Raw genomic sequence first — 55,697 nt, forward strand, 5'->3', positions numbered from 1 at the left:
GCGCCTTTTCGAAGGACTCGGATATGGAGCTCTGGCCGGCCGCGTCGGCCAATTCGATCAGCAGCTCCCAGCCGGCGTTGTCGGTCAATTCGGCGGTGAGCAGGGCGTTGAGCGATTGCGCGAGGTTGGTGCGCGGGTCGCTGATGGTTTGCAGCACGCCCATGTTGGTGACGCCGACCACGTCGGCACAGGGCGTCATGGCCGTGGGATCGGCGCCGAGTTTTTCCATCGCCGCCACCACCAGCTGCAGGTGCTCGGCCTCCTCGTCACGGAAGTGCTTCATAGTCTTGAGCATCTGCTCGTCCACCGCGTCGATGGCCTGGGCCTTGGCCATCAGCGCCTCGTACAGGCGCACGCCGCCACGCTCGAAGGCCAGGCGCTCGCCGAGCTTGTCGATCAGTACCTCGGGGCTGACGCCGACCAGCTTGTTCAGCGCCGTCTTGACCATGCCGCGGGCCGAGCCGGGGATCGGCACCGAGCCGATGGCATCGGCCTTGGCGGCCTCCTCCGTGCGGACCAGCGCCAGCTTGCGCTCGTTGCCGGGAATGTCCGGCCGCACTTCCTGGCTGGCCTTGAGTTGTTCCTTGCTGTCCATCGGCGACATCTGCGCACCGGTGCAATTGAGGCCCATCTTGGTTGCGTTCTGCATGGTTGTTTCCTCAGGAGGCTTTCTTCAGGCTGAGCTCGGTGCCGGGCGCCCACTGGTAGCCGGCGGAAACGGCTTCCGCGGCGATGCCTTCGGAGTTCAGCTGGTTGCGGTAGTCACGGCTGGCATGGCCTTCGTTCTTCTTGTCGACGTATTCGTGGCCCTTGGCGCGCAGGTCGATCTCCTCGGCCAGGGTCTTGCGCACGAATTCGCGCTGGCTCTTGAACTCGATCAGCTTGGGCACCGAGCCGTGGATGATCTCGGACGGGTCGCGGCGCTCGTGCTTCTTCATCAGCTCGCCAACCAGATTGAGGTGGCCCAGCTCGTAGTCCAGGAAGCGCTCCCAGATCGCCTTGATGCGGGGGTTCTCCTCCTGCTCCAGGCAGCTGTTGTAGGCGTAGACCTCCATCGCCTCGTGGATCAGCCATTTCTCCAGGAAGCTCTCACCCGGGTCCTGCAGCGAGCCGTACTGGGTCACGTGCTGCTCCTCGACCGAGGCGATCTCGGCATACAGCTGGCGCGCCAGCGGGTCGGCGAAGGTCGGGCCGATGGTCATGTAGTAGTCGTGGGTCTGGTATTCGGCAGCGGTGATCATCGCGGCGTGGATCTTGGTGATCAGCGCCGCCGAGTCGCGCTGGTAGGAGTCGCGCAGGTCGTCCTCGGGCGCGCGGTGGTGCACGGTAGTGGGCCGGCTGGGGATGATGTCGGTATAGCCCTGCAGGATGTTGTTGGCGTCCTTGCCTTCGAGGCGATCGAGCATCGCCGAGTAGCGGTAGAGGTGGTCGAAGTCTTCCAGCAGGCCGAAGCGGTAGGTCTGCGCCTGGTAGGGATCGGGTTCGGTCTGGGCGACGGCGGCGGTGACTTCGATGGCCACCTGCTCGTAGGCGACGGTGGTCTCCAGCGGCGAGTGGTCCGCCGAGAGCAGCCAATTGACCATGGTGGCCTGGTGCTGCTCGCAACGGCGCACCTGAGCCAGGGCCTGGCGCAGCTCGCCGTGGAAGCGCGCGCCGATGTTCTTCAGGCGCAGGGCGTCGGTCTCGATGCCGTTCATGAGGATGATGCGCACGCGGGTAAAGGCGTCATCGTCGAGCTTGCTGATGGGTTTGCTGGCCATTTCTCGCCAGGTGAATTTCTGCTTGTCCAAGGGGCAGCCCTTGGCGTCGAACAGGCTAGTCAGGGTTTCCATTCTTACCTCCAGTCGGTGGAGAGGCTTCGGCGGCCTCTCTGTCCTGAGTGGGGTGCCGAGCACTAGTTGCAGTGGTGCGATAGGCGGCGTGGCTCGCCGTTGGGCTGGGCAATGCCCTGTCGCCTGCTGGCTGCAGCGCCCCGTTGGGTGAGCCGCTTGTTAATTTGCGTACCCCATCGACCGACATGCCGGCGGCGTGCAAGGTAAGCCTTTCAGAGATGCTTTTGCCGAGATGATCAGCCCCACCGACTAGCTGTTCGATGCGCAGCGCATCGATGGCGAAGCGCTCACCACTCGCCTCGTTGACCAGCGAAAGAATGGTTTCCTTGTCGCCCGGCGAGCAATCGGCGATTCGGTAGCCGGGAATGCGGTTTGCCAACTCGTCTTCAAGCATGTCTTGGCTCCTGGAGGAGGCCCGAAGAAGGCCTCCCTATGGGGTGTTACACCTTACTGGCGGCCACCTCCATTACTGCTCTGACCGCCCTTGCGTCCTGCCTCGGAGGCTTTCTCACGGTCGTTGGCGAAATTGCCTCCGCTGTTCTGGCCGCCCTTCTTGCCGGCCTCGGAAGCTTTTTCTCGATCATTGGCGAAATTGCCCGGGTTACTGTTGGTAGGCATTTGAGTATCTCCAGATTCACTGTGGGGCAGGATTGCCCCTGCGATGCAGTGGAGGGAGAAGCGCCGCTTGACGTTCAGTCTTTCCCACGCCTCGCTGATCGATCTCTGACGAGTGGCCAAAGCAAGCGAAGCGCTCTAGAGCCTGGTCTGGCCCGTGCCTCCGATGTCCGGGGACACTTAGCGGGCCGACACATGGAAAGTACGGGTCGTTAAAGAGAGCGTGATCGCTGGCGAGTGGCGAGATCGTGATGCTAGGTAATGTGCTGGTGGGCTGTGCAATGCGACCCGAGCCTGAATTCATGCCGAAGGAGCTGCCCGCCGCGAAAGTAGGTGCGGCCTATGACGTGCGGATCGATGTGATCAATGCAACCACCCCGGTTGGGCGGATTCTCGATGATCGCGAAAGACCTCTCCCAGAGGGGCTGAGCATCATTCACACCGAGCGCGAAAGCATGGCTTCATTCGTGGAGTGCCCGAACAGGCAGGAATCCACGAGGTGCGGCTTTACGCCAGCACTTATGGCACGCAGTGCGCGGGGCAGGACGCAGAGATTACCTACCAGCTCGACGTGGCCGAATAGAGCGCTGCCGGTCGACCGGGTCTGCTCGCTTTGAGAGTTGCACAAGCCATCGAGCCGGCTAGACAGGTAGGCCAGCTCAGCCAGGCTTGGCGCACTCTTCAGCTAGGCACCCCTGATTAGACAGTGAGCCGAATAGCCGCCATTATCGGCTCACCATATGAGCCGAATAAGCCCGCTAATCGGCTCACAGACGAGCAGCCCTCATGAACGACCCGCTCTGGATCTGGCAACAGCCCAAGTGCCAGGCGCAGGGTCGCTTGCTCGGCATGCTCGGTGCCGTTGGTGGTGATACCGAAGTGCAGAGCAGCCTGGATGCCTTGCTGCAGAACATCGTCACCTCATCAGCCATCGAGGGCGAGAAGCTGAATGTCGGTTCGGTGCGCTCGTCACTGGCGCGGCGCCTGGGGCTGAACGAAGAAGGCCGCACCACCGCTCGCTCTGAGAGCCTGGCGGAACTGCTGCTCGATGCCACCCGCGCCTTTCAGCGGCCGCTCGATCTGCAGCGACTGTTCACCTGGCATGGCTGGCTGTTCCCCAGCGATGACCACCTACTGGCGCGCCCGCTGCGCATCGGCATGCTGCGCGGCGAAGAGCCCATGCAGGTGGTTTCCGGCCGGCTCGACCGCCCTACCGTGCATTTCGAGGCGCCGCCCCGCGCCGGGCTGGAAGCGCAACTGGGCGACTTCCTCGCCTGGTTCGAAAGCAGCCGTAGCGATGCCAGCCTCGACCCGTTTCTGCGTGCCGGTATTGCGCACTTCTGGTTCGTCACCCTGCACCCCTTCGATGACGGCAATGGTCGCCTTACACGCGCCATCACCGACCTGGCACTGGCTCAGGGCGAACATCAGGCCATCCGCTTTTACGCCATGTCGGCGAGCATCCTCGACGACCGCGCTGGCTATTACCGCATCCTGGAAGCGAGCCAGAAAGGAACGCCGAATATCACCGCCTGGCTGCAGTGGTTCCTCGCCACGCTGCTCAAGAGCTTGGAGCAGGCCGTTGCTCGTATCGACCGCGTGCTGGTCAAGGCGCGCTTCTGGCAGGCTCACCGTAGCCAAGCCTTATCCGCTGAGCAGATCAAAGTGCTCAACCGCCTGCTCGATGGCGGCGAACGGGGCTTCGAGAACGGCATCAGCGCCGCGCAATATCAGGCCGTGGCCAAGGTCTCGAAAGCCACCGCCACGCGTCATCTGAGCGATCTTGTCGAGAAGGGCTGCCTTGCCCGGCTGCCCGGTGGCGGACGCAGCACGCGTTACCAGATACAGCCTTCTACAAACGCGCAAGGCTGACTCCGCAGCGACAACACGGCGCACCGTAATGGTGTAGTGCCATTACGACAAGTTTCGGTACTATCCGGTTAATTCTGGATCACCAGGACAGGAAATGGATTTCACTCCCGTCATTACGCAAGCCTGGGGCACGCTCGGCTGGTTTATCCCGCTATTGCTGCTGATCGGCCTGCTCAAGTCACCATGGGCCAAGGGTCATATCGGCGAACTCATAGTGCGGCTGTTTGCCCATTGGCAGCTGGACAAACAGACCTACCGCCGCCTGCACAACCTCACCCTGAACACACCAGACGGCACCACGCAGATAGACCACGTATTTCTCTCGCCCTATGGCCTCTTCGTGCTGGAAACGAAGAACATGAGCGGCTGGATTTTCGGCAGCGAGAAGCAGGCGCAGTGGACGCAGCAGATCTACAAGCAGCGCTTCAAATTCCAGAACCCGCTGCGGCAGAACTACAAGCACCTCAAAGCCCTGGAAGCCACCCTAGGCATAAACCCCGAGCACCTGCACTCGGTCATCACCTTCGTGGGCGGCAGTACCTTCAAAACCGAAGTGCCGGCCAATGTGACCCAGGGCATCGGCTTTATCCGCTATATCAAGTCATTCCAGCAGCCGGTATTCAGCGTGGCTGAAGTCGATGCCCTGCTGCACGCCCTGCAAACCGGCCGCCGCGCGCCAACCCTCGCCACCCACCGCGAGCACGTGCAAAACCTCAATCGCCGTAGCGATCCAACAGCCGAGCGGCAATGCCCGAAATGCGGCAGCGCGCTACTGATACGCACCGTGAAATCAGGGGCTAAAGCTGGGCAGCAGTTTTGGGGATGTTCAGCGTTTCCCAAGTGCCGAACGATACAGAGTATTTGAACCGCAGAGGAGACCAAGAAATCATGGTCCGCTCTCTAATACGTACTAATGCGCTACCACCATGCAAACACCGAGTTGCTTACAGAAAAGCGTAAATAACAATAGGCCGCACAAGGCGAGACAAGGAGATTTAAATGGCTGGCGGTGAAGTATCGGCAATTGCCGAAATGGCAAATATCGTTTCATCTGAAATATTCAACTGGTTCAAGTGGACTAGATTTCCACTCATGGATCAGAATTTCAAATGCCTTAAAACTGATAAGCACGCACCGCCCAAGAAAAAGGAACAGTCACTAGACTCCGCTCCAGTGCCTACAGAAGCATCAGAGCAAGAGCGCCTGCACAAACACCCTGTAGACGTAGTCTTCAGCTACATTGATCCGTACACCGCACAACGGGTCATGCTAAATACAGACCTAAAAAGCTATAAAAGCGGCTCTATATATAAAACAATGATTAGATCCGCTCTGAAATCCCTTGCCGTTACGATTGACTGTGCCCGTTCAAGCCCAGAATGGAAAGGGAAGTACAATCACGTCGAAGACAGCGAAGTGCGCGGACTACTCTTTGTATACAACCATGACGGAGAGTACGACAAAAAATTCTATGACGTATTCAAAAGCGAGAAAGTAGATGGCTCAGACAAAGGCCAGGGTAAAATAGACCTCAGCAACTTCCCCGTATGCAAAGGACAGCAAATACACATCATTGAACCAAGAACAATAAACTACCTACTAACCATAAAAAACGACAGCGCAAATCTCCATACTGAAGGCACGTTCCCAGAGAGCGAGTACTTTTTCCACTACCCAGAACTCACCCTACATAAAACAAAACTCCCCAAAGAAGCTCGACCCGCAACGATTGAGCTTCTATCTGCACCGTATATGATAATTGAGCACAACGCGGTGAAGAAGTGGAACGAAAAGACCGAGAGACCCGAAGAGCGATTCGGCGCCGGCTTCATTGTCTACTACAACAGAAGCGGCAGCACAGTAAAAGAATTTATATACCTACTAGACACTCTCTCCAACTTACAAATACTAGACCGAGACTGCTCACTGCGGTTAAGAATTGCATGCGATGCGCCATCACCAGAACTTAGAAGTAATTTTGAAGCCGCCAAAACCTCCTATGCAGGGGACTGGGGTTTTGATGAATACAAGAAACAAAAGCTTGAGAGAATAGATTTAAAGGTTATAGAGATAGTCCAAAAGAAATTTTCTGAAACCGAAATCGGCTGGAGGGATGAGCGATGAAAATGGGACACCTCTATAGCGTCAGCGACAAAGCCCTTTTCGACGCCCTCAACAACTCCAAGCTGACCAATCAAGAGATAATAGATATCTTCTTTTCTAGAGGAATCCTGATTTCCAAAGAAACGAAACGAAAAGACCTAGCCCTTTACTTTTCTAGGCTTACGCACGGGTATCACGACTTTGAATTCTTATCAGAAATACTAGGCTCTTATTCCAGAAAAGAAAAATCAACCTCCTGCGATATACCAAGCACAGTAAAAAAAGAAGATGTAGTCCAAGCTGCCCACGAGCTTTGCAAAAAGATCAACAGTGAAGGCAATACAGCAGACACCAACATCCTGCCTAATGGTGACATAGAAGTAGTAGTAAAATATCAAAAGCTAAATCTTGATAAAAGCGAACTACGGCAGACCGTAAACAAAGAAGCAACACTTATTATTGAGCCAAACAAAACGGGCTTCACACTAAGAACCCCTCTAAACGAGGATGTAAACGTATGGAAAGAAGAGCTTCTTCAGAAAATACAAGAAGAAACAGATGGGGAAATTGAGTTCACCGAAATATCACTTGAGCACATCAGCGACCATAAACTCAGAACAGAATTCTTCATTGAACTGATCAAAAAAATTGGAAGCTACGACCTGGTCGATGTGACAGATGCTTATGTTTACCACCCTAAGGAAAGCCCCTCAGCGGACCCAGATTTTGACAGCGACGATGAAGACGATGAAGAAGTAGATTTTGGCGTCCACATATCGAAAGCCTCGCTCAAAGGCGAGGGAGTATTGCAGTCCGAAGAGCTTCATAGCCTGTACGCCAAAGGATTTTACATCTGGAAAATTATCTGGCGCTGCAAAGAGCCAACGGTCGGCAGCGATCAAATAGAACTTGAGGCACAATTTGCAGAGCCCGAGTCCTGCACAGAATTCTCATACATAGCTAAAGGCTTCTATAAATATAAGAACCAGGGAATCTACAGCAAGAACAGAACACCTCTTAGCTACTCCGCTGAAAAAGACCTACTCCAAAAGCTCGAAAATAAAGCCCGCGAAACAATTAGGGAGATTTCACAAAAGGCAACGGAGAAAGAAAATGAAGAAGATTAAACTCCTCAAGATATTTCTACCAAACAGCCTGGAAGAAACGTACTCAAAGATATTAAACAATCCATTTAAAATTGGAGCGCCAAACGGCTTTGAACCGATAAAAATTTCAGAGTCCTATGCGTGCGCAAAATTTATAGAAGAAGTTATCTCAAAAGAACTAATAATCGACCCCTTCGGCAACACTGAGGAAGTTACATCCAAAAGATACATAATAAACGAATTCACAATAAGCAGAATCCGCAACGATCACATACTAATATTAGAAAACCCCTCACGCTCCGTTAGGGAGCTAATAAGGAAATTATCAGAAATATTAGGAACGAGATTCTATGCCTCAGCAATACAGATTGATATACATGCACTAAGCGAATTCCTGTCGAACAACCGTGACTCAATTCACTTGAAAAACACTAGAGCCTTACTTTCCGGCGTAAATTTGGACAAGGGTAGCTCTGCAACTATAGAAATAACGAGCCTAAAAGATGCAATACATGATGCAAGATATCACTTCAAAGGCAAAACCTTCAAAATAGAAAGAGCCCGATTTACCGCATCAAGCGGTACAAAGAAGTCTACAATTGAGGTTCGTTCAACCGGGCTAATATCCGTGCATGGACCCGATGAAAAAAGTCTTGTTGAGCTCATAAACATGTTCATAGCCGAAGGGCTATCCTAGCCCCTCGCTAAAAGTAGTCAGCCTATGAGAAGTCCCCACAAAATATCTGTGCGCATCAATTGCATAGATTGAAAGGGTCAGCATGTACGGGACTGTTTGGTAGCCGCCAAACACACCTACTCCAAGACTTATGCAGGCCGTACGATTTCTACATAACGCATTTCCTATGCCCTCTCAAGGTATAGAGAACAGTACACTGGCGGTACAGTGCCCAGCTTTACGGATTTCACCAAATTGCGCTTACCCGCTCTACAACGCTGCTTTCAGCTAACTGTACCTGCGCTACGCTACGCACGATTTCACTGGGCTTGCAGCGTTCCCAGCAACTCATACATCCTTTGCTCCACGGCCCAAGTCCGTGATGAGCCCACCCAATAAAAAGCCGCGCAATTGCGCGGCCTTTTTGTTTGCGCCGGATATGTTCAGCGCTTGGCGATGATGTACACCGCGTGGACGATGCCCGGGATGTAGCCGAGCAGGGTCAGCAGGATGTTGAGCCAGAATGCCCCGCCGAAGCCGACCTGGAGGAAGACGCCGAGGGGTGGCAGGAGGATGGCGATGAGGATGCGGACGAGGTCCATGGCGGTACTCCTTGAGGAATAAGTCTGTCCTCCATCGACCCTCGCCGCGCCGTTGCGGTTCCGCTGAAATCCCCTGCTAGGCGGCCATGCCGCGCAGGTGCAGCACGCCGAACAGCAGCACCAGCAGGCGCTCGCGCCAGGGTTGCGGCCGGCGGCTGAGGCGGCGGTGCAGCAGGGCGATCTCCAGCCCGTGCACCAGCAGCAGGGTCAGCGCGATCCAGCCCAAGTAGGCGCCGGCGAACGGCCAGGCGAGGTTGGCGAGCGCCAGCAACCAGAACAGCAGCAGCGCCGCCTTGGCGAACTTCAGCATGGAATTCTCCCTGTTCAGTGATAGAGGAAGCCGGGGCCGGGATGCTCGCGGCCGTCGTCGACGCCCACCTCCTGTGCCAGCAACTGGTTGAGCCGTGCGTTCAGCGGTTCGATCAGCGCGCGCTGGGCCTCGGGGCGTTCGGCGAGGTTGTTCAGCTCGTCGGGGTCGCTCCAGGTGTCGTACAGCTCGAGGTCGTTGCGGGCCGTCAGGGTGGCGAAGTCGGTCGGCGTGTGGTGGTCGGCAGCGGCAAAGTAGCGGGCGAACTTGTAGCGGCCGTCGTGCACACCGCGGAACAGCGCGCGGTTGTCCAGCGAGGGGCCGAGCTGCATCTGCGCCAGCGATTCCTGGATGATCGACCAGGGCGTGACCTGATCGTGGTCGCGCATCACCGCCTCGGTGAATTCCGGGTCGAGGTACATGACCACGCCGTAGTCGTACAGATGGCCGCGGCGGTCGCGCTCGGAGCGCTTGCTCGCGCCGCCGAGGCTTTCCGCCAGGCTGACGCCCGCGAGCTGCGGGTAACGCTCGGCCTGGGCCTCTGGCGCCAGCCCGGCCAGTTCCAGCACGGTGGGCACGATGTCCACCGTCGAGCCCAGCGCCTCGCTGGTGAACCCCTGGCGCACGTCCGGGTGACGGACGATGAAGTTAACCCGGGTGTTCTCCTTGTACATGTGCGGACCCTTCTGGCGCAGCTGGTGGGCGCCGGCCATCTCGCCGTGGTCGGCGGTGAGGATGACGATGGTGTCGTCGGCCAGGCCGCTGCTTTCCAGCGCCAGCAGCACCTGCTCGATGGACTGGTCGACGTCGCGCACGCAGTTCAGGTAGTAGCTCTGCAGGCCCTGCCAGGCCTGCTGGTCCTTGGGGTCGAGGTGGCCGTAGACGTTGTTGCACAGCGCCACGTCGGCGCGCTGAGCCCAGGGTTTGCGGCTCAGGTCCTCGGCGTAGAAGCTCTTCGGCAGCGGCAGGTCCCAGTGCTTCTCGTACAGCCCGGTGCTCGGCCCCGGCGAGATCGGCCCGAGGAAGTTGCTGCGCAGGCGCGAGCGTTCCTGCCGGATGCCGGAGCTGTAGAACATGATGTCGTGCGGGTTGACGAAATTGACCGCCAGGAACCAGGGCCGCTCATCGCCGCGATGCTCGTGCAGCCAGGCCACCGAGTCGCTGGCGGTGACCTTGTCGTAGATGAAGCCGGTCATCAGCGAGCCGTGCGGGTCGCCGTTCAGGTTGTAGTCGGCGAAGCCGTAGGCCAGCAAGGCATCGCGGGTCGGCTCGACCACGCCGTAGGTGAGGTTGCTCGACTGTTCGATGTGCGACAGGTGCCACTTGCCCTTGTAGGCCGTCAGGTAGCCCTGCTCGCGCAGCATGTGGCCGAGGGTCGGGACTTGCGGCGACAGCTCGCGGAACGGCGGCAGGCCGAGGTTGGCGGTGATCAGCGTGTGCTGCGTGTGCTGACCGGTGAACAGCACCGAGCGCGACGGCGAGCAGGGCGTGGTGTTGACGTGGAAGTTGCCCAGGCTCGCCGCGCCCTGCAGCAGGCGCTCGTGCCCGGGCAGGGGCACGGCGGACGGCAGGTCCCGATGGGCGCGTTGCTGGTCGGTGACGATCAGCAGGATGTTCGGCTTGCGCCCGGCCGGTCGCACCCGCGCCGGCGCGGCTTGCTGGCCCAGCACCGGGCCGGCGACGGCGGCGGCCGTCAGGCTGGCCGCGCGCTGCAACAGATCACGTCGTTTCATCGCTCTCTCCTCGCGGGTGCGGGCTCAGCGCACGGTCAGGCCGAACGGTTCGTCGCCGAAGTCGAAGCAGGCGAGGAAGGTCTTGATGTCCAGCAGGTTGCCGTCGACCTTCACGTCGCCCAGCAGCATGCCCTTGACCAGCCCGCCCTCGCCGGTCAGCAGGGTCTCCATGAAGCGCTTGTCCATGCTCAGCTTGAGCGGCGCGCCCTCGGGAATGCCCTGGTGCAGCTGCACCACGCCGCGGCGGATCTCCAGCGCCCACTGCTCGTTCACGTCGGGGAAGTCGAAGCCCAGCGTCAGCTCGACATCGCCGGCCTTCTCCGGGTCGATGCGGGTGATCCAGTTCTGCAGGAAGATCTGCGGGGTGAAGTTGCGCACCATGTCCGGCGACAGCAGCACCGCGCGCATGGCCACGGAGCGGTCGCGGATGTTCTCGGCGTCGAGCTTGCCTTCCAGCTCCATGGCGCTCATCAGGTACCAGTTGCGCCAGTTGATGTTCATGCTGGCGTAACCCAGCTTGCGGAAGGCGCGCGCCTTGATGTCGCGAGCCAGGGCGTCGTCGTGGTCCACGCGAATGGCATAGCCGGCGAGCTCGGCCGCCCATTGGTAGTCGCCTTTCAGGTACGCCTCGCCGGCGGCCAGCAGCACCTTGTCGCGGCCGCCCATCAGGGCGATCAGGCGTGCGGATTTCTCCTTCGGCGGGACCGGGTCGAGGTCCACCGGGTCGCCCTGGAACCAGCCCAGGTAGCCGTTGTAGATCTGCCGCACGCTGTGCTTCACCGTGCCGTAGTACTCACGCAGGTACGGGGTGTAGCCGGCCAGGTGCGGCGGCAGCTTGACCTTCTCGACCAGCTCGTCCGGCGTCAGGCCCTTGTTCATCCAGCGCACGGTCTGGTCGTGGATGTAGGCGATGCCGTCGCGGGTCATGCGCAGCACCTCCTCCACCTTGGCGGCGCCGGTCACCGGCTGGCCGTGCAGCGGCACCATGTACTCGGCGCGGAATTCACGCAGCTTGTCGAGGCTGGCCACCCACTGCACCGGGTCGCGGAACTTGGTGCCGCGCAGGGTGTGGATGTTCGGCAGGGTCGGCCCCTGATCCACCTCGGCGCTGATCAGCACCCGGTTCTGCGGCAGGAACAGGACGATCTCGTCCGGCGCCTCGCTGGGCGCGTGGAGGAAATGCACCGGCAGGCCGGCGATGATGGTGTCCAGGCGGTCCCTGAAGGTGACGGTGGGGGCGATGAAGGTCGACGGCTCGGGGGTGACGAGGGGGCCGATGCCGCCGTTCATTTCCTTCTCGTCGGCCGGCTCGAGGTAGGAGCCGAAGCTGTAGGCCGAGCGCACGCCGAGGATCGGCCCGACCAGCGCGCCCTGGGCCACGACGTTGGCCAGCAGGGTCTCGTGGGCGTAGATCTGCACCTCGCCCTTTTCCACCTGCTCGCGGCTGACGAAGGCCTGCACACCGTTGATGTGGTCCGGGTGGAAGTGGGTGTAGACCACCGCCTTGACCGGCTTGTCGCTGACCTTGCGGAACTCGGCCATGATCTTGCGCGACTCGCTGACCGACTCGCCGGTGTCGACGATGATCAGCCCTTCCGGCGCCTCGATCATCGCCACGTTGCCCAGTTGCCAGCCCACCGCCGAGTAGACGTTGTCGGCGACCTTGTAGAGCTTCTGGGCGAAGACCTTGGTGTGGGCGGCCAGCTCGGGGTGGATCGAGGGCTCGATGCGTTCGGCGGGCAGCTCGGCCTGGGCGGCGAATGGCAGGGCGGCGGCCAGCAGCAGGCCGCTGAAGCGACTGATGGAAGACATGGCAGGACTCTTGTTCTTGATGTGCTGGCAGGTTGGCAAAAGAGGATTGATACTTCCAATGCATTTCAATCCTTACAACGATGCAGCACGCGCATGAACGATCTTCGCCAGCTCCGCCATTTCGTCGCCCTCGCCGAGCACGGTCATTTCGCCCGTGCAGCCGAGGCCGTACACCTCAGCCAGCCGGCGCTCAGCCGCAGCATCCAGGCGCTGGAGAGCGGCCTGGGCTGCCGGCTGCTGGACCGTCATCCACGCGGCATCAGCCTCACCGCCCACGGCGAACTGGTGCTGGAACATGCCCGGCGCCTGCTCGCCGGCAGCCGTGCACTGAGCAATGCGGTCAGCCAGCTGGGCAACCTCGCCAGCGGCGAACTCCGCCTGGGCGCCGGTCCCTACCCCGCCGCGCGTCTGGTACCGCAGGCCATGGGCGCCTTCGCCGAACGCCACCCGCGGGTGCGCCTGCAGCTGTCCATCGACAACTGGCAGCAGCTGCGCACGCGCCTGCTGAACGACGAGATCGAGCTGTTCGTGGCCGACATCCGCGAACTCAGCGGCGACCCGCTGCTGGACGTGGAACCGCTGCGCAGTCATGCCGGCAAGCTGTTCTGCCACCCGCGGCATCCGCTGCTGCAGCGCGTACCGCTGCGCATGGCCGATCTGCTGGAATATCCGCTGGCCGCCACCCAGCTGCCCGAGGAGGTGATGGCGGCGCTCGGCGCGGACTTTCAGCCGAGCATCCAGTGCGACAACTTCATGGTGCTCAAGGAGCTGGTCTCCACCAGCCTGGTGATCAGCCTGGCGCCGTGGGACGTGATCGCCCAGGACGTGGCGTCAGGGCGTCTGGCGCCGCTGCCGCTGCAGCCGGGCGCCGTCCAGCACTCCGCCTACGGCATCGTCAGCCGCGCCGGGCACAGCCTGTCGCCGGGCGCGGCCGAACTGCGCCGCCTGCTGCTGGCGCAGGAAGCCACGGCCGAGCTCTAGCGCCGCACGCTCGCGCGGCGCGACAGCCGACTCAGCGTTGGCGCAGGCGGGCGGCGAGGGCGTCGATCCGGCGCAGGGCGAGGTGGATGTCGCGGCGGATGGAGGAACGCCGCAGGCGCGCGGGCTCTTCGGATTCCAACTGGAAGCGGGGGTCGAACGGGGCGTGGAACGCATTCATGGCGATTTCCTCATGCAATGGGGACAAGGCGCAGAAATTGTTCTTGTGGGGCGCGGGGGCGGGATCGGGCAGTCGATCAGCCGTGGCCTACTCTCCGCCGGCGCGTGGCGCGGGTCAATCCTCGCACGCTGCGGCCAGTCGCCGCATTCGGCTCCAGGCAGCGAGACAGAGCGGCCGGGACAATCCAGCGAAGCGCACTATAGTTGCTGACTCCCCCTTTCCCTCTCGCAAGGAGTTCCCATGAGCAACGTCCACCGTGTTGCCGTGCTGGTCGGCAGCCTGCGCAAGGCTTCGATCAACCGCAAGCTGGCGCAGACCCTGGCCGAGCTGGCGCCGCCGTCGCTGCAACTGGAGATCGTCGAGATCGGCGACCTGCCGCTGTACAACGAGGACATCGACGTGACGCCGCCGCCCGCGCCCTACAGCGCCTTTCGCGACAGCCTGAAGCAGGCCGATGCGGTGCTCTTCGTCACCCCGGAGTACAACCGCTCGGTGCCGGCGCCGATGAAGAACGCCATCGACGTAGGCTCGCGGCCCTACGGCCAGAGCGCATTCAGCGGCAAGCCGGCGGCCGTGATCAGCGCCTCGCCGGGCGCCATCGGCGGCTTCGGCGCCAACCACCACCTGCGCCAGTCGCTGGTGTTCCTCGACATGCCGGTGCTGCAGCAGCCGGAATCCTACCTGGGCGGCGCCGGCAGCTTCTTCGACGAGGCCGGCCAGCCCAGCGACAGCATCAAGGGCTTCCTGCAGAAGTTCATCGACACCTTCGCCCGCTGGGTCGAGATCCACAACCGGACCTGAGCCCGCTCGGCCGGGTCGCCCGACCCGGCTCCCTCGACGGGCGGCGAAATCCGTCGGAACCTTTGCCGCCTTCGCCCGGTCGGTCCTAAAACCCGTCGCGCTGCCGCGACGCCAGCACAGGACGCGCGACATGCCGAACCGGGCCCGCAGGACCGACACCTCACTCGCCGAACTCGAACACCTGCTGGGCCGTTATCACCGCGTGCGTGCCGCCACCGAGCGCCTCTGCGAGCCGCTGGAGCGCGAGGACTACGTGATCCAGAGCATGCCCGACGTGAGCCCGCCGAAGTGGCATCTGGCCCACGTCACCTGGTTCTTCGAGGCCTTCATCCTGCAGCCCTTCCTGCCCGGTTACCGACCGCTGGATGCGCGCTACGACCACCTCTTCAACTCCTACTACCAGACCCATGGCACGCCCTTCGAGCGCACCCGCCGCGGGCTGCTATCGCGGCCGACCGTGTGCGAGGTCTACGCCTACCGCAGCCACGTCGACCTGGCCATGGAGCAGCTGCTGACCCACCTCGGCGCCGACAGCGCCGACGAGGTGCTGCGGCGCGTCGAGCTGGGCCTGGAGCACGAGCAGCAGCACCAGGAACTGCTGCTGATGGACATCAAGCACATCCTCGCGCAGAACCCGCTGCGCCCGGCCTACCGGAGCGATCTCAAGCCCAACGCTGCAGCACCGGCCGCACCGCTGCGCTGGCTCGGCTACCCCGCCGGCGTGCGTCACGTCGGCCACGCCGGCGACGACTTCGCCTTCGACTGCGAGCGACCACGCCACCGCACCTTCGTCGACGCCTTCCAGCTGGCCAGCCGGCCGGTGAGCAACGGCGAGTACCTCGACTTCATCCGCGACGGCGGCTACGGCAACATCGCCCTGTGGCTGTCCGACGGCTGGGACCACATCCAGCGGGCCGGCTGGCAGGCGCCGCTGTACTGGCAGCGCGAGGGCGACGACTGGCTGGAGCTGACCCTGGGCGGCCCGCGCGACCTGGACCTCGACGCGCCGGTCTGCCACCTGAGCTATTTCGAGGCCGAGGCCTTCGCCGCCTGGGCCCAGGCCCGCCTGCCACGCGAGGAGGAATGGGAGGTCGCCGCCCAGGACGAACCGCTGTGGGGCAACTTCGTCGAGAACGATCACCTGCAGCCGGTCGCCGGCGGTGCGGTCGAGGGGCTGCAGCAGCTCTACGGCGACGTCTGGGAATGGACCGCCAGCGCGTTTCGCCCCTACCCCGGCTTTCGCCCGCTGCCCGGCAGCCTGGGCGAGTACAACGGCAAGTTCATGTCCGGGCAGATGGTCCTGCGCGGCGGCAGCTGCGTCACCCCCGAAGACCACGTGCGCCCCACCTACCGCAACTTCTTCTACCCCACCATGCGCTGGCAGTTCGCCGGCCTGCGCCTGGCCAAGGAGGTCTGACCCATGGCATTGGCAATCCGCGTCCACGAACAGTCCCTGAGCCCCGATCAGGCGGCCCTGCGCGACGAGGCCCTGCTGGGCTTCGCCGCCAGCCCTAAATCCATGTCGCCGAAGTTCTTCTACGATCACGCCGGCTCCCAGCTGTTCGAGCTGATCTGCCGCCAGCCCGAGTACTACCCGACCCGCACCGAGGAAACCATCCTGCGCCTGGCGGCGGCCAACATCGCCGCGCTGGCGGGGCGCAATGTCAGCCTGATCGAACTGGGCAGCGGCGCCAGCCGCAAGATCCGCCTGCTGCTGGAGTCGCTGCGCCCGGCGCGCTACCTGGGCATCGACATCTCCCGCGAATTCCTCCACGCCAGCACCCATCGCCTGGCCGCCGACTACCGCTGGCTGGACGTGCACGCGCTGTGCGCCGACTTCAGCCAGCCGCTGAAGCTGCCGGCCGAGGCGCTGGGCGGGCAGCCGCTGGCCTTCTTCCCCGGCTCGAGCATCGGCAACTTCGACCCCGAGCAGGCCCGCGACTTCCTGCGCAACCTGCACCAGGCGCTGCCGGTCGGCAGCGGCCTGCTGATCGGCGTCGACCTGGTCAAGGACCGTGCAGTGCTGGAGCGCGCCTACAACGACGAGGCCGGCGTGACCGCGCTGTTCAACCTCAACCTGCTGGAGCGCATCCGCCGCGAGCTGGACAGCGACATCGACCCGCGCCGCTTCCAGCACCGCGCGTTCTACAACGAGGCCGAATCGCGCATCGAGATGCACCTGGTCAGCCCGCAGGCGCAGCAGGTGCGCATCGAAAACCGCGTGTTCGACTTCGCCGCCGGCGAGAGCCTGCACACCGAGAACTCCTACAAGTACACCCCGGCCAGCTTCCGCGAGCTGGCGGCCGACTGCGGCTTCGCCTCGGCGGCGATGTGGCGCGACCCCGCGCAGCTGTTCAGCGTCCACTTCCTGCGCCGCGAATAGGCGGGCGCCGGGGTTGCCAGATCGGCGCGCGGCTGCAACGCTCGGACGATATTGCCGCCGCGAGGATCGACCATGAGCACCATGACCCTGTTCCACTCCCCCGCTTCGCCGTTCGTGCGCAAGGTGATGGTCCTGCTCCACGAAACGGGGCAGACCGAGCGGGTGGCCCTGCACGAGGTGCAGCTGTCGCCGGTCGCGCCCCATCCCGCGGTGATCGAGGGCAATCCGGCCGGCAAGATCCCCGCCCTGCGCCTGGCCGACGGCAGCGTGCTGCACGACAGCCGGGTGATCCTCGACTACCTCGACAGCCAGCACGTGGGCGAGCCGCTGATCCCCACCGGTACCGCCCGCTGGCGCCACCTGACCCTGGCCTCGCTGGCCGACGCCATCCTCGACGCCGCCGTGCTGCTGCGCTACGAGACCTTCCTGCGCCCCGAGGAAAAACGCTGGGACGCCTGGCAGCAGGCCCAGCAGGACAAGATCGAACGGGCCCTCGCCCACTTCGAGCACGACTGCCTGGCCGAGCTCGCCAGCCGCTTCGACATCGCCGCCATCGGCCTGGCCTGCGCCCTCGGCTATCTCGATTTCCGCCAGCCCCAGCTGGCCTGGCGCGAACGCTTCCCGGGCCTGGCCGGCTGGTACGCGGAGGTCAGCCAGCGGCCATCGATGCAGGCGACAGTGCCGCGCTGATCAGCGCAGGCGCTGCAGCTCCTTCGGCACCGTATAGCGCTCAGTGTCGTGCAGAGTCGGTGAACATCTTCATGCAGACCTGCCCCTCATCCGAAGTAGCCCAACACGATCAGCCCCTCGCGTGGCAACAGCAGCAGGGCGCCTTCGGGCTTGGTGCTGTAGTAGCCACCTTTTGCCCGGGCGGCCTCACCGATTCGCGCGGCCAGCTCCTCGTCGGCGTCGACGCATTGCAGGCCGAGGAAGATGGGGCTGATCGCCTCGTCCTCGTCACCCGCGGTCGGCGTGGGTTGCCAGGGCGCGAAGTGGTGGTACTCGCTCGTATAGCCGCGGGCCTGCCGCGCGTCGTGCAATGCCTCCAGGCCCTCGCGCAGCAGGCGCATACGCAGGGTCGGCGACATGCGCAGCACCGCCACGCCGCAGCCCTCACGAATCCCGCTCTCGCTGCCAATCAGCACCACGCCGTCCACCTCCAGCTGCGCCGGCAGCGAGTCGATGGCGTCGCTGCGCTCGCTCATCTTGAAGACCAGGTAGATCAGCAACAGCAGCCACAAAATAAGCAGCACGGCGCGGTACAGCAACCTGCCGAGCACCCATAGCACGGACATCGCCCGACTCATGGCAGCCACCCGTGGCCGTAGTACAGCCAGACCAGCGCCAGCACGATCGCGCCCAACGCCGCGCCGAATCGCCATCGTCGCCCATGAGGCGCGACCGGGCGCCATACATAGGGCGCCTGCAGGACCAGCGCCAGCGCGGCCAGCGGCGTGAAGAAGGCATTGAACGGCCAGGACGGCAGCAGCGTTCCCAATGCCACGGCCAGCAGATAGGCCAGCGTGCTGCCGGCCATCAGCCCCACGGTGAAATGCCAGGCGCCAAGGGGTTTCAACGACATGGCGGAGCCTCCCGACGGAACGACTTGCGCACAGAGCCCTGCGGCGGAAACAACCGGGCGATGCGCCGCGCCAGCAGATGCCCCAGACGCGCCTCCTCGCGCAAACCGACATGCCCGCTCATGCGCGGTACCACAGGCGGAAGAAGCCGGCGGCCAGCAGCAGGGCGATCTGCGCCAGGGCCACGCACAGCTGCAGGAACGACTGCACGTCGGCGTTGCCGGGCACGCCGGTCAGGCTTTCCCAGAAGCCGCCCGGCAGCAGCGCCAGGGCGACGCTGGCCAGCGGACGGCCGCTGACATTGAGGCCGTGGATCAGGTCGAACTGACCGAAGAACATCAGGCCGATCAGGAGCACTCCGGCCACCACCAGGCCGAGGGCGAAACAGGCGGAAAACTGCATGAACAGACGGATCATGGTGAATACCTCGCAAGGCGCGGCCAGGGCCGCGCCGGTCGGGAGTCAGGCGATGGTCGTGGCCGGCTTGGCGACGCCGTACCAGTCGAGCTTGCGGGTCAGCACCATCACCGCGGCGAGCAGGCCGAACACCAGCAGCGAGCCCATCAGCAGGGCGTAGTCCTCGGCGGAGAGCAGCGCATAAAGCATCGCGTAGAGCCCGGCCAGCGCCGCGGTGAAGCCGGCGCCGCGCAACCAGCTGTGCAGCACGTGGCTGACGTAGAAGCCGATCAGCAGCACGCAGGCCGAGGCCGCCAGCGCATAGGCCCGGGCGAAGGCCATGTGTTCGGCCAGCGACAGCAGCAACAGGTAGAACATCGCCAGCGACAGGCCGACCAGGCCGTACTGCACCGGGTGCACGGCCAGGCGCTTGAGCACCTCGAAGAGGAAGAAGCCGGCGAAGGTCAGGGCGATGAACAGCAGCGCGTATTTCAGCGCGCGGTCGCTCTTCAGGTACTGGTCGACCGGGTCGACGAAGCTAACGCCGAACTGGCGGGTCATGAACGCATGGCACTCGCCGCTGCTGGCGCACTCGTTCAAGGCCTCCTCCATGTTGGTGGCGAAGAAGCTGGTCTGCCAGCGCGCGGTGAAGCCCTCGGCGCCGATCTCGCGCTCGCTCGGCAGGTACTCGCCAATGAAGCTCGGATGCGGCCAGTCGGCCTTCAGGTCGACCAGGGTCTCGCGGCCCACCGGGGCGATGCCCAGCTCGCCGGTGCCCTGCAGCAACAGGTCGAAGGCGAACTCCAGGCGTTGGCCCTGATGTATGTCGGCTACTGCCATCGGCAGCGGCGCGTGTACGCCGGCGCCGAGCATCGGGTCGGCGCTGCCCGGCTGGAACGGCAACCGGCGCTCGCCCTGTTCCAGCACCAGGTTGTTCTTGATGCCGCGAATGTCGCTGATGCCGACGCTGACGAAGGGCTCGCCGAAACGGTAGTCGCCGACGTCCTCGGTCACGCCGAAGTTGGCCGGCACCTCGAAGTGGCCGGCGAGGCGGCTGTTGCTGTGGAACAGGCGCGCCTGGTAGATACCGCGGGCGCGCAGCTCGGTGCCGATCTCGCCGCCGATGGCCAGGCGCTCCGGCAGGAGGTAGATGCGCCCGCCCACTTCGCTCTCCTCCAGGTAGCGCTCGCCGGTCTTGTCGTGGGTCTTCCAGGTGCGCAGGGTCTTGCGGTAGGGCACCACCAGCAGCGGGCCGGTGATCTTCTGGCTGTGGCTGGAGCTGCGGGCGATGTCTTGCAGCACGTCGTCGCGCAGGCTCTGACGCTCGTCGATCATGCCGTCGATCATGATGATCGGGATCATCAGCAGCAGGATCAGCGCGGCGATGGCGCCGAGCTTGATCAGCAGGTTGCGGTTCATATGGGTGACTCTCCTTGGTTGGACCGTGGGGAGAGTCTCGACGGCGCCCGTGGCGGCACCGTGCGCGGTATGTGGAGGCTGTGTGGAATTTGTGTGGCGACCGAGGTGCGAAGGCCCCGCGGCCGAATCACCCCTCACCCAGCGGGAGAGGGGAAGAAACGGCGGTCGCTATTGCTCGCCGCGGATGTACTGCTCCAGCTGCTGGATGAGGCTGGCCTGGTCGTCGATGGTCTGCTTGACCAGGTCGCCGATCGACAGCATGCCGATCAGCTCGCCCTCGGCCACCACCGGCAGGTGGCGCAGGCGGCGGTCGGTCATCAGTTGCAGGCAGTGCTGCACGCTATCGCGCGGGCTGACGGTGATCACGTCGGCGGTCATGATGTCGGCGACCTTGGCGTCGAACGCCGCGCTCTCCAGCTCGGCCAATTTGCGCACATAGTCGCGCTCGCTGACGATGCCCGCCAGGCGCCCGCCGCTCAGCACCAGCAGCGCACCGATCTTCTTCTCGGCCAGCTGCTTGACCGCCTCGAGCACCGAGGCCTCGGGGGCGATGTGGTGCACATAGGCACTGGGCTTGGTTCTGAGCAGTTCCGCAACGGTCTTCATGCAACGCCTCCCCGGGCTGTCTGTTGTTCTGCGCCGGGCAGAATCCTTGCCCGGCCAGGGAAGAATAGCCCAGCTCAGTCGAGGCTCCGTTGCAAGGCCGGCAGATCGAGCTGCGCCACCGCCTCGCGCAGCTTCAGGCCCAGCACGCGGTCGTTGAGAAAGCCCTTGTTGACCACGCTGATGGTCAGCAGCTGCACGCTGCTCGGCGGCAGACCGGGCTGGAAGTAGTCGGGGGCGAAGGTCACGTAGTACACCGCGCCGGGTTCGCCGCAGGCGGCGAACAGCCCGCGCGAGCCGCTGCTCTGGCAGGTCGGCGAACGCCGCTCGGCCTCGCTCATGCCGTTCAGCGACGCCTGCTTCTGCGCCACGCTGCCCTGCCACTGGTGGATGAACTGCTCCAGCTGGTGGCGACTCTCGGCGTCCGTGGCCTCGGCCAGCTGCTTCTGCAGCAGCGCGATGTGTGCGTGCTCGCCGGCGATGAGCCCCTCCAGATAGCGCTGCCGGCTGATGTGGGCGAACGGCTTGCGGCCGGGCTTGTGCACCACCACCACGTCCTTGCTGCCAATCTGCAGCACCGGCATGCCCTGCAGGCGCCGCGGCTTGACCGCCAGCTGGTAGTAGTCGCCCAGGGCGTCCTTGCCGACGCCGTAGCCGAACAGCGCGGCCTGGTCGTTGACCCGCAGTTCGATGGCCGGGCCTTCACCGAGGCCGCGCCAGGCGCCGCTCGGGTCACGCTCACTGCGCGCCGGGTCGATGCGCCGCACCAGCAGGTGCGCCCAACCGCCGGACGGGGCGCCGGCCAGCGCGGCCGGCTGCTCGAACAGACGCGCGCTCTGGTTGATGGCGAAGCCGCGCAAAGGCGCCAGCGCGGGCGTGCCACGCAGCTGGCCGAGCAGCCGTTCCAGGCGCCCGCGCAGCGCCGGCACCTGGGCCTTGGGCAGCGGGCTGCCCTGGATGTCGAAGCCCACCGGGGCAACGGCACCGGGCGCGTCGATCAGGCCATCGGCGGCCAGCGCCCCGCCGGCGAGCAGCAGGCCCGGCAGCAGGCAGGCAAAGCGGCTGCGCATCACCAGACCTCGGCGTCTTCGCCGGCCGGCTCGGCAGAGTTGGAAGGCGAACTGGCCGGCGCATCCGCCGCGCTGCCGGCGTAGCCCGCATCCTGGCTCTGGCCGGAATTCTGTGCGCTCTGGGTGGCGACCTGCACGGCCTTGACCGCCAGGCCCTGGTCGGCGCTGCTGAGCGAGGTTTCCTGCATGGCGCGGCTGAGCACGTCGCCGAGCAGGGCGTTCTGCCCGGAACCGGTGCAACCGGCGAGGGAGGTGGCGAGAAGCAACAGCGAAAGAATGCGGGTCATGATGGCTCCTGGAACGTGGCGGCCGGCAAAGCCGGCCAGGTCGGGGAGCCACAGTCTGTTCGGCCAGCGTTCGCGGAGCGTTCAGGCCGGCAGCAGCAGGCTCGCGCGCACGCCGTCCGGTACGTTGCTCAGGCGCAGTTCGCCGCCGTGCAGCAGCGCCACTTCCTGCACGAAGTTGAGGCCCAGGCCGGTGCTCTTGCGCCCGTTGCCCGGCCGCGGCAGCGAGTAGAAGCGCTCGGTCAGGCGCGGCAGGGCGTAGTCGGGAATCGCCTCGCCCTGGTTGAACAGGGCCAGCTCCAGGCGACCGTCGTGCCGCTCGGCGGTGAAGCGCAGCAGACCGCCGGCCGGGGTGAAGTCGAGGGCATTGTCCAGCAGGTTGGCCAGCGCCTGGCGCAGCAGGAAGCGCTCGCCCTGCACGGCGAGATCGGCTGCGATGCGGTTCTCCACCCGCAGCCCGGCGGCCTGGATGCGCGCCGCCTGGGCCTGCAGCAGCTCGTCGGCGAGCGCGTGCAGCGGCACCGCGACGCGCTCTTCCAGCCCCTGGCGCTGCTCGACCTGGGCCAGGTTGAGCAGGCGCTCGATCAGTTGCTGCAGGCGCGCGCCCTCGCCGGCGATGTTGGCCACGAAGCGCTGGCGCTGCTCGGCCGGCATCTCGCCCTCGAGCAGCTCGGCGGCGCCGCGGATGGCCGCCAGCGGGCTCTTCAGCTCGTGGGTCAGGGTGTGCACGTACTGCTCGACATAGGCCTTGCCTTCCAGCTCGGTGCGCATCTTCTGCACCGCCTGGGCCAGCTGCTTGAGCTCGCCGCCGCGCAGTTCCGGCAGCTCGGCCCGCTCGCCACGGCTGACGGCGCCGGCATAGCGGGTCAGCTGGCGCAACGAGCCGCTGAGCCACCACGACAGCACGCCGCCGATCAACAGGCCGAGGGCGATCAACCCGGCGCCGAGCCAGCCCAGGCGGCGCTGGGAGCGCTCGATATAGGGCTGCAGCGAGCTGTTCGGCTTGGCCACCGAAACCACGCCGATGATCCGCTCGCCGTCGCGGATCGGCGCCGCCACGTACATCACCGAGCTGTTCTCGTCGTCCGGGTTCTCGCGGGTGGAGCGGGCGCCGTACTCGCCGCGCAGGGTCAGGTAGACGTCGTTCCAGCGCGAGTAGTCCTGGCCGACGGCGGCGCCGCTGGAGTCGAGCAGGACGATGCCACGGGCGTCGGTGACGTAGATACGGTGGTTCACCGCGCGCTTCTCCACGCCCCAGATCTGCGCCTGCGGCTGGCGCCGGCCGTAGGATTCGAGCAGCGCGGGCAGGCGGCCCTGTGTGAGGCTGCCGCTCTTCACCTCGTCGCGGAGGATCTCGGCCAGCAGGTTGGCGGTGTCCACCAGCGTCTCTTCGGTGGACTGGCGCACGCCGGGGCGGATCTCGTCCATCACCGTGCTGAGCACGAACCAGCCGGCCAGGCCGACGAACAGGAAGTACACCAGGAAGATGCGAACCCCTAGCGGCACGGGCTAATTCCCCAGCGAGGCATGAGCATGAATGACGTCCTTGTACGAGAGCGCCGGGCGGCTGTCGCCGGCCATCCGGCTTCGATGGCAGAATAGCGGCGCGGTCACGGCCGGCGGCGCCTGCACGGCGAAACGACAAGGCCAGCATACCGTACAAACCACAAGAACCGGATCTGCCCAACCCGCCAGGCCCAGGCCGCCCAGCCCGGGAAAAATCCCATGGACGCTGTCACCTCCGTCGCCCCGCTGCGCCTGAACCTGCTCGGCGGCTTCGCCGTCTCCTGGCGTGGCCAGCCGCTGGACGGCTTCAACTACGACAAGATGCGCGCCCTGCTCGCCTATCTGAGCCTGGAGCATCAACGCGAACACAGCCGCGAGACGCTCGCCGCCCTGCTCTGGGAATCCAGCCCGGCCAGCACCTGGCGCGGCAACCTGCGGCGCACCCTGTCCGACCTGCGCCGGGTGCTGGAAACGCCGACCGGCCTGGAGCTGTTCGACGCCGGCAAGAACAGTCTGCGCTTCCTGCCCGAGGGCCGCATCGACGCCCTGCGCTTTCGCCAGGGTCCGCAGCGCTGCGCCGAGAGCCCGGCCTGCCAGCAGTGCCCAACTTGCATCGAGGAGCTGGAGGAAGCGGCCGCGCTGTACCGCGGCGACTTCCTCGCCGGCCTCGACCTGCCCGACTGCCCCGACTTCGAGGACTGGCTGCTGCTGCAGCGCGAGTCCCTGCGCTGCCACGCGCTGGCCCTGCTCGAGCACCTGAGCAATCACTTCGAGCAGCACGGCGAACTGCAGCGCGCCCTGCCCCACGCGCGCCGCCTGGTGGAGCTCGATCCCTGGCAGGAGAGCGGCCAGCAGCGCCTGATGCGCCTGCTGGCGCTGAACGGCCAGAGCGGCGCCGCCCTGTCGCAGTACGAGAGCTTCCGCAATCAGCTGTGGAAGGAATTGGGCGTGCACCCGAGCAAGGAATGCCAGGCCCTGCAGCAACGCATTCGCCAGGGCGAGCTGGGCGCCACGCCGGTGCGCGTGCCGCCGCGCCCGGTGACGCTGCCGCCTCCGCCGGCCGAGCTGCGCCAGGTCACGGTGCTGTATTGCGAGATTTCCACCCCGGCCAGTGTCGACCCCGAGGAGGCGCTGGCCCTGCTGGCCGAGCCCCAGGCCCAGTGCGCCCAGGTGATCCGCGCCCACGGCGGCTATCTGGTGCAAGCCCACGGCGGCGGCCTGCTCGCCTACTTCGGCTATCCCCAGGCCCGCGAGGATGCCGCGCGCATCGCCGTGCAGGCCGCCCTGGCGCTGGCCGACGCCTGCGAGCCGGCCCAGGTGCGCTGCGGCCTGCACACCGGGCAGATCGTCACCGCGCCGGGCCAGCAGATGCCGGACGCCACCGGCTTCACCTCCGACCTGGCGATCCAGGTGCGCCAGCTCGCCGGCTATCAAGAAGTGACGCTGAGCAGCGCCACCCATCGCCTGGTGCAGGGCTATTTCCGCTGCCAGGCGCTGCAGCTGTGTCTGCTCGGCACCGGCGCCAGCGCCGGCACCATCTACCGCGCCGAGGCCGCGAGCGCCGCGCGCCACCGCCTGGCCGCGCAGCCACGGCTGACACCGCTGGTGGGCCGCGACGGCGAACTGCGCCGGCTGCTCGACCTCTGGCAGCAGGTGCATGAGAAGCGTCGCGGCCTCGGCCTGCTGCTCTCCGGCGATCCGGGCGTGGGCAAGTCGCGCCTGGTCCTCGAACTGGCCAAACAGCTGCCGGTCAGCCTGCCCGGCCGCCAGGTCGAGCTGCGCTGCCTCGAGCCGCACCGCAGCGACCCGCTCTATCCCTGCGCCGAGCTGATCCGCGGCCTGGCCGGCTTCAAACCGGACACCACCCCGGCACAGCGCTACCAGCGGCTGGACGAGATGCTGCGCGTCTTCGCCCTGGACGCCGAGGGCCGCGACCTGGTCGCCGACCTGCTCGGCCTGCCACTGCCGGAAGCCTCGCCGGTGCGCGAGATGCCTGGCGACCAATGGCGCGAACGCATGCTCGACGCGCTGCTGACCATCCTCCGCGCCAACCGCCAGCAGCCCCTGCTGCTGGTTCTGGAAGACGCGCACTGGGCGGACTCCTCCACCCTGCAGCTGTTCGAGCGTCTGCTGCGTGAGCCGGAGCAGCGCCCGCTGATGCTGCTGATCACCGCGCGCCCCGAGTTCGCCGCGCAGCCCTGGCTCGATGCCGGCGCGCTTCACCTGGAGCTGCCGCACCTGAGCGCCGAGCTGGCGCGCGGCATGGTCGCCGGGCTGACCGACGGTCTGGATCGCGGCGAGCTGCAGCGAGTGCTGGCGATGGCCGACGGCGTGCCGCTGTTCATCGAGGAGCTGGCGCAATGGGCGGCCAGCGACGGTGTGCGACAGGGCCTGCCGCTGACCCTCAACGACTTGCTGATGGCGCGCATCGACCTGCTCGGCGGCGCGCGCGCCACCGCCCAGCTGGCCGCCGGCATCGGTCGCGAATTCCATATCGAGCTGCTCGAGGCTCTGCACGAGGGCGACCCGGCGGTGCTGCACGGCCACCTCAAGGACCTGTTGCGCAGCGGCCTGGTCAACCCCGGCCGGCAATCGACCCTGTACCAGTTCAAGCACGCGCTGATCCACCAGGCCGCCTACCTGTCGCAGACCCGTACCCAGCGCCGACGCAGCCATGCGCGCATCGCCGATATCCTGCGCCAGCGTTTCCCGGCCCGCGCAGAGCATGTGCCGGCCCAGTTGGCCCACCACCTGGCCGAGGCCGGTATGGCCGGCGAGGCGATTCCCTATTGGCAACGGGCCGCGGCCAATGCCCGACGCATCTCGGCCAACCGCGAGGCGGCCGAGAGCCTGCAGCGCGCCCTGGCCTGCCTGGCCGAACTGCCGGCCGGCACCGAGCGCGACGCGCTGGAGCTGGAGCTGCAGCTGGCCCTCGGCACGGTGCTCAACTCCGCCGACGGCTACGGCGCCGCCACCACCCTGGCCGCCTTTGCCCGCGCCCACGCGCTCGGCGCCGAGGCCGACGATCCGGAGCTGCGCTTCCGCACCCTGTTCGGCATCTGGGGCGGCGCCGGCTCCGAGCAGACCCACGACCGTGTCCGCGAGCTGGGCCAGCAGGTGCTGGAGGCGGCCCGCCGCACCGGCCGCCCGGTACACCTGCTGGTCGGCCAGAACTGCTGCCTGGTCGGCTCGTTCTGGGGCCGCCCACTGCACGAATCCCGCGCCCTGGCCGAGGCGATGCTCGATTGCTGCGAGCCCGAGGCGCGCCTGGAGTGCCTGCGCGACTTTGGCGAGGACCCGCTGGTCAACGCCCGCAATTACCTGCTGCTCGGCCTGTGGATCGCCGGCCACGCCGAGCGTGCGCAAACGGTCTGCCACGAGCTGCTGGAAGACGTGCGCGCCGGCGGCTTCGCCAACGCGGTGTGCTACTCGCTGGTGTTCACCTCCATGCTGCACTTCCTGCGGCGCGACCCGCAGCAGGTCCTGGCGATGGCGGCGGAGACCCTCGACCTGAGCCAGCGCAACGGCCTGCAGGTGTGGCACGACATCGCCGACGTGATGACCGGCTGGGCGCGGGTAGCCCAGGGCGACGCCAGCGGCATGGCGGACATCGAACGCGGCGTGGCCGGCAATCGCCAGTCCATGTCGAGCATCGAGGTCACCCTCGGCACCCTGCAGCTCGATGCCCTGCTGCGCCTCGGCCGCCACGCCGAGCTGGCGTGCGAGGCCGAACGCCTGGGCGAGATCGCCGAGCACCGCGCCGATCGCTACCTGATGCCGGAACTGCTGCGCCTGCGCGCCGAAGCACTGCTGGCACTGGGCCGGGAAGACGAGGTGACGACCCTGCTGGAACAGGCAGACGAACTGGCGGACTACCTGGGCGCCGGCGCCTGGCACCTGCGCCTGGCCATGACCCGCCTGCGCTGGCAGCCCACCGAGACGCATCGCAACCGGCTGGCCGGGCTGCTGGCCGAGCTGGGCGCACACGCCGACCCGCAGGACCGCACCGACGCCGCGGCCCTGCTCGCCAGCTAGGCGTTCTTCGGGCTGTAGCTGTAGCCCAGGCCGCGATGGGTCTGGATCGGCTCGGCGTCGGCGGCCACCTGGCGCAGCTTGGCGCGCAGGCTCTTGATATGGCTGTCGATGTTGCGCTCGTAGCCGGCATCGGCCGGCACGCCCAGGGCGTCCAGCAGCTGCTCGCGGGCGAAAACCCGCTCCGGCTGCGCCAGCAGCGCCTGCAGCAGGCGGAATTCGTGACGGGTCAGCACCAGCAGCTGGCCGCGGTAGTGGATCTGCACCCGCTCGGTATCCACCCTGAACAGCCCGCCCGTCTCCGCCACCGGCTCGGCCGCACGCGGCGCCATGCGCTTGAGGATGGCCCGCACCCGCGCCGCCACCTCGCGCGGGCTGAAGGGCTTGACCACGTAATCGTCGGCACCGATCTCCAGGCCCACCACGCGGTCGATCTCGGCGTCGCGCGCGGTGAGGAAGATCACCGGCACCTCGGAGAACCGCCGCAGGCGCTTGCAGGCCTCGAAACCGCTGATATCCGGCAGGCCCACGTCGAGAATCAGCAGGTCCGCCGGGGTGAGCTGCTGGAACTCCAGTGCCGCCTCGGCCAGGTTCAGCCAGGTGGTGGTGAAGCCTTCGCTCTGCAGGGCGAACACCAGGGTGTCGGCGATGGCGGCTTCGTCTTCGACGATGAGGATGTGCGGCATGGCGTCCGTGCGCGTGGGGATGAACGTGCCGAGCACGGTGCCGCATGCCGTTCAGGGCGTCAATCGCGACGAGACGTACAGGCCGCTGAGGTAAATCAGCGCCAGCGCGCCGCCGATCAGCCAATGCTCCATGGCGCTTGCTCCGAAAAAGGGTGGGCAACATCCCTGTCGACCCATGACAACGCGTGTGAATAGGTGGCACCGTCCGTGGCGCCGAAACTCAGGAAAGCGGCCAGCGCGGTCGCACGCTGGCGATGAAGGCACGTTCGCCTTCGAGCTGGCCGACCAGCATCTGGCCATCGGCACTGATGCCGTTGACCTGCACCACCGGGACCGCCTCGGCGGCCAGCGAGTGTTCGTAGAGCCAGGACTCGACGCAGCGCATGCCGCCGTCGGCGGTCCAGACGAAGCCACGCTCGTTGTCGTCGGCGCAGCCGTCGCTGGCCACGCCCACCACCACCGCGCCGTCGGCGCTGACGCCGTTGGCCCGTGATACCAGGCCGCCATTGAGCCCGCCGAGGCTGCGCATGCCGGTCTCCTCACGCCAGACGAAGGCGCGCAGGGCCTCGCCGGCATGACCGTCGCTGGCGACTCCGACGATGGTGCTGCCGTCGGCGCTGATCGCCGTGGCCGTCGAGTAGTGACCGCCATTCAGCGTGCCCAGGCTGCGCAGGCCGTCCTGCTCGGTCCAGCGCACGGCGCGACGGGCATTGTCGCGGGCGCCATCGTCGGCGTAGCCGGCGATCACCCGGCCGTTGGCGCTGATCGCGCAGGCATGGCTGGTCAGGCCGCCGTGGAGTACGCCGAGGCTGCGCATGCCACTGGCGAAGGTCCAGTAGAAGCCGCGGCAGGCGTGACCGACGGCGCCGTCGGCGGCATCGCCGACCACCACCAGGCCGTCGGCGCTGCAGGCGTAGGCGTGGGAGTAGCGGCCGAAGTTGAGTGTGCCGAGGTCGTGCATGCCGCCCTGTCGGGTCCAGCGGAAGGCGCGGTCGGCGCCTTCCGCATCGCCATCCTCGGCGGTGCCCACCACCACGCGACCGTAGGCGCTGATGCCCTCGGCCGAGCAGTAGCGGCCGCCGTTCAGGCCGCCCAGCCGCTGCAGGCCGCCGGCGCGGGTCCAGACGAACGCGCTCAGGCTCAGGGCATCGGCCGGGTCGGCATACATGCCGACCACGTGCTGGCCTTCCGCGCTCACCGCGGTCACCCGCAGGTAGCCGTCGCCAGCCATGCCACAAATCCGTTCCAAGCCTATGAACTCGGGCTCCGCCGAGAGCAGCCGGGCCGTCAGCGCGGAGCTGTTCGACCAGACCTGGTACTGCAATTCCATCATCCTTGTCACCACTTCATCACTTGGGAGCGCAGACGGCGCTCCCCTCATTCCAGCTCTCCCGACACGGGAGCGCCGTCTGCATCGATCATTTTCCACGTCAGCGTTCGCCCAGCGTTCGCTCAACGCATCGAGGGCTCGACCTGGCGCAGCAGCGCCTTCCAGTCGGTGAGAAACAGCACGCCGATCATTCGCCCGAGGGTGTTGGCCGGCTCCAGCTGCTTCTGCGGCATGCCGCGCCATTCGCTGGTGACGCTGACGGTGAGGAACTGGATCTCGCCCGCCGGGCGGCTGCGGTCGAGCAGTTGCGGATTCAGCCGGTAGCCGTAGACCGGATCGGCCAAGTACAGCGGACGGCCGCTGTTGTTCAGCACCAGCATGTAGCCACCGCGGCGCTCGACCATGGCGATGTCGTTCCAGCGGCCAACCGGCTTGCGGTGGACCAGGTCTTCCAGCTCATTGGCCCGCAGCACCAGCATCGACGCCTCACCGGGCGTGCGATAACGGCCATTCGGCATGCGCACGGTGGTCTTGTCGTTCGGGTGGAGCGGGTACGCGCCGATGCTTACGCCGCCGGTGGCCGGGGTCGGCATCGGGCCGCCGCGGACCGGGCCCATGGCGCCACCGACCGTCGAGCTGAAGCCGTGCGGGTCCTTCAGCAGCGGATGCTTCATCAGCTCGCCCTGCATGCGCAGCAGCTTGCCGCGGATCTCGGCCACCCCGGGACCGCTGGTGGGGCCGCCACCGCCGAAGGGCTTGTCCGGGTACCAGCCGGGTGTCAGCCGCGACGTATCGCGCGGCGCCCGCCAGTAGTCGACGATGTACTGGGCGTAGAACGGCTCGTCGTAGAACATGCGCGCGCCGCTGCCGGCCTGGGCGCCACAGGCCCAGATCAGCAGTGCGAGAAAGACGGTGGTGAGTTGCGGGAACATGCTTCGCTCGTGTCGAAAAAGGGGCCGCCGGCATCGCGCGGGCGGCCAGCATGTCCCGCCGACAAGGCGGCGCCGGCGGAACACGGGGCCACTGTGCGCGGGCAGCGTTCGCGGCTCGTTCGCCGGCGCCATGGGATAAGCGAAGGCCGACGAACGGTCGGGAGCGAAGGTGGAATGCGACGGCGGCTGTCAGCCGAACAGCGAGCCCTTGCCGGCCGGGATGCCCGACCACAGCTCCTCGATGTGCTTGAAGCCCCATTCCTCGGCGGACTCGCGGCCAACGATCTTGTCGCGTCCGGCCAGCTTGGCCAGGTCGATCACTTCCTGGGGGATCGGCATCTTCGAGCGGGCAGAGAAGAACACCTTGATCCTCGGCGTGAGCAGCGACTTCTCGTGCTGTTCCATCACCACACCGAGGCGACCGCTCTCCAGGCGCACCAGCGAGCCGATGGGGTAGATGCCCAGCGACTTGACGAAGGCCTGGAACAGCTGCGGATCGAAATGGCCCTTCCATTCGGCCATCTTGCGGATCGCCTCGGCCGGGTCCCAGCCCTTCTTGTAGGGCCGGTCCGAGGTGATCGCGTCATACACGTCGCACACCGCACCCATGCGCGCGAACAGGCTGATCTGCTCGCCGGCCAGGCGGTGCGGGTAGCCGGAGCCGTCGAACTTCTCGTGATGGTGCAGGCACACATCGAGCACCAGCGCGCTGATCTGCCGGCAGTCCAGCAGCATGCGCGCACCGGCCTCGGGGTGGCTGCGCATGGTGCCGAACTCGGCGTCGGTGAGTTTGCCCGGCTTGTTGAGAATGGCATCGGGAATGGCCATCTTGCCGATGTCGTGCAACAGCCCTGCCTCGCCGGCCTCGCGCACGTGCTCCTCGCTCAGGCCGAGCTGGCGCGCCATGGCGATCATCAGCGCGCAGACCGCCACCGAGTGCATGTAGGTGTATTCGTCGCTGGTCTTCAGGCGCGCCAGGCTGATCAGCGCATTCGGGTGGCGCAGCACCGAGTCGGAGATTTCCTGCACCAGCTCTGTCACGTGCTCCAGGACGATGGCCTGGCCCATGCGCGCATCGCTGAACATCTGCACCACGGCCGCCTTGGCCTGGGCGCACAGCTTGAGCGCGCGGCGCACCTCCTGGTCGAGGCTGGCGCGGGCCGGCGCCACGCTGCCCTGGGCCGCCTCCTGCAGGCGCCGCTCGGCCTCCGCCTCGACCTCCGCGACGGTCTGGCTGGCCTGGCCCTCCGCCACGTCGACGCCTTTGGCGACATCGATCCACACCTCGGCCACATCGCTCTCGCGCACCCGCTGCAGGTCGCGCTCGCTGTCGAGCAGAAAGCGCCCCTTCCAGAAAGGATGATCCATCCAGGACCCGCAAAACTCATGGATATACATGCCGACCATCAGATCGGAAACGGGGATTCGCTTGAGCACGATCGACACCGATAATTCTTGTCTCTGGAGCATACGCCAGAATCGAGGGCGGCACAGTGCCATCATTGGTCGCATCTGACCTCTGCCTCGACATGCCAGTTATTATGGCGGCCACCCCGCGACAAGGAGTCTCCATGCGTCGACTGCTCACCGCCTGCAGCGTGGTGCTGTTGCTGCTGCTCAATACGCTGATCCTGATCGGCCCGATGCTGCTGATCGCCCTGCTCAAGCTGGTGCTGCCGGGCAAGGCTTTGCGCAACGCCTGCTCGCGCGGGGTGATGTGGGTGGCCGAGACCTGGGCGGAGATCGACAAGCTGATCTTCGCCACTCTCACGCCCACGGTGTGGGACATCCGCGGCGGCGAGCGGCTGCGCCGCGACCGCTCCTATCTGGTGGTGAGCAACCACCAGTCGTGGGTGGATATCCCGGCGCTGGTCCAGGCCTTCAACCGCAAGACGCCCTACTTCAAGTTCTTCCTCAAGCAGGAGCTGATCTGGGTGCCCTTCCTCGGCCTGGCCTTCTGGGCCCTCGACTACCCCTTCATGAAGCGCTACTCCAAGGCCTATCTGGCCAAGCGCCCAGAGATGGCCGGCAAGGACCTGGAGATCACCAGGCGCGCCTGCGCGCGCTTCAAGGACCTCGACGTCACGGTGGTCAACTACCTCGAAGGCACCCGCTTCACGCCCGCCAAACAGGCCCAGCAGGGCTCGCCCTACCAGCATCTGCTCAAGCCCAAAGCCGGCGGCGTAGCCTTCACCCTCGCCACGCTCGGCCCGCAGTTGGACGCCCTGCTCGACGTCACCCTGGTCTACCCCGGCCAGCGCCCGCCTGGCTTCTGGGCGCTGATCAGCGGCCAGGTGCCGAAGGTGATCATGGACATCCGCACCCTCGAACTGGACCCGGCGCTGTGGGCCGGCGATTACGAGCGCGACCCCGAATTCCGCCAGTACGTGCAGGCCTGGGTCACCCAGCTGTGGCAGGACAAGGACGCGCGCATCGCCGAGCTCAAACATCAGCTCTGAGGCCGGCGGGCGCGGCCTGCTACAATTCGCGCCCGCCCTCGCTGCCAGGTTCGCCCCGTGACCACCGCCTTCGCCTCCCTGCCGCTGTCCGCCGCCATGCGCGACAACCTCGCCGCCCTCGGCTACGCCGAAATGACGCCGATCCAGGCCGCCAGCCTGCCGCTGATCCTCAAGGGCCGCGACCTGATCGCCCAGGCCAAGACCGGCAGCGGCAAGACCGCGGCCTTCGGCATCGGCCTGCTGCACCCGCTCAATCCGCGCTTCTTCGGCTGCCAGGCGCTGGTGCTGTGCCCGACACGCGAACTGGCCGACCAGGTGGCCAAGGAGCTGCGCCGCCTGGCCCGCGCGGCGGACAACATCAAGATCCTCACCCTCTGCGGTGGCGTGCCGCTGGGCCCGCAGATCGGCTCGCTGGAGCACGGCGCGCACATCATCGTCGGCACCCCGGGGCGCATCCAGGAACACCTGCGCAAGGGCACCCTGAAGCTGGACGGACTGAACACCCTGGTGCTGGACGAGGCCGACCGCATGCTCGACATGGGCTTCTTCGACAGCATCGCCGAGGTCATCGAGCAAACCCCGGCCAAGCGCCAGACCCTGCTGTTCTCCGCCACCTACCCAACAGGCATCGAGCAGCTGGCCGCGCGTTTCCTGCGCACACCCGAGCGGGTGCAGGTGGAGGCGCTGCACGACGACGGGCAGATCGAGCAGCGCTTCTACGAGATCGACCCCAAGCAGCGCATGGAGGCGGTGATCCGCCTGCTGCGGCATTTTCGCAAGCAGCCTGCGGTGGCCTTCTGCGCCACGTGCCAGCAGTGCGACGAACTGGCCGCCCTGCTCGAATCGGAGAAGATCTCCGCCGCCGCCCTGCACGGCGACCTGGAACAGCGCGACCGCGACCAGGTGCTGACGCTGTTCGCCAACCGCAGCTTGAGTGTGCTGGTGGCCACCGACGTGGCCGCCCGCGGCCTGGACGTGGCCGGCCTGGAGCTGGTGATCAACGTCGAGCTGGCCCGCGATGCGCAGGTGCACATCCACCGCATCGGCCGCAGCGGCCGCGCCGGCGAGAAGGGCCTGGCCCTGTCGCTGGTGGCGCCCAGCGAGGCCTACCGCGCCCAGGCCGTCGAGGAACTGCAGGGCGGCCCGCTGACCTGGCAACTGCTCGGCGAGCTGAAGGACAAAGGCGAGGCGCTGCTGCCGCCAATGCACAGCCTCTGCCTGGCCGCGGGACGCAAGGACAAGCTGCGCCCCGGCGACATCCTCGGCGCACTGACCGGCGACGCCGGCATCCCCGGCGACAAGGTCGGCAAGATCGCCATCTTCGACTACCAGGCCTACGTGGCCGTGGACCGCGGCATCGCCAAGCAGGCCCTGCAGCGACTGCAGAGCGGCAAGATCAAGGGCCGTGCGATCAAGGTGCGGATGCTCTGACGCTTTTCACCCTCTCCCTTAGGGGAGGGTGTCGAACCCGCGCTCGAGTCCTCCCGCTAAACCACGACGCAGTCTTACAGGATGCCGTCCTCTCCCCGGTGAGGTAGAGTCTGCCCCCCACGTAGCCTCAATCGTCGCCCGACAACCCATGGCGCCGGAAGACTTGCTGGTAGCCGCCGTCCTCGCGCATCGCCTCGATATGGGCGTTGAACTCGCGGACGATCTGCCGGTGCAGCGGATGGCTGCGCCGCACCAGAATGTGCAGGCCGTTCTCGCTCAGCGGCACTTCGACGAACTCCACCGAGTTGCGGATCTCCCGCAGATCGCGGTTGAGATGGAACTGCGCCACCAGCTCATCCTCCAGGGTCAGCTGCACCCGCCCGGCCGCCAGCATGCGCGCGCCCATGGTGAACTCCAGCACCGGCACCTTGCTCAGCCCCACCGCCGTATCGAAGGCCGAGTCGTAGCTGTAGCCGCGCACCACGGCAATGCTGTAGGGCCGCAGGCTATCCAGGCCGGAGTATTCGATGGGCATGCCGGTGCGCCGCAGGAAGCGAATGCGATTGACCAGATAGGGATCGGAGAACAGCCCGTAACGCGTGCGCTCGGCGGCATACCAGGCGGCCACGATCACGTCGTAGTCGCCCTGCTGCAGCCCGCGCAACACCCGCGCCCAAGGCACCTCGACATATTCCGTGCTGTGCCCGGCGCGCTGCAGCGCCGTACTGACCAGATCCACCGCCAGCCCATTGTTGGGCAGACGCCGGTCGGTGAAAGGCGGCCAGGCATCGCCGGTCAACCGCAGATGCTCGGCCAGCACCGGCTCGCCCAGCAACAGCGCAAGCCACAACGTGATGCCACGAAATCCACCCATGCCCGACTTCCGTTGTGGAGGAGTCCTCTAAGGCTAGCCGCTCCCCCGTCATCCGCCCCGACCGTCCGGCACCGGCTTCTGCACGATGGAGGGCCTTCCCGCGAAAAAGATGCGGCCAACCGCGCGCCGTAATAAAACTGGCACACCTTCTGCTTAGTATCAGGCAACTCCAGTTTTGGGGACCTTGGTACAGGCAGGCCGGGGAATCCCCTCTTTTACACCCAGGCAAAAGGCCGCCCGTAGAGGCGGCCTTTTTGCTTCCGGGGCCTTGTTTTCCGGACCTGGAGGACTTCAGGAGGGCGACAGCGCAGCACTTAGCCCCGGGCCTGCTGCCGACTCGCTTCCTGACGACACGTTCAGTTCTGGTGCAGACCGCACCGATGCTGGTCAGCGATACAGCTCACGGCGGAAGATCAGGGGTACCGCGCCCTTGTATGTGCCGAAGCTCGCGAGACCACGGGCCTCGGTGCGACTCACACCATCCCAGGGATAGCGCAGCCAGGTCGAAGCAGCAGAGAAACTGGCCTGCACGCTTCCGTCATTTCCGGCTCCGGGAGCACTCAGCGAAATGTTCCCCCGACCGGCCGCCAGCTGCCCTGTCGTCGGCGTCGTCTCGCCGATTTCCAAGTTGCCATTATGCCTGTCCAGCGTAGCTGCTCCTAAAAAGGTACAGGTATCCCCGGTCTCGACTTGGAAGCTGCCACCGGCGACGTTCTGCCAGGTCTCCAGCGTCACCGGCAGGCTCAAGCTCTGCAGCTCCGAGCCGCTGGCATTGCCAATACGTAGGCGTCCCAGACGTATCTCGCTGCCGCCGAAGTCGAAGCTGTAGGCGTTGCAGACCGTACCGCCGGCCATATAGCAGGCGCCGTCGGCATCAGTCAGCGCTGCGATGGAGAACCCCTGCCTGACAGCAGCAGCCACCGGGTAATCGTTGCCGTCTGGAAGGCTGGCTGGATTGGTCAAGCCATAGATCAGTTGCTCGCCAGCCCAGGAAAAAATCTTCAGACCGTCACCTGCGGTGTTATCGATAACGGACGTGGTCAATGTCCCCTCCTGGGTCAGACGCGCATTCAGCCCGCTGCGGTTGCTAATCACCGAGACATAGTTGTCACGGGCCGGCGTTGGCAGGCGCCAGAACGCTCCGCGATCATAGTTTTGCGTCACGTGCTTCAACCTGCTGTATCCGGTTACCGTCAGCCTCGGCTGCTGGTTGGCCGCAAAGCTTATTGCTTGCCCTTGGTAGCTAAAGGCACCGCAACTAGGCGTCAGCGCGGCACTACCCGACAGCTCTAGATAAGCGGGAATGAAACGCCCAACCCGACCGCTCTGGCTCACAGCGTGACTCATTGATGCGCCGAGATACGTAGGTGGAGTAGCCGTCAGCCGAAAGACCCCTACCTCATCGATAGAGCGGGCAATCGTGGTGGGGGCATCGGGTGCGCCGCTGGAGGCGCGCAGATGGTCATATTTGTATGGGTCTTGCAGAGCAGTATCGGCTCCAAAGACGTCGGCCACCCGACCGCCGACTGGCTCCAGAATCGCCAAAGCTAATGGCACAGCAGTCTGCTGGTAGTTGGGGGTGCCCTCTATCGGATTTGCTGGAACGCTCTTGTCCCAACAGATGTTGTCCGCCACTAAGGGTGGTGATGCATCGATTTGGCTGGTCCAAATCACAGGGCGGAACTGCACATTGAACAGGTCACCCGCCCTGACATTGGCCAATACCGGAGAGCTCGCCGAATAATCGGTCCCGGCCTGAGATCCCGTGAGGATGCATAAGCCGTAGGGTCTACTGACGAACTGGTCGGTGCCGGTGATCACTGGGTTCGCCGGGCTATCGACGAGGAAAGCATTCAGCGTCATCAGTCCCGCGTCGTTATAGCGCACCTTCGGTTTCGGACTGACCATGCTCCTGTCGTCGAAGTACAGACTGAAAGTAGTCGGCGTAGCCGATGCGGCAGCGGCTACGGTCGTAGTGGTAATGGCGGTTCCGTTGATCACTACCGACTTGGTGCCTGTGTTCGGATCGCTGTAGGTCGCATTGAAGCGCACATCGCGAGTCACCCTATCGAAACTCGGCACACAGACCGCCGCGTTGTCCGACTTGCGCACGGCCTGAATGGTGGCCTCTGCCTCCTTGCCGGCAATCAGGTCAGGGACAGTGATCAGGAAACCAGTGTCGGCGAACGTGATCTTGCAGCCACTGGTTGAACATACCCTCTGGCTCAGGGGACGGACAGCTGGGATAGAGCTCGACTCTCCGACTGTGACCTCCCCTGCCGAGCGGCGTAACTGTACAGTCGCAGTGCCTCCGGAGAAGGTCAGTACGTTCCCACTCGAGATGGAGGCAGGAGCAGTTGCCGTCCAGGCAGCCGTCGGACTCAACGTTACGATCACAGGATCGGTGTAGAGACTTGAGCAACTCGCGTTCTGACACGCTTTGATAGTCACCGACTGCGGATTGCAAGTAAGCGCATTACCGGAATAGATGTACTCGAAGTGATCTACCTGCTGCCCCACCGGATTCATCCGGTTGGCGCATATCTGGAAGTCATCCAACTCGTGGATGTTATTGGAACCACCAGTAGAGCCGGTCAGCGACATGAAGAAGTCGCTCGGCAAGTCGGCTTGCCCTGCCTGCGCCTGGGCATCAAAGGTCGGAATCAGCGTCACGAAGCCCGAGCCCGTATTGCGCTCGACTGTCACCATGGTCTTGCCGGTAGTCCGACTATCCAGAGTGATGCGATAGGTATGCCCTGGACCTACGGCGGTGCTGGTGGAGTCGACCCCGGGGCTGAGATTGGCAGCAGTTCCCGACAGGTAGCGATAACCTGTTGCACCTGCCCCGGAGCCACGAATCGATACCGAATCCTGACGCGCACCCGGGCCTCCGTTACGGGTTTCCGTAGGATTGGAGAAGTTGCCGAACTCATCCAATGCGATTCCCAACCAGCCACCGGAGAACCCACTGGTCCCGTTCAGCTGCGCATAACCCAAGGAGCCCCCATAGCCACCAGGCTGCGGCGTCACAGCCGCGTCGGAGAACGTCACAGCGATACCATCGGCGCCACTACCGTTGTAGGCGTAGTACTTGAATTGCAACTGGACGAAGTTGTCGGCTGCTGGCAGCAAGCGTTGAAGGGTCGCGCCAGTGGCAACGTTCCCGGAGTTGTCGGTCAGACGCAGGCGATTGCTGATGAGACGCGGCACACCAAATGAGCCGTTGCGACTGGTCACAGCCCAGTCGTCGCTACCCAGAGCACTACGGTTGTAGTTGTCCGTGAAACAGGTTGGGGTAGGCACCGCCTTGCACGCATTGGCGGGAGTCGAATGAGGGAGGCAGGTACCGGTAACCGTGCTCGGGCTGTTGACGTAGATAGTCGAGTAATTAGGCGCTGTGAAGTCGCCGTAGGCCGTGGTGTTATTGAGGTTGACTGCACCACTTTGTGTGGTCACCGTCACCAAGTTGCCCGAGCTGCCTAGCGTACTATTGGTAAAAGTTGCCGTACTGGCACCGGTCACGGTGCCGCTGGCCATGGTCACTCCATTGAAGTTGGCAGCATTGTTGGCAGCATAGAAATCGCCCTGAATGGTGCCGCCAGTAATGCTCAATCCTGCAGAGTCCGAGCGTGCACCCGACTGAAGGCTGGTGCCGTTTGTCGTAACCTGACAGCAACCGCTGCGAACCAACCCCGTGACACTGCCACCGCCGAGGCTGACCGAACCATTAGTGCTGGTCAGCGTCCCCCCGAACGTGGTCCCGTTGATCGATGTGATGGTACTGGAAGACAGCAGGTTGCCCGCCACGCTGCCAGCGTTAAAGTCGGCCGTTCCAGTAGTCGTCACGCTACTGCCGAAACTGGTTCCGGTGGCACTTAACGAACTGCTGATATTCGCCGCACCATTGACACTGCTGTTGGTCAGGTTGTTCTGACCGCTGCTGGTCAGGGTGCCGCTGACCGACGTGCCATTGAGGGTGATGGAGCCGCTGTTCGACTGCAACGAGCCGTTAAGCGTGGTGCCCGTCAACGATATTGCTCCACTGCCCGACGTCACCGAGCCATTGATGGTATTGGTCCCCGTTGCAGTGATGGTGCTGTAGTCCGTGCGCAGTGAGATGTTCTTGGCTGCAGTACCGATGGTGTTGCCCGCCAGGGTGAACCCACCAGTTGCCACAATGGTTATGCTGTCGAGCGGCTCGAGAAAAGCCGTCGACACTATCACCACATCTCCGGCGCCCAGCACTACCCTCCCACTACAGGTGTAGGTGCTGCCGCTGTTGCTCCAGCTGCCGCCCTGGCAGGGCGGCGGATTATGTGCAGAGAACCAGCCCTGGCCGAATGTATAGGTGGCAGCCTGTACCAGGCCCGGCAGCAGCAGGCAGAAAAACATAAGTATCAGGCGCGAAAAGCTGAATCGCTGCGTGATCATCGCTATCTCTCGACTACTGCAGTCAATTGTCGGTAGGCATAGTCCGGGCGCCCCCCGGGCACACCGTTCTGCGCTGTGGCAGTAAAGCGGAAGATGGTGATCGCCACTCCCTGCTCGTTGATATAGCCGCTGCTGTTGCAGGCGACCACCACGGCGAATTCGCTCAGGTTGCCACCGGCCAGAGTCGGGGTGCCGGCGGCACAGCTACCAGCATTTACAGCCTGAGTGATCCCCCAATCCAGCCCCGACCTCGCGGCCTGATAAGCCCGTGCCTGCTGTATGGCCAGGCTGTTGGTGCCATGCTGGGTAGAAGACAGGCGAGACATGGCGGCAATCACCAGAGCTACCACGATGATCAGGAACATGGCGGCCACCAGGCCGAAGCCGCCCTGCCGGCGGGTCATGGACTCAGGGCGCATTGTCGACATGGACCTGCTGCATCAGTTGCACGCTCTCGCCAGACTGACTGAGCTGCAGATTGAGGGCCAGCAACCCGGAGCGCTGGGTGCTGCCGGGCTGGTAGACGAAATTACAACTGGCGACGTTGGCAGCCACAGGCTGCGGATTGGAGCCTACAGGCGGCACATTCGGAATCGCCGCCAGCAGCTGGTTGTAACTGTAGCGCAGCAGTTGGCTGCCGCTGCAGCGATAGCCCACGACCGTCTGTGCCAGATAGAGACGCCGCTGCGGCGAGGCAAAGGCGAACTGGAAACCGCTGGCCGGGAGGTTGCCCAGAATGATCTGGCTCTCTCCCGCCGGAGCGGCGTTGACCACATTGAAGGTAGTACCGGTAGGGGTTATCACTCCTGGATTACCCCCACCCCAGACGTTACTGCCCGGCTCCGGAACCCCACCCGACAGGGCGCCGACGTTGTACAACACCATCCAGTTGGCGCCGGCAGGACTGATGCCGGCATCCAGCACCTGCACGCTGTCGCAGCGCCCACCTACAGTCGAGCTGCCACAGCTACCGGCGGCAGCGGTGGAGAAGCTCAGCCCCTCGCCGCCGACTCGGTTGGGCCGATAACGCGCCGCGCTATGAATCAGCAGCATCTCTACCGCCTGACCACCAGCCTCGACACGCAGAGAGTTGGGAATTGCCAGGCGCACATCGCGGCTCATGCGGTTCAACGCGCCCGCGGCCTGGTCCACTAGGATCGCCCTCCGGCTCTGGCCGGCGAAACCCTCCATCGGCCGCGACAGTACGGTGCTGATCATCAGGGCCACCAACCCCGACAAGGCAATGACCATCACCAGTTCGACCAGGGTGAATGCACGTATGCGCCGCATCAGTAACGCGTCCTGTAGCTGCCAAGCTGCAGCGCTTGGCCGGCTGGATCGGTCACCGTTACCTGCACGTAGAGCGCATTGGTCGCGGCTAAACCGGCCCAGGCCTGGGGCGCGACCGACACCTGTACGCGATAGCCTGCCAGCGCAGCGATGGCCTGACCGCGCGCATCGCGGGCGCCATTGTCATTGACGCCGTTATAGTCGCAGACGTTGTCGTAAGTGGCCCGACTGGCCGGTGGTGTCGGGCACACGGCATTGCTCGGGTCAAGAAACGGCTGCAGCAGGATTTCTTCTAGATAAGCTTCGGCGATTGCAAGGCTTTGCTGCCGCAGCAGCGGGTCGGCAGAGCGCCCGGTAATCGCAGCCATGGCACTGAAGAGAGCAGCTGCGGCGATACCGATGATCACGATAGTGATCACCAGTTCGACCAGGGTCATACCGGCTTGACGTCTCATTGCACCATGCCGGTGTCAGCCGTCACGTTGATGGTGAAAGCACCGAGAGTAGCGGCCGCTGCGGCCGAGGGGCGGCCGAGCGAGTCGAACACCACGGGAAAAGTGCTTGCCGAGACTATGACTCCATTGGGCAAGGTCGCGGCGAAGGGAATTTGGCCATCAGGCCCCTGCACCTCGGTGCCAAAGGCCCCAGCGGTGCAGCTGTCAGCACGACGCAGGCGATAACCGCCTCCATTCAGGCTGACCTGAATCCGGCAACCGCTGGCCACCGCCAACTTCTGCCCATAACGCGTAGCAGCCAGAGCCTCTTCATAGAACAGGCGCTCGTCGAACACCCGTCTATCGAAAAAGCGCGGCCCCACCACTGCGGCGAGGATGCCGATGATGACCATCACCATCACCAGCTCAACCAAGGTGAATCCGCGCATAAAACACTCAGCAGCCCTGAGTGCTGACCAGGGTTATTACTGGAGCACCGTTAGCAGCTGCGGCCGTGTAGGTGAATGCACAAGTAGCTGGGTTTGTAGCGCCAGTCACGCTGACATTCAGCACACTGTTTGCCGCTGTACCGCCACCCGCGAGAACAAACTCATTACTCAGCTGTGCCGCGGTACCGATACCAGCTTGGTCAGCCGTCGGATACTGATTGATCATCGTAATGTTCTGACCCTCCAGAGCGATGTTACCTGCTGCGTTGCGGGCCAGGGCCTGAGAGTGAGCAACAGCCGAGGCAGAACGTACCGCGCCTAATGCACCATTCAGCGACGCAATTCGGGCATCCGCCCCCAGATTGGCAAACCTCGGCAACGCAAACGCCGCCAGAATGCCAAGAATGACGATGACCATGATCAGCTCGATCAGGGTGAAACCACTTTGTTGCTTTTTCATAGTGCTGCTTCCTGGTTGGATCAATTGAAGTCGTTGGTCACTTCGCCATTGCTGGCGTCGTATTCGATGAGGTCGTCGCCACCGTCGTGCTGGTAGGTATAGGTGCAGACGGTGCCGTTCGCCGTGGTGACGTAGTCGACGGCACCGGCGGCGGTGCCCACGGTCGGGGCCGAACCCTGCAGGATGTTGGTGAAGACCTGATTACAGGCCGCCGGATTCATGCCGGCATTAACGCCGGGCGTTCCGGTGCGCTGCGTGCCGATCGGCCAGCCGTCGGCATTGACGTCGACCGAGTTGTTGCCGAAGCCCTGCACGTCGATCTGGCAGTTGCCGCCGGCGCAGCCCTGGTTGCCGCCGTTGCGGTTCAGCTCGAACTGCGAGCGCACCAGCAGCACGGCGGAAGCCAGCGCACCCGCGGCGCCTTTGACGGCAGACTCGTGGGCATCCTCGGTGGCATCCATGAAACGCGGCAACGCCACCGCGGCCAAGATGCCGAGGATGACGATCACCACCACCAGTTCGATCAGGGTGAAACCTTTGTTGTTCTTCATCTCGCTTCCTCTGTGACTCAAAACCCTTGTGCGGACAATTCCGCGGTGGGTACCGCTTCAAGCTCCAGGGCGAAGGCGTCGCGATCCGATTGTGACGCAGTTGGCATTCCCTCGGGAACCGCCAGAACGCGCCACGCGAGCACTTCGCTCCCCTCCCTCGTCCATCCGTCGGCGAACCTCGGCCGGTAGAGCACCCAGGCGGCCTGTGGTAGCCAGTACCAGCAGCCGCGCCCCGGTTCGGCGCCTGCGACGAGTTCGCCGCAGTAGTTGTCCTGCTGCCAGCGCAGCAGCACGAACGGATTCCTTGTTCTCCAGGCCTCATCCGGCACCTGGTCTTTCGCCACCTGCTCCGCCGCCAGGCTGGTCAGGCTGGCGGCGAGGTACTCGCGAGTGGCGAGCATGGCCCGCGCTTCGCTGACCTCGGCGATCTTCCAGCCCAGCGCCGCAACCAGTCCCGCCGCCATCACAAGGGTCAGGCCCCAGCCAAACAGGCGCGAACGCCTGACCCAGTAATCGGCCTCGTAGTCCGGGCTCACGCGCCGCCCTTGGCGACGGAGGCCAGGTCCCACATCGGCAGGAACACGCCCAGCGCCAGGACCAGCACCATCACGCCCATGGCCACGATCAATATCGGTTCGATGGCCGATGCCAATTGTTTGAGGTCGTAGTCGACCTCCTGTTCATAGAAGTCCGCCACCTCGACGAACAGATCGTCCAGCGCGCCGGTCTCCTCGCCCACCGCCATCATCTGCAGCACCAGCGGGGTGAACAGGCCGCTGGCCGAGGCGGTGCGGGTCAAGGCCTCGCCGCGTTCGACGCCCTCGCGCATGCCGAGAATGGCCTGACCGATGTGCCGGTTGCCGACGCTGGCGCTGTTGATCGACAGGGTCTGCAGCAGCGGCACGCCGGCGCGGTACATCATGGCGAAGGTGCGGGTGAAGCGGGCCAGAGCGATGCGCTCGAAGATGCCGCCGACGATGGGCAGGCGCAGCTTGGTGGCATCCCATTTCAGCGCGCCGGCCTCGGTGTCGGTCCATTTGAAGAAGGCGTAAAGGGCCCCGCCGAACAGCAGGAGCAGCAGCCACCAGAAGTCCTGGAAGAACTGCGAGGTGCCGATCAGCAGCTGGGTGGGCCAGGGCAGGTCGGCCTTGAATTGCTCGAATACCTTGGCGAAGGCCGGGATCACGAACAGGTTGATCACCACCAGGGCCACGGCCATGGCGGCGAGCACGAACAGCGGGTAGCGGGTGGCCTGCTTGATGCGCTTGCGCGTCTCGCGCTCCAGTTCCAGGTAGCTGGAGAGCTGACGGAAGGCCTGGTCGAGCTGGCCGGTGTTCTCGCCGACGCTGATCATGCTGATGAACAGCGTGCCAAACACCTTGGGATGGGCGTGCAGGGCCACGGCCATGCTGACGCCGCCCTCGAGGTCGCTGCGCACCTGCTGCAGTACTTCGCGGAAGAACGGGTTGCGGTGCGACTCGGCCAGACCGCCGATGGCGCGGATGATCGGTACGCCGGCCTTGCTCAGGCTGTACATCTGCCGGCAGAAGATAATCAGCTCCTCGAGGTCGACGCGCTTGCGCCGCAGCTTTTCCTTGATGGCGGCGAGCACGTCCTCGCCGTCGCCCTCGGCCTGTTCCTCGATGGTCAGCGGGGTGATTCTCTGCGCCAGCAGTTCGCTGGCCACGCTGTCGCTGCTGGCGCCCTGTACGGTGCCGGTGACCTTGCCGCCCTGGGCGTCGCGCCCGGTGTAGCGGAACTGGCTCATGGCCGCCCCCAGGAAGCATCCGCAGGAGCGAGCCCTGCTAGCGATGCTTTGGCACCGTAGCCCGGATGCGATCCGGAAAGCAGGTGGCTCCGACCCCGGATGGCATCCGGGCTACAAGAGCGCCCTCTCCCCAGCCCTCTCCCGTGAACGGGAGAGGGGGCGGTGCGTGCAGAACCGGCAAGCGCGCTGACGTCGAATCGGCCGTAGCCCGGATGGCATCCGGGATGCGGGTGGCTCCCGCCCCGGATGGCATCCGGGCTACAGGAGCGCCCTCTCCCCAGCCCTCTCCCGTGAACGGGAGAGGGGGCGATGCGTGCAGAACCGGCAAGCGCGCTGACGTCGAATCGGCCGTAGCCCGGATGGAATCCGGGATGCGGGTGGCTCCCGCCCCGGATGGCATCCGGGCTACAGGAGCGCCCTCTCCCCAGCCCTCTCCCGTGAACGGGAGAGGGGGCGGTGCGTGCAGAACCGGCAAGCGCGCTGACGCCGAACGAACCGTAGCCCGGATGCAATCCGGGAAGCAGGCGACTCCGGCCCCGGATTGCATCCGTGCTACAGAAGCGCCCTCTCCCCAGCCCTCTCCCGTGAACGGGAGAGGGGGCGGTGCGTGCAGAACCGGCAAGCGCGCTGACGCCGAACGAACCGTAGCCCGGATGCAATCCGGGAAGCAGGCGACTCCGGCCCCGGATTGCATCCGTGCTACAGAAGCGCCCTCTCCCCAGCCCTCTCCCGTGAACGGGAGAGGGGGCGGTGCGTGCAGAGCCGGAGAGCGTGCAGACGTCGAACCGGCCGTAGCCCGGATGAAATCCGGGAAGCAGGCGACTCCGGCCCCGGATTACATCCGGGCTACAGGCGCGCCCTCTCCCCGGCCCTCTTCCGCTCACGGGAGAGGGGGAGGTTGGCGGGAGCCGCCGTGCGGGTGTCACGCCTGTACCTCGTCGGTGAGGCTGGCGCAGACCTTGAGCACTTCCTCGACGCTGGTGATGCCCGCCAGCGCGTAGTCCAGCGCGCAGGCGGCCAGGGGGCGGTAGTGGGCGCTGTGGCGCGCGGCCTCGGCGAAGCCCTGGGGGTCGTTGCGGCGCAGGGCGGCGATCATCGCCTCATCCATTTCCAGCAGCTCGTAGACGCCGACGCGCCCGGAATAGCCGGTGTTGTGGCACTGGTGGCAGCCGGCGCCGTGCTTGAAGCTGCGGCCGGCCAGCGAGGCGCCTTGCAGACTCTCCAGCCAGGCCAGCTGCTGCGGCTCGGGCTGGTGGTCTTCCATGCAGTTCTCGCAGACGCGGCGCACCAGGCGCTGGGCCAGCACAGCATTGAGCGAGGTGGCGACCAGGAACGGCTCGGCACCCATGTCGACCAGGCGCATGGCCGAGGTCAGGGCGTCGTTGGTGTGCAGGGTCGACAGCACCAGGTGGCCGGTGAGCGCGGCGCGCAGGCCGATTTCGGCGGTTTCCTGGTCGCGCATCTCGCCGATCAGCACGATGTCCGGGTCCTGACGCAGGGCGGCGCGCAGCACGCGGGCGAAGGTCAGCTCGATCTTGGTGTTGACCTGCACCTGGTTGATCCGCGGCAGGCGGTATTCGACCGGGTCCTCGACGGTGATGATCTTCTTCTCCGGGCTGTTCAGCTCGGCGAGGCCTGCGTACAGCGTGGTGGTCTTGCCCGAGCCGGTAGGGCCGGTGACCAGCACCATGCCATAGGGCCGCTGCAGCAGGCGGCGGAAGCGCGCCAGCATGTCCGGCGGCATGCCGCCGGCGTCCAGGTTGGCGATGCCGGCGCTCTGGTCGAGCAGACGCATGACCACCGATTCGCCGTACTGCACCGGCATGGTCGAGACCCGCACGTCGATGCTGCGGTTCTTCACCCGGATGTTGAAGCGGCCATCCTGCGGCAGGCGCTTCTCGGAGATGTCCAGGCCGGACATGATCTTCAGGCGCATGACCAGCGCCGAGGCGATGCGCTGCTCCTTCATCACCTGCTCGTTGAGCACACCGTCGATACGCTGGCGAATGCGCACCACGCCCTCGTCCGGCTCGATGTGGATGTCCGACGCCTTCATCTGCACGGCGTCTTCGAACAGCGTCTGCAGCAGGCGCACCACCGGCGCGTCGCTGACGTTGTCGGCGCCGAGCTTGGACAGGTCGAAGTCGCTGTCCTGCAGCTCGCCTTCCAGCTCGCCGGCGATCGAGGCGATTTCGCTGGTGCGACGGTAGACTAGGTCGAGGGTCGCCAGCAGCTCCGCCTCGCGCACCACCGCCGGGCGCACGCGGGTCTTGAGGATGCGCTCCATCTCGTCCTGGGCGAACAGGTCGAGCGGGTCGGACATGCCCACCAGGATGCCGCCGCCCTCGCGCGACAGCGGAATGGCGCGGAAGCGTCTCGCCATGGCCTCGGGCAGGGTCTGCACCAGCGGCTGGTCGAACTTGAAGTGCTTGAGTTCGATGAAGGGGATCTTCAGCTGCTCGGACAGTGCGGTGAGCAGCTTGACCTCGGCGACGAAGCCCATGTCGACCACTGTGCGGCCAAGCTTGGAGCCGGTGCGCTTCTGTTCCTGCAGCGCCAGTTGCAGCTGCGTGTCGCTGATCAGACCGGCCTGCACCAGCAGGTCGCCCAGGCGCACCTTGCGATTGCTCGCCTCGCCCGGCTGACGTGTTTCTTCGCTCATCCTCGGCCTCCCAGCGCCGCGGCGCGTTCGCTGGCGAAGCGCTTGGCGCTCTCGTCCAGCCCCAGCCCCTGCAGGGCCAGGCGATAGTGACGGGCAGCCTCGGCCGGCTGGTCGAGCTGCTCCAGGGCGATGGCCAGGCCCAGCTGCCAGGTGGACTGGCTGGGGCGCAGGGCGACCATCTCCCGGTACAGGGCGGCGCTCTGCTGCCACTGCCCGGTCTGCTGGTAGCTGGCCGCCAGCAGCGCGTGGTAGGTGGGCTCCTGGGCCAGCGACGGAGCGTTCTGCTCCAGGGTAGCCACGGCATCCCGGGTAGCACCGGCCTGCAACTGGGCGCGGGCCAGCAGCAGGCGCAGTTCACTGTCCTGCGGCATTTGCGCCAGCTGCGCCGGCAGCCAGCCGAGCAGGCGCTGCTGCTGGCCGTCTGCCAGGTAGGCGCGGGCCAGCCAACGCAGCACTTCCGGGTCGCGGCCGCGGGTCTTCTGCAGTTCTTCCAGCTCGGCGATGGCCTTGCGGTAGTCGCCGGCCTGGATGGCCTGACGCGCCTCGGCCAGGCCGTCCGGACGATAGGGCTCGATCTTCACTTGCGGCACACCGGCAGGCTCCGGAGCGGGTGCCGCAGGTTCGGCAGTCGCGGCGGGCTCGGGGGCATTGGCCGGCGCCACCGGCGCCGTGGCCCAGGCCGGCAGCTCCGGCTCGGCAGCGGGTTCGGCAGCCGGCGCGGCGGGTGTCAGGGCCGGCTCCTCGACGGCGGCCTCGGCATTCGGCGCCGGCTCGTTGAGCGGCACTTCGATCCACAGCAGCCAGCGGTCTCCGGCGGCCTCCAGACGATCACTGACCTGCAGGCCCTCGCCGAGGCCGACCAGCAGCACCTGCACGTCCCGGCCCTGGGCCTCGACCCGCCAGGACAGGCTGCGCCCTTCGCGCTGCACCCGCCCGGACCGCGGTCCGCCGGCTAGCTCCACATCCGGCAGGCGCAGGCTCACCGCCCCGCTCTCTTCGGTGCGCTGGTAGGGCACCGAGCGCTCCAGCAGCAGCTGCAGGGTCAGACCGCCGGCGTCGGTCTGCGGCAACACTTCCAGCAGACGCGGCAGTGCCGGCGCGGCGGCCTCCTCGCGCTTGGGCATCACCCCGCCCCAGGGGATCTGGCCGTTGACCACCCGGCCGATCATCACGCCGATCAGCACGGCGATCAGCATCACCGCCATGAACCAGATGGAGCCGCGGCGCAGGCGCTCGATGCGCTCGCGGCGCGCGGCGCCAGCCTCGTCCACCGCGTGCAGGCCTTCCAGCGTCAGCCGTTCGGACGGCGCGGCGCGGCGCTCCTCGAGGTCGCGCAGCATGTCGTTGACCAGGCTCATGGCAGCAGCTCCCGCCACTGGCTGAGCCAGGGCCAGGCACCGACCACCGCCAACAGCGACAGGCTCGCCGCCAGCCCCCAGCCGAGCCAGACCGGGCGACGCTGCAAAAACGGCTGGGCGCCCTCGGTATCCAGCTGGGCGCGGCGCACGTGCTCGGCCGAGACCTGCCGCCGGCCCTCGCCGAAGGCCACCATCAGCGCCTTGTGCGCGAGGATGTTGATCAGCCGCGGAATGCCGCCGCTGCCGCGCACCAGGCGGCGGATGGCACGCGGCGAGAACAGCGGCTCGCCGCGGTAGCCGGCCACGGCCAGGCGCTCGTTGAGGTAGCGGGTGCAGTCCTTCACGTCGAGCGGGCGCAGCCGGTAGGAGAAGGTGATGCGCTGGCGCAGCTGGCGGAATTCGTCACGTGCCAGAGTAGCGTCCAGCTCCGGCTGACCGAACAGCACCACCTGCAGCAGCTTGGCCTGCTCGGTTTCCAGATTGGTCAGCAGGCGCAGGGCCTCCAGGGTCGCGGTCGGCAGGGCCTGGGCCTCGTCGATCAGCACCACCGTGCTGCGGCCCTCGGAGGCCAGCTGGATCAGGCGATGATGCAGCGCGTCCAGCACGCCCTGAGTGTCGAGTTCGTCGATGCCCTCGATGAGCAGTTCACGGGCCACGGCCTGGCGCAGCCCCACCGGGCTCATGCCGGGGTTGGGCAAGTACGCCAGTTGGTAGCGCTCGCTTTCCAGCGAGTTGAGCAGCGCGCGGCACAGCAGGGTCTTGCCGGTGCCGACCTCGCCGGTCACCTTGATGAAGCCCTCCCCCTCGCCCAGTGCCACCCGCAGCAGGTTGAGGCACGCCTGATAGGGCGCCAGCTGCACCAGGAAGCCGGTGTTGGGCGTCAGCGCGAAGGGTTTCTCGCGCAGACCGAAGAAGGCCTCGTACATGCCTTACCTCAGCTCCTTGAAGGATTCCGCGCTGCGCCGGATCTCCTCGAGCCAGACTTCATCGCTGACCACCTGCGGGCGCATCAGGATGACCAGCTCGCTCTTGCGCAGCGACTTGCGCTGCTGCTTGAACAGGTTGCCAACGAAGGGCAGCGTGCTGGCCCAGGGCACCTCGGCGTCGGTGTTCTCGTTGTTGTTCTGCAGCAGACCTCCGATTACCACCACCTGGCCACTGCGGGCGCGCACGATGGAGTCGGACTGGCGCGAGGTGGACAGCGCCAGCGGCAGGTTGAAGACGTTGTCCTCGCCGAGGACGATGGTCTTGTTCTGGTCGACCACACGGCTGACGGTGGGCCGCACGTGCAGGGTCACCACCTCGTTCTGGTCGATCTGCGGCGTCACGTCCAGCGAGATGCCGGAGAAGAACGGCGTCAGGGTCACGTCCTGGGTCGGCTGGGTGACGCCGGCCACGGTGGTGGTCGAGCTGTTGGACGACACTTCGGTGACGAAGAATTCGTCGGTGCCGACCTTGATCACCGCCTTCTGGTTGTTCAGCGTGGAGATGCGCGGGCTGGACAGCACGCGAACCTCGCCCTGGGTCTGCAGCAGCTGGATCAGCCCGGAGAAGTCGCCGAAGCTGAGCACGGTGCTGAATACGCCGTCGATGTTGTTCGGGCCGTCCAGCGGTGCGCCGTCGAGAACGGCGCCGACGTCGCCGCCGATCCGATCCCAGCTGATGCCGGCCTGGAAGCCGTCGTTGAGCTCCACCTCGAGGATCTTGGTTTCCAGCACGACCTGGCGCTGCAGGTTGCGCTGCGCCTGCTCGAGAAAGCGCGCGACGTTCTCCTGGTCCGCGCTGTTGGCGCGCACCACCAGCAGGCTGGCTTGCGGGTTGACCACCACGCTGTTGCCTTCCTCGCTGCCGACGATGGCCTGGACCACCTGCTGCACTTCCTTCCAGAAGTCGACGTTGCTGGTGGTGACCACCTTGCTGGCGTTGAGCGTGGTCACCGAGCGGTCGCTGTCGCCGTTGCCGCTGCCGTCGTTGTCGCCGCCACCGCTCTCGGTGCTCTCCACCTGACCGGAGCTGACCCGGGTATCCGCCTCGCCCAGGCGCTGCAAGTTGAGATAGTTGAGGTCGTAGCTGCGGGTGATCACCTTGTTCGGCAGGATCTGATAGCCGTAGCTGGTGCGGCGGTAGTCGTAGCCGTAGCTGTCGCGCACCGCGGCGAGCACTTCCTCGAGGGTGACCCGGCGCAGGCTGAAGGTGATGGTGCCGGTCACTTCCGGATGCACCACCAGGTTCTGCCCGGCGCCTTCCATCAGGCTGAGGAAGAAGTCGCGGGCGGGCATGTCCTTGGCCGCCACGTCGAAGCGCGGGCCGCTGCTGTACAGGCTGCCGGTCAGCGGCGGTAGCAGCGCGGCCTGCACCGCCGGTGGCGGCGCCACTTTGCGCTGGGCCTCGGCCTGCTGCAGGCTCTCGTCGAGCAGTTTCTCGCTCTGCTCGTAGAGCTGCTTGTCGCCATCGATGAAGGTCTGGCAGGCGCTGAGCAGGCAGGCCAGCCCCAGCAGCAGGCCGGTTTTCGACAGATTGGGAGTCATGGGCATCATCGGCTCGGCTTCATAACGGGTTCGGCCAGGCGCAGCAGCTCGCGCTGCCCCTGGCGCTCGATCAGGACGGAATGCGGGTGGATGGCCAGCACACGCAGGCCGGCGCGCGCCTCGCCAACGCGCAGGGTGTGGCCGTCGATCACCGCGCGACTGCCCTGGGCGCCGCGCAGGATGGCCTGCAGCACCAGCGCGGCCGGCGCCTCGTCGGCGCTGCTCGCCGGGCCGAGGCTGGCCGGCGGCTGGGTCGGATCGACCGCCGCCTGGGCCAGCGCACTACCCAGCAGCAGCGCGAGTAACAGGTTTCTAGACACCGACCCATCCCGCCTTGCGGCTCAAGGTGAAGAGTTTCAGGCTGATCCTGGCCCGGCTCGGGCCGGCCTCGCCGACCTGGTAGTCGAGGCTGTCCCAGTTCAGCTTCCAGCCGCTCTGCTGCACGGCATTCAGGTACTGCAGGAGGTCGAAGTAGCCGCCCTCCAGCTCGAGGATCAGGCCATGTCGGTACAACGTGGCGGACGCAGGCGCCGGCGCTTCCACGCCCGGTGTCGACGGGCTGGCGGCCTGGGCCAGCTGGACCGGCTCGCTGAAGCTCTGCATGCCCATCAGGCTCAGGCCCTGCTGGGCCTGGAGCAGGCTCTCTAGCACCGCCTTCATCTTCTCCGGGGTGATCAGCTCGGCGGTGTCCTGGTCGATCTGCCGGATCAGCTCCTCACGGCTGGCCGAGGCCACCAGCAGCGCACTGCGGTAGGGGCTATTGGGATCGGCATCGAGCTTGGCCTGCAAATCGGCGATGCCCGAGGCCGCTTCCGCCGAGCGCCCCTTGGCCAGCTGGATGGCCGACTCCTTGGACGCCACCCGCGCCGCCAGCGGATCGCCGATCAGCAGCAGGTAGAGCATGCCGAGCAGGGCCAGCCCCACGCCGTAGGTCAGCCACTGTTCGCGGGCGGCCATGCCCTGCCAGCGCTGCAGCCACTTATTCATCGGCCTTCTTCTCCTGGTCGGCGGGACGCGAGGACAGGTCGAAGTGCAGCAGCTGGTCCTCGCCGCGCTCCACGTCCAGACGCGCGAATTCGCGGCCGTTGAACACCGGGCTACGCCCCAGCGCCTCGAGGTAGATCGGCAGCAGCTCCTGGTTCTGGCTGCGCCCCTGCAGACGCATCTGCGTGCCGCCTTCGTTCAACTGGATGCCGGTCAGCCACAGCCCGCCCTGCGGGTGATGGTCGGCCAGCGCCTGCAGCGGCGCGACGAAGCCCATGTTCTGCCGCTGGGAGAGTGCCTTGAGGTAGGCGATCAGGCGCTGCAGCTCGCGATTGCTCTCTTCCTGCGCCGCCAGTTCGGTGGGCAGCCGCTCGTCCAGCTGCGGCTCGACGAAGCTGGCCTTGGCCGCGGCGAGACGGGTCTCGCTCTCCTGCGCCACGGCCTCCGCGGCGGCCAATTCCTGGCCGGCGGCACGCGCCTGCCAGCCCTGCCAGCCGGCGTGGATCAGGCAGACCAGCACCAGCAGCGCTAGGCCCAGCAGCATCTGCGCCTTCTCCGGGCCGTCGCGGCGGCGGCGTTCGACCTGGTAGAGGTTGAGGTTCTGCATCAGAGAACCTCCTGACGCAGCGCGGCGCCGACGGCGGCCATGCAGTAGGCCTGCTCGGCGCCATCCAGCTCGGCCGCCGGCTGGCCGGGGAACAGTTCGCGCAGGTCCAGCGCCTGCAGCTTGACCGCCAGGCCGGAGCCGAGGGCCTGCAGGGCGGCCGCGCCGTCGCGCTTGGTCGGCAGCAGCAGCAGGCGGTTGATGTAGCCCTTGCCCAGCTGGCTCTCGAAATAGTCGAGCGAGCGCTGGATCTCCAGCGTCACCGCGCCGTAGTCGCCGCCCGCGCTGTCCAGGCCCTGCTCGATGCGCCGGGCCATGTACAGGTCGGCGCCGTTCTGCACGCAGATCAGGCCCTCGCTGGAGCGCAGCCGCAGGAGGGCGATGTTCATGTTCTCCGCGCCCGCCAGCAGGCCGAGGTTGCGGAAGGACATGGCGGTGATGTCGATGCTCTGCAGGTGCAGCCCGGCCTGCTCGACCAGGTCGCCCAGGGCCTGCATGCGGGCCTTGGCCAGCACGGCGCAATAGGCCATGCGCGAGCGGCCGCGGTAGGCGTCTTCGGGCAGGCGGAAAGTGTCGACCACCACCTGGTCCAGGGATTCGGAAATGAGGTCCTTGACCCGCCAGCGCATGGCGTCGCGCAGTTCTTCGGCGGGCACGTCGGGGGCGTCGAGCAGGAGCATCTGGTAGGTCGCGGGATGCAGAACCAGATTGACGGCGGTGCCGGCCAGGCCACGCTCCGCCACCAGCGCACGCAGCACAGCGGGCTGTTCGGCCGGCGCGGCCTTGCGGAACAGACAGTCGAGCAGGCGAGGCGCCTCGCCGGGCACACGTTGTACCCGAGCCAATGCGATGCCTTCCGGCCCCGTCTCGATACCCAGCAAACCGTCCGCTGTCTTTCTTCTTTTGGCGAACCACACCAACTGCGAAATCCCCCTGCCCTGCCGTCGCCACCCGCCGTTGGGTGTGTCGCGTCCAGTGCATTGTAGAATGGCGGCTACAGACCTACCCGAGCCCGATCAATGTTTCATGTCGTTCTGTTCCAGCCGGAGATCCCCCCTAACACCGGCAACATCATCCGCCTCTGCGCCAACACGGGCTGCCATCTGCATCTGATCGAGCCGCTGGGCTTCGAACTGGACGACAAGCGCCTGCGCCGAGCCGGACTGGATTACCACGAGTACGCGACATTAAAACGCCACTATTCTTTGCAGGACTGTATCACAGCCATTCGCCCCGACAGAATCCTGGCATTCACCACCAAGGCTAGTCACAGCTACGCGCAGATGAAATACCAAGCGGGCGATATGTTGCTATTCGGACCCGAGAGTCGCGGCCTGCCTGCCGAGATACTGGCCCAGTATCCCGACGAACAGCGCCTGCGTATGCCGATGCGCCCGCAATGCCGCAGTCTCAATCTGTCCAATGCCGTCGCCGTGGTGGTCTACGAGGCCTGGCGCCAACTGGATTTCGTAGGTTCCTGAAACAAAAAAGCCGCCCCTGGGGGCGGCTCTTTGCGCAACGGTGGCGATCAGGCCTGGCTGGCGCCCTGCTGCTGACGCTGCAGCTCCTGGGCGTACAGGGCGTCGAAGTTCACCGGCGACAGCATCAGCGCCGGGAAGGAGCCGCGAATCACCAGGCTGTCCAGCGCCTCGCGGGCGTAGGGGAACAGGATGTTCGGGCAGAACGCGCCGAGGGTGTGGCTCATGGAGGCCGCGTCCAGACCCTTGATCAGGAAGATGCCGGCCTGCTGCACTTCGGCGATGAAGGCGATCTCTTCGCCGGTCTTCACGGTCACGGAGAGGGTCAGCACCACTTCGTGGAAGTCGCCTTCCAGCTGCTTCTGCTTGGTGTTCAGGTCAAGCGCCACGCTCGGCGCCCACTCCAGACGGAAGATCTCCGGGCTCTTCGGCGCCTCGAAGGACAGGTCCTTGACGTAGATGCGCTGCAGGGAGAATTGCGGCCCTTCGTTGCTCTGAGCGGCGCCGTTGTTCGCTTGTTCGGTCATGATGATTCTTCTTGTGACGGGTTTCTGAGAGGGTTCAGGCGTTCAGCAGCGCGTCGAGCCGGCCGGCGCGCTCCAGGGCGAAGAGGTCGTCGCAGCCACCGACATGGGTGGCGCCGATCCAGATCTGCGGCACCGAGGTGCGGCCGGCCTTGCGCGTCATCTCGGCACGCACGTCCGGCTTGCCGTCCACGCTGATTTCGCGGAAGGCCACGCCCTTGGCGGTGAGCAGCTGTTTGGCGCGGATGCAGTAAGGGCACCAGGCGCTGGAATAGACGACGACTTCGGACATGTCACTTGACCACGGGCAGGTTGTCACCGCGCCAGCTGGAGATGCCGCCGGCCAGCTTGGCGGCGGTGTAGCCGGCCTTCTTCAGGTCGCGGGCCACGGCACCGGCGTGCTGGCCCATGGCATCGACCACGATGATGGTCTTGGCCTTGTACTTTTCCAGTTCCACCATACGGCTGGACAGCTTGTCGAAGGGGATGTTCACGGCGTCGACGATGTGGCCGGCGGAGAAGTCCTTCTGATTGCGCACGTCCAGTACTACGCCCTGGTCGCTGTTGACCAGC

The 55,697-nt window shown here is 65.4% G+C and carries 55 protein-coding genes and 1 pseudogene (2 of these 56 cut by a window edge); 14 read left to right on the plus strand and 42 right to left on the minus strand.

What is annotated here, in order from left to right; genetic code table 11:
* From NF616_RS11650 to NF616_RS11665, 4 genes and pseudogenes are all read right to left on the minus strand, one after another.
* Positions 1-649, minus strand: the 5' portion of a protein-coding gene (locus NF616_RS11650) for a demethoxyubiquinone hydroxylase family protein (protein ID WP_252273448.1). It extends 71 nt beyond the left edge of the window; the window shows 649 of its 720 coding nt (coding positions 1-649); it begins with the start codon at positions 647-649; its stop codon lies off the left edge, out of view.
* A gap of 10 nt (positions 650-659) precedes the next feature.
* Positions 660-1,832 (minus strand): hypothetical protein, encoded by a 1,173-nt coding sequence (locus NF616_RS11655; protein WP_252273449.1) that lies wholly within the window; start codon positions 1,830-1,832, stop codon positions 660-662.
* Positions 1,816-2,226: a hypothetical protein gene (locus tag NF616_RS11660; protein ID WP_252273450.1), complete on the minus strand. Its 411-nt coding sequence runs from the start codon at positions 2,224-2,226 to the stop codon at positions 1,816-1,818. Before NF616_RS11660 ends, NF616_RS11655 begins: the two co-directional genes overlap by 17 nt.
* Positions 2,227-2,279: 53 nt before the next feature.
* A pseudogene (locus NF616_RS11665) lies at positions 2,280-2,429 on the minus strand (con-10 family general stress protein); the annotation flags it as partial.
* A gap of 804 nt (positions 2,430-3,233) precedes the next feature.
* On the opposite strand from NF616_RS11665, the gene NF616_RS11670 reads away from it, so the two are divergent.
* The 5 genes from NF616_RS11670 to NF616_RS11690 all read left to right on the plus strand — a co-directional run bounded on the left by NF616_RS11670 (position 3,234) and on the right by NF616_RS11690 (position 8,225).
* On the plus strand, positions 3,234-4,319 hold the full coding sequence (locus tag NF616_RS11670) for a Fic family protein (RefSeq protein WP_252273451.1): 1,086 nt from the start codon (positions 3,234-3,236) through the stop codon (positions 4,317-4,319).
* A 94-nt stretch (positions 4,320-4,413) separates the two neighbouring features.
* Positions 4,414-5,184, plus strand: a complete 771-nt coding sequence (locus NF616_RS11675; protein ID WP_252273452.1) for a nuclease-related domain-containing protein — start codon at positions 4,414-4,416, stop codon at positions 5,182-5,184.
* Positions 5,185-5,318: 134 nt separating this feature from the next.
* A complete protein-coding gene (locus NF616_RS11680; protein ID WP_252273453.1) occupies positions 5,319-6,443 on the plus strand; it encodes a PD-(D/E)XK nuclease domain-containing protein in 1,125 nt (374 codons plus the stop codon).
* Positions 6,440-7,549, plus strand: coding sequence for a hypothetical protein (locus NF616_RS11685; protein ID WP_252273454.1), 1,110 nt, complete (start codon positions 6,440-6,442; stop codon positions 7,547-7,549). Before NF616_RS11680 ends, NF616_RS11685 begins: the two co-directional genes overlap by 4 nt.
* Positions 7,536-8,225, plus strand: coding sequence for a hypothetical protein (locus tag NF616_RS11690; protein WP_252273455.1), 690 nt, complete (start codon positions 7,536-7,538; stop codon positions 8,223-8,225). Before NF616_RS11685 ends, NF616_RS11690 begins: the two co-directional genes overlap by 14 nt.
* A gap of 422 nt (positions 8,226-8,647) precedes the next feature.
* On the opposite strand, the gene NF616_RS11695 is transcribed toward NF616_RS11690, so the two are convergent.
* The 4 genes from NF616_RS11695 to NF616_RS11710 form a co-directional block, all read right to left on the minus strand.
* On the minus strand, positions 8,648-8,806 hold the full coding sequence (locus tag NF616_RS11695; RefSeq protein ID WP_074679695.1) for a YqaE/Pmp3 family membrane protein: 159 nt from the start codon (positions 8,804-8,806) through the stop codon (positions 8,648-8,650).
* Positions 8,807-8,882: 76 nt separating this feature from the next.
* Entirely contained in the window at positions 8,883-9,116 is a 234-nt protein-coding gene (locus NF616_RS11700) for a DUF1145 domain-containing protein (protein WP_252273456.1), read from the minus strand.
* 14 nt (positions 9,117-9,130) lie between these two features.
* Entirely contained in the window at positions 9,131-10,846 is a 1,716-nt protein-coding gene (locus NF616_RS11705; protein WP_252273457.1) for a sulfatase family protein, read from the minus strand.
* A 24-nt stretch (positions 10,847-10,870) separates the two neighbouring features.
* Positions 10,871-12,658, minus strand: coding sequence for an alkyl/aryl-sulfatase (locus tag NF616_RS11710; RefSeq protein ID WP_252273458.1), 1,788 nt, complete (start codon positions 12,656-12,658; stop codon positions 10,871-10,873).
* 93 nt (positions 12,659-12,751) lie between these two features.
* On the opposite strand from NF616_RS11710, the gene NF616_RS11715 reads away from it, so the two are divergent.
* Positions 12,752-13,639 carry a LysR family transcriptional regulator gene (locus tag NF616_RS11715; RefSeq protein WP_252273459.1) on the plus strand — a complete coding sequence of 296 codons (888 nt, stop codon included), beginning with the start codon at positions 12,752-12,754 and terminating at the stop codon, positions 13,637-13,639.
* A 31-nt stretch (positions 13,640-13,670) separates the two neighbouring features.
* Here NF616_RS11715 and NF616_RS11720 read toward each other — a convergent pair whose 3' ends face one another.
* Positions 13,671-13,817 (minus strand): hypothetical protein, encoded by a 147-nt coding sequence (locus NF616_RS11720; RefSeq protein WP_252273460.1) that lies wholly within the window; start codon positions 13,815-13,817, stop codon positions 13,671-13,673.
* Between the two features lie 240 nt (positions 13,818-14,057).
* Between NF616_RS11720 and NF616_RS11725 the strand changes: the two genes are divergently transcribed.
* The 4 genes from NF616_RS11725 (at position 14,058) to NF616_RS11740 (ending at position 17,691) form a co-directional block, all read left to right on the plus strand.
* Complete coding sequence (locus tag NF616_RS11725) at positions 14,058-14,618, plus strand: NADPH-dependent FMN reductase (RefSeq protein ID WP_252273461.1); 561 nt, start codon at positions 14,058-14,060, stop codon at positions 14,616-14,618.
* 130 nt (positions 14,619-14,748) lie between these two features.
* Entirely contained in the window at positions 14,749-16,035 is a 1,287-nt protein-coding gene (egtB, locus tag NF616_RS11730) for an ergothioneine biosynthesis protein EgtB (RefSeq protein ID WP_252273462.1), read from the plus strand.
* A 3-nt stretch (positions 16,036-16,038) separates the two neighbouring features.
* Positions 16,039-17,001 carry an L-histidine N(alpha)-methyltransferase gene (gene egtD, locus NF616_RS11735; protein WP_252273463.1) on the plus strand — a complete coding sequence of 321 codons (963 nt, stop codon included), beginning with the start codon at positions 16,039-16,041 and terminating at the stop codon, positions 16,999-17,001.
* Positions 17,002-17,073: 72 nt separating this feature from the next.
* Positions 17,074-17,691: a glutathione S-transferase gene (locus NF616_RS11740; RefSeq protein WP_252273464.1), complete on the plus strand. Its 618-nt coding sequence runs from the start codon at positions 17,074-17,076 to the stop codon at positions 17,689-17,691.
* An 86-nt stretch (positions 17,692-17,777) separates the two neighbouring features.
* Here NF616_RS11740 and NF616_RS11745 read toward each other — a convergent pair whose 3' ends face one another.
* The 8 genes from NF616_RS11745 to creC all read right to left on the minus strand — a co-directional run bounded on the left by NF616_RS11745 (position 17,778) and on the right by creC (position 23,859).
* The gene (locus tag NF616_RS11745; RefSeq protein ID WP_252273465.1) at positions 17,778-18,296 is read right to left on the minus strand and encodes a hypothetical protein; all 519 of its coding nucleotides are present in this window, start codon (positions 18,294-18,296) and stop codon (positions 17,778-17,780) included.
* Between the two features lie 8 nt (positions 18,297-18,304).
* On the minus strand, positions 18,305-18,583 hold the full coding sequence (locus NF616_RS11750; RefSeq protein WP_252273466.1) for a hypothetical protein: 279 nt from the start codon (positions 18,581-18,583) through the stop codon (positions 18,305-18,307).
* Between the two features lie 118 nt (positions 18,584-18,701).
* On the minus strand, positions 18,702-18,998 hold the full coding sequence (locus NF616_RS11755) for a hypothetical protein (protein ID WP_286675022.1): 297 nt from the start codon (positions 18,996-18,998) through the stop codon (positions 18,702-18,704).
* 45 nt (positions 18,999-19,043) lie between these two features.
* Entirely contained in the window at positions 19,044-20,396 is a 1,353-nt protein-coding gene (gene creD / locus NF616_RS11760) for a cell envelope integrity protein CreD (RefSeq protein ID WP_252273467.1), read from the minus strand.
* A 168-nt stretch (positions 20,397-20,564) separates the two neighbouring features.
* Entirely contained in the window at positions 20,565-21,002 is a 438-nt protein-coding gene (locus NF616_RS11765) for a CBS domain-containing protein (RefSeq protein ID WP_252273468.1), read from the minus strand.
* 74 nt (positions 21,003-21,076) lie between these two features.
* Positions 21,077-22,069: a hypothetical protein gene (locus NF616_RS11770; RefSeq protein ID WP_252273469.1), complete on the minus strand. Its 993-nt coding sequence runs from the start codon at positions 22,067-22,069 to the stop codon at positions 21,077-21,079.
* Positions 22,069-22,356, minus strand: a complete 288-nt coding sequence (locus NF616_RS11775; protein WP_252273470.1) for a hypothetical protein — start codon at positions 22,354-22,356, stop codon at positions 22,069-22,071. Before NF616_RS11775 ends, NF616_RS11770 begins: the two co-directional genes overlap by 1 nt.
* 81 nt (positions 22,357-22,437) lie before the next feature.
* Positions 22,438-23,859 (minus strand): two-component system sensor histidine kinase CreC, encoded by a 1,422-nt coding sequence (gene creC / locus NF616_RS11780; RefSeq protein WP_252273471.1) that lies wholly within the window; start codon positions 23,857-23,859, stop codon positions 22,438-22,440.
* Positions 23,860-24,078: 219 nt separating this feature from the next.
* On the opposite strand from creC, the gene NF616_RS11785 reads away from it, so the two are divergent.
* Entirely contained in the window at positions 24,079-27,894 is a 3,816-nt protein-coding gene (locus NF616_RS11785) for an AfsR/SARP family transcriptional regulator (RefSeq protein WP_252273472.1), read from the plus strand.
* Here NF616_RS11785 and creB read toward each other — a convergent pair.
* The 4 genes from creB to NF616_RS11805 all read right to left on the minus strand — a co-directional run bounded on the left by creB (position 27,891) and on the right by NF616_RS11805 (position 32,276).
* The gene (gene creB, locus NF616_RS11790; protein WP_252273473.1) at positions 27,891-28,577 is read right to left on the minus strand and encodes a two-component system response regulator CreB; all 687 of its coding nucleotides are present in this window, start codon (positions 28,575-28,577) and stop codon (positions 27,891-27,893) included. The two genes, NF616_RS11785 and creB, sit on opposite strands and share 4 nt — an antisense overlap.
* Positions 28,578-28,797: 220 nt before the next feature.
* A complete protein-coding gene (locus NF616_RS11795; RefSeq protein ID WP_252273474.1) occupies positions 28,798-29,910 on the minus strand; it encodes a hypothetical protein in 1,113 nt (370 codons plus the stop codon).
* A 119-nt stretch (positions 29,911-30,029) separates the two neighbouring features.
* The gene (locus tag NF616_RS11800; protein WP_252273475.1) at positions 30,030-30,839 is read right to left on the minus strand and encodes a hypothetical protein; all 810 of its coding nucleotides are present in this window, start codon (positions 30,837-30,839) and stop codon (positions 30,030-30,032) included.
* A gap of 189 nt (positions 30,840-31,028) precedes the next feature.
* Positions 31,029-32,276: an HD-GYP domain-containing protein gene (locus tag NF616_RS11805; protein ID WP_252273658.1), complete on the minus strand. Its 1,248-nt coding sequence runs from the start codon at positions 32,274-32,276 to the stop codon at positions 31,029-31,031.
* Positions 32,277-32,410: 134 nt separating this feature from the next.
* On the opposite strand from NF616_RS11805, the gene yihG reads away from it, so the two are divergent.
* Complete coding sequence (gene yihG, locus NF616_RS11810; RefSeq protein ID WP_252273476.1) at positions 32,411-33,298, plus strand: 1-acylglycerol-3-phosphate O-acyltransferase, YihG family; 888 nt, start codon at positions 32,411-32,413, stop codon at positions 33,296-33,298.
* Between the two features lie 57 nt (positions 33,299-33,355).
* Positions 33,356-34,729, plus strand: a complete 1,374-nt coding sequence (gene dbpA, locus NF616_RS11815) for an ATP-dependent RNA helicase DbpA (protein WP_350493491.1) — start codon at positions 33,356-33,358, stop codon at positions 34,727-34,729.
* Positions 34,730-34,856: 127 nt separating this feature from the next.
* On the opposite strand, the gene NF616_RS11820 is transcribed toward dbpA, so the two are convergent.
* The 18 genes from NF616_RS11820 to NF616_RS11905 all read right to left on the minus strand — a co-directional run bounded on the left by NF616_RS11820 (position 34,857) and on the right by NF616_RS11905 (position 53,967).
* The gene (locus NF616_RS11820; protein WP_252273477.1) at positions 34,857-35,603 is read right to left on the minus strand and encodes a substrate-binding periplasmic protein; all 747 of its coding nucleotides are present in this window, start codon (positions 35,601-35,603) and stop codon (positions 34,857-34,859) included.
* Positions 35,604-35,990: 387 nt separating this feature from the next.
* Complete coding sequence (locus NF616_RS11825) at positions 35,991-40,034, minus strand: DUF6701 domain-containing protein (RefSeq protein ID WP_252273478.1); 4,044 nt, start codon at positions 40,032-40,034, stop codon at positions 35,991-35,993.
* Positions 40,035-40,036: 2 nt separating this feature from the next.
* A complete protein-coding gene (locus tag NF616_RS11830) occupies positions 40,037-40,399 on the minus strand; it encodes a hypothetical protein (protein WP_252273479.1) in 363 nt (120 codons plus the stop codon).
* A 43-nt stretch (positions 40,400-40,442) separates the two neighbouring features.
* The gene (locus tag NF616_RS11835; RefSeq protein ID WP_252273480.1) at positions 40,443-41,324 is read right to left on the minus strand and encodes a PulJ/GspJ family protein; all 882 of its coding nucleotides are present in this window, start codon (positions 41,322-41,324) and stop codon (positions 40,443-40,445) included.
* Positions 41,324-41,779, minus strand: a complete 456-nt coding sequence (locus NF616_RS11840) for a prepilin-type N-terminal cleavage/methylation domain-containing protein (protein WP_350493492.1) — start codon at positions 41,777-41,779, stop codon at positions 41,324-41,326. The genes NF616_RS11835 and NF616_RS11840 overlap by 1 nt, the downstream gene beginning before the upstream one ends.
* A complete protein-coding gene (locus tag NF616_RS11845; RefSeq protein ID WP_252273482.1) occupies positions 41,776-42,207 on the minus strand; it encodes a type II secretion system protein in 432 nt (143 codons plus the stop codon). The genes NF616_RS11840 and NF616_RS11845 overlap by 4 nt, the downstream gene beginning before the upstream one ends.
* Before the next feature lie 7 nt (positions 42,208-42,214).
* Positions 42,215-42,667, minus strand: a complete 453-nt coding sequence (locus tag NF616_RS21235) for a pilin (protein WP_286675024.1) — start codon at positions 42,665-42,667, stop codon at positions 42,215-42,217.
* Between the two features lie 20 nt (positions 42,668-42,687).
* Positions 42,688-43,218: a prepilin-type N-terminal cleavage/methylation domain-containing protein gene (locus NF616_RS11855; protein ID WP_252273483.1), complete on the minus strand. Its 531-nt coding sequence runs from the start codon at positions 43,216-43,218 to the stop codon at positions 42,688-42,690.
* A 17-nt stretch (positions 43,219-43,235) separates the two neighbouring features.
* On the minus strand, positions 43,236-43,754 hold the full coding sequence (locus tag NF616_RS11860) for a hypothetical protein (protein ID WP_252273484.1): 519 nt from the start codon (positions 43,752-43,754) through the stop codon (positions 43,236-43,238).
* Complete coding sequence (locus tag NF616_RS11865; protein WP_252273485.1) at positions 43,751-44,986, minus strand: type II secretion system F family protein; 1,236 nt, start codon at positions 44,984-44,986, stop codon at positions 43,751-43,753. Before NF616_RS11865 ends, NF616_RS11860 begins: the two co-directional genes overlap by 4 nt.
* A gap of 922 nt (positions 44,987-45,908) precedes the next feature.
* Entirely contained in the window at positions 45,909-47,648 is a 1,740-nt protein-coding gene (locus NF616_RS11870) for a GspE/PulE family protein (RefSeq protein ID WP_252273486.1), read from the minus strand.
* Complete coding sequence (locus NF616_RS11875; protein WP_252273487.1) at positions 47,645-49,006, minus strand: tetratricopeptide repeat protein; 1,362 nt, start codon at positions 49,004-49,006, stop codon at positions 47,645-47,647. The genes NF616_RS11870 and NF616_RS11875 overlap by 4 nt, the downstream gene beginning before the upstream one ends.
* On the minus strand, positions 49,003-49,932 hold the full coding sequence (locus tag NF616_RS11880) for an ExeA family protein (protein WP_252273488.1): 930 nt from the start codon (positions 49,930-49,932) through the stop codon (positions 49,003-49,005). Before NF616_RS11880 ends, NF616_RS11875 begins: the two co-directional genes overlap by 4 nt.
* Positions 49,933-49,935: 3 nt before the next feature.
* A complete protein-coding gene (locus tag NF616_RS11885; RefSeq protein ID WP_252273489.1) occupies positions 49,936-51,534 on the minus strand; it encodes a pilus (MSHA type) biogenesis protein MshL in 1,599 nt (532 codons plus the stop codon).
* A gap of 5 nt (positions 51,535-51,539) precedes the next feature.
* Positions 51,540-51,854, minus strand: coding sequence for a Type II secretory pathway component (locus NF616_RS11890; RefSeq protein ID WP_252273490.1), 315 nt, complete (start codon positions 51,852-51,854; stop codon positions 51,540-51,542).
* On the minus strand, positions 51,847-52,521 hold the full coding sequence (locus NF616_RS11895) for a type II secretion system protein GspM (protein ID WP_252273491.1): 675 nt from the start codon (positions 52,519-52,521) through the stop codon (positions 51,847-51,849). The genes NF616_RS11890 and NF616_RS11895 overlap by 8 nt, the downstream gene beginning before the upstream one ends.
* Positions 52,514-53,125, minus strand: a complete 612-nt coding sequence (locus tag NF616_RS11900) for a PilN domain-containing protein (RefSeq protein WP_252273492.1) — start codon at positions 53,123-53,125, stop codon at positions 52,514-52,516. Before NF616_RS11900 ends, NF616_RS11895 begins: the two co-directional genes overlap by 8 nt.
* The gene (locus NF616_RS11905; RefSeq protein ID WP_252273493.1) at positions 53,125-53,967 is read right to left on the minus strand and encodes an MSHA biogenesis protein MshI; all 843 of its coding nucleotides are present in this window, start codon (positions 53,965-53,967) and stop codon (positions 53,125-53,127) included. Before NF616_RS11905 ends, NF616_RS11900 begins: the two co-directional genes overlap by 1 nt.
* A gap of 174 nt (positions 53,968-54,141) precedes the next feature.
* Between NF616_RS11905 and trmL the strand changes: the two genes are divergently transcribed.
* Positions 54,142-54,603, plus strand: a complete 462-nt coding sequence (trmL, locus tag NF616_RS11910; protein WP_252273494.1) for a tRNA (uridine(34)/cytosine(34)/5-carboxymethylaminomethyluridine(34)-2'-O)-methyltransferase TrmL — start codon at positions 54,142-54,144, stop codon at positions 54,601-54,603.
* Between the two features lie 47 nt (positions 54,604-54,650).
* On the opposite strand, the gene secB is transcribed toward trmL, so the two are convergent.
* The 3 genes in view from secB to NF616_RS11925 are tightly spaced (at most 34 nt apart) and all read right to left on the minus strand, a layout consistent with a single transcriptional unit that may run on beyond the window.
* A complete protein-coding gene (gene secB, locus NF616_RS11915; RefSeq protein WP_252273495.1) occupies positions 54,651-55,127 on the minus strand; it encodes a protein-export chaperone SecB in 477 nt (158 codons plus the stop codon).
* 34 nt (positions 55,128-55,161) lie between these two features.
* Complete coding sequence (gene grxC / locus NF616_RS11920) at positions 55,162-55,416, minus strand: glutaredoxin 3 (protein WP_252273496.1); 255 nt, start codon at positions 55,414-55,416, stop codon at positions 55,162-55,164.
* A gap of 1 nt (position 55,417) precedes the next feature.
* Positions 55,418-55,697, minus strand: partial view of a rhodanese-like domain-containing protein gene (locus NF616_RS11925; RefSeq protein ID WP_252273497.1) — the 3' portion only. The gene runs 134 nt beyond the window's last position; only the last 280 of its 414 coding nucleotides appear in the window; its start codon lies beyond the right edge, outside the window; the stop codon is at positions 55,418-55,420.

This window comes from Pseudomonas subflava (genome assembly GCF_023823685.1).
Taxonomy (GTDB): Bacteria; Pseudomonadota; Gammaproteobacteria; order Pseudomonadales; family Pseudomonadaceae; genus Aquipseudomonas; species Aquipseudomonas subflava.

Bases quoted from the DNA above. Each gene is read 5' to 3' on its own strand.
- NF616_RS11785 (WP_252273472.1), top strand. From the start codon at position 24,079: ATGGACGCTGTCACCTCCGTCGCCCCGCTGCGCCTGAACCTGCTCGGC.
- NF616_RS11895 (WP_252273491.1), bottom strand. From the start codon at position 52,521: ATGAATAAGTGGCTGCAGCGCTGGCAGGGCATGGCCGCCCGCGAACAG.
- NF616_RS11695 (WP_074679695.1), bottom strand. From the start codon at position 8,806: ATGGACCTCGTCCGCATCCTCATCGCCATCCTCCTGCCACCCCTCGGC.
- NF616_RS11680 (WP_252273453.1), top strand. From the start codon at position 5,319: ATGGCTGGCGGTGAAGTATCGGCAATTGCCGAAATGGCAAATATCGTT.
- NF616_RS11855 (WP_252273483.1), bottom strand. From the start codon at position 43,218: ATGAAGAACAACAAAGGTTTCACCCTGATCGAACTGGTGGTGGTGATC.
- NF616_RS11870 (WP_252273486.1), bottom strand. From the start codon at position 47,648: ATGAGCGAAGAAACACGTCAGCCGGGCGAGGCGAGCAATCGCAAGGTG.
- NF616_RS11685 (WP_252273454.1), top strand. From the start codon at position 6,440: ATGAAAATGGGACACCTCTATAGCGTCAGCGACAAAGCCCTTTTCGAC.
- NF616_RS11830 (WP_252273479.1), bottom strand. From the start codon at position 40,399: ATGTTCCTGATCATCGTGGTAGCTCTGGTGATTGCCGCCATGTCTCGC.
- NF616_RS11740 (WP_252273464.1), top strand. From the start codon at position 17,074: ATGAGCACCATGACCCTGTTCCACTCCCCCGCTTCGCCGTTCGTGCGC.
- NF616_RS11885 (WP_252273489.1), bottom strand. From the start codon at position 51,534: ATGACTCCCAATCTGTCGAAAACCGGCCTGCTGCTGGGGCTGGCCTGC.
- grxC (WP_252273496.1), bottom strand. From the start codon at position 55,416: ATGTCCGAAGTCGTCGTCTATTCCAGCGCCTGGTGCCCTTACTGCATC.
- NF616_RS11880 (WP_252273488.1), bottom strand. From the start codon at position 49,932: ATGTACGAGGCCTTCTTCGGTCTGCGCGAGAAACCCTTCGCGCTGACG.
- NF616_RS11670 (WP_252273451.1), top strand. From the start codon at position 3,234: ATGAACGACCCGCTCTGGATCTGGCAACAGCCCAAGTGCCAGGCGCAG.
- NF616_RS11840 (WP_350493492.1), bottom strand. From the start codon at position 41,779: ATGAGACGTCAAGCCGGTATGACCCTGGTCGAACTGGTGATCACTATC.
- NF616_RS11660 (WP_252273450.1), bottom strand. From the start codon at position 2,226: ATGCTTGAAGACGAGTTGGCAAACCGCATTCCCGGCTACCGAATCGCC.
- NF616_RS11750 (WP_252273466.1), bottom strand. From the start codon at position 18,583: ATGTCGTTGAAACCCCTTGGCGCCTGGCATTTCACCGTGGGGCTGATG.
- egtD (WP_252273463.1), top strand. From the start codon at position 16,039: ATGGCATTGGCAATCCGCGTCCACGAACAGTCCCTGAGCCCCGATCAG.
- NF616_RS11900 (WP_252273492.1), bottom strand. From the start codon at position 53,125: ATGCAGAACCTCAACCTCTACCAGGTCGAACGCCGCCGCCGCGACGGC.
- NF616_RS11765 (WP_252273468.1), bottom strand. From the start codon at position 21,002: ATGAAGACCGTTGCGGAACTGCTCAGAACCAAGCCCAGTGCCTATGTG.
- creB (WP_252273473.1), bottom strand. From the start codon at position 28,577: ATGCCGCACATCCTCATCGTCGAAGACGAAGCCGCCATCGCCGACACC.
- NF616_RS11875 (WP_252273487.1), bottom strand. From the start codon at position 49,006: ATGAGCCTGGTCAACGACATGCTGCGCGACCTCGAGGAGCGCCGCGCC.
- NF616_RS11795 (WP_252273474.1), bottom strand. From the start codon at position 29,910: ATGATGGAATTGCAGTACCAGGTCTGGTCGAACAGCTCCGCGCTGACG.
- NF616_RS11835 (WP_252273480.1), bottom strand. From the start codon at position 41,324: ATGCGGCGCATACGTGCATTCACCCTGGTCGAACTGGTGATGGTCATT.
- secB (WP_252273495.1), bottom strand. From the start codon at position 55,127: ATGACCGAACAAGCGAACAACGGCGCCGCTCAGAGCAACGAAGGGCCG.
- NF616_RS11755 (WP_286675022.1), bottom strand. From the start codon at position 18,998: ATGATCCGTCTGTTCATGCAGTTTTCCGCCTGTTTCGCCCTCGGCCTG.
- NF616_RS11820 (WP_252273477.1), bottom strand. From the start codon at position 35,603: ATGGGTGGATTTCGTGGCATCACGTTGTGGCTTGCGCTGTTGCTGGGC.
- NF616_RS11845 (WP_252273482.1), bottom strand. From the start codon at position 42,207: ATGCGCGGATTCACCTTGGTTGAGCTGGTGATGGTGATGGTCATCATC.
- NF616_RS11745 (WP_252273465.1), bottom strand. From the start codon at position 18,296: ATGTCCGTGCTATGGGTGCTCGGCAGGTTGCTGTACCGCGCCGTGCTG.
- NF616_RS11710 (WP_252273458.1), bottom strand. From the start codon at position 12,658: ATGTCTTCCATCAGTCGCTTCAGCGGCCTGCTGCTGGCCGCCGCCCTG.
- NF616_RS11715 (WP_252273459.1), top strand. From the start codon at position 12,752: ATGAACGATCTTCGCCAGCTCCGCCATTTCGTCGCCCTCGCCGAGCAC.
- NF616_RS11675 (WP_252273452.1), top strand. From the start codon at position 4,414: ATGGATTTCACTCCCGTCATTACGCAAGCCTGGGGCACGCTCGGCTGG.
- NF616_RS11690 (WP_252273455.1), top strand. From the start codon at position 7,536: ATGAAGAAGATTAAACTCCTCAAGATATTTCTACCAAACAGCCTGGAA.
- NF616_RS11770 (WP_252273469.1), bottom strand. From the start codon at position 22,069: ATGCGCAGCCGCTTTGCCTGCCTGCTGCCGGGCCTGCTGCTCGCCGGC.
- egtB (WP_252273462.1), top strand. From the start codon at position 14,749: ATGCCGAACCGGGCCCGCAGGACCGACACCTCACTCGCCGAACTCGAA.
- NF616_RS11700 (WP_252273456.1), bottom strand. From the start codon at position 9,116: ATGCTGAAGTTCGCCAAGGCGGCGCTGCTGCTGTTCTGGTTGCTGGCG.
- NF616_RS11825 (WP_252273478.1), bottom strand. From the start codon at position 40,034: ATGATCACGCAGCGATTCAGCTTTTCGCGCCTGATACTTATGTTTTTC.
- creD (WP_252273467.1), bottom strand. From the start codon at position 20,396: ATGAACCGCAACCTGCTGATCAAGCTCGGCGCCATCGCCGCGCTGATC.
- trmL (WP_252273494.1), top strand. From the start codon at position 54,142: ATGTTTCATGTCGTTCTGTTCCAGCCGGAGATCCCCCCTAACACCGGC.
- yihG (WP_252273476.1), top strand. From the start codon at position 32,411: ATGCGTCGACTGCTCACCGCCTGCAGCGTGGTGCTGTTGCTGCTGCTC.
- NF616_RS11800 (WP_252273475.1), bottom strand. From the start codon at position 30,839: ATGTTCCCGCAACTCACCACCGTCTTTCTCGCACTGCTGATCTGGGCC.
- NF616_RS11725 (WP_252273461.1), top strand. From the start codon at position 14,058: ATGAGCAACGTCCACCGTGTTGCCGTGCTGGTCGGCAGCCTGCGCAAG.
- NF616_RS11655 (WP_252273449.1), bottom strand. From the start codon at position 1,832: ATGGAAACCCTGACTAGCCTGTTCGACGCCAAGGGCTGCCCCTTGGAC.
- NF616_RS11720 (WP_252273460.1), bottom strand. From the start codon at position 13,817: ATGAATGCGTTCCACGCCCCGTTCGACCCCCGCTTCCAGTTGGAATCC.
- NF616_RS21235 (WP_286675024.1), bottom strand. From the start codon at position 42,667: ATGAAAAAGCAACAAAGTGGTTTCACCCTGATCGAGCTGATCATGGTC.
- NF616_RS11705 (WP_252273457.1), bottom strand. From the start codon at position 10,846: ATGAAACGACGTGATCTGTTGCAGCGCGCGGCCAGCCTGACGGCCGCC.
- NF616_RS11775 (WP_252273470.1), bottom strand. From the start codon at position 22,356: ATGACCCGCATTCTTTCGCTGTTGCTTCTCGCCACCTCCCTCGCCGGT.
- NF616_RS11865 (WP_252273485.1), bottom strand. From the start codon at position 44,986: ATGAGCCAGTTCCGCTACACCGGGCGCGACGCCCAGGGCGGCAAGGTC.